The organism is Rhizomicrobium sp., assembly GCF_056722145.1.
Genome location: NZ_JBWZET010000317.1, coordinates 1 through 40,772 on the forward strand (window position 1 = coordinate 1; position 40,772 = coordinate 40,772).

Annotated in this window: 33 protein-coding genes and 2 pseudogenes; 23 read left to right on the forward strand and 12 right to left on the reverse strand. The window is 61.8% G+C overall.

Annotated elements, in window-relative coordinates:
- From AC1P6P_RS16695 to AC1P6P_RS16710, 4 genes are all read right to left on the reverse strand, one after another.
- The coding region (locus AC1P6P_RS16695; protein ID WP_481403577.1) for a chemotaxis protein CheW at positions 1 to 193 on the reverse strand (193 nt) is incomplete at its 3' end.
- A 4-nt stretch (positions 194 to 197) separates the two neighbouring features.
- Entirely contained in the window at positions 198 to 2,117 is a 1,920-nt protein-coding gene (locus tag AC1P6P_RS16700; RefSeq protein WP_481403578.1) for a chemotaxis protein CheA, read from the reverse strand.
- A complete protein-coding gene (locus AC1P6P_RS16705; RefSeq protein ID WP_481403609.1) occupies positions 2,114 to 2,482 on the reverse strand; it encodes a response regulator in 369 nt (122 codons plus the stop codon). The genes AC1P6P_RS16700 and AC1P6P_RS16705 overlap by 4 nt, the downstream gene beginning before the upstream one ends.
- Complete coding sequence (locus AC1P6P_RS16710) at positions 2,479 to 2,775, reverse strand: STAS domain-containing protein (protein WP_481403579.1); 297 nt, start codon at positions 2,773 to 2,775, stop codon at positions 2,479 to 2,481. Before AC1P6P_RS16710 ends, AC1P6P_RS16705 begins: the two co-directional genes overlap by 4 nt.
- Positions 2,776 to 3,194: 419 nt before the next feature.
- On the opposite strand from AC1P6P_RS16710, the gene AC1P6P_RS16715 reads away from it, so the two are divergent.
- Positions 3,195 to 3,512 (forward strand): helix-turn-helix domain-containing protein, encoded by a 318-nt coding sequence (locus tag AC1P6P_RS16715; RefSeq protein ID WP_481403580.1) that lies wholly within the window; start codon positions 3,195 to 3,197, stop codon positions 3,510 to 3,512.
- Between the two features lie 61 nt (positions 3,513 to 3,573).
- Positions 3,574 to 3,972 (forward strand): winged helix-turn-helix transcriptional regulator, encoded by a 399-nt coding sequence (locus tag AC1P6P_RS16720; protein ID WP_481403581.1) that lies wholly within the window; start codon positions 3,574 to 3,576, stop codon positions 3,970 to 3,972.
- A gap of 7 nt (positions 3,973 to 3,979) precedes the next feature.
- Here the strand turns inward: AC1P6P_RS16720 and AC1P6P_RS16725 are convergent, their stop codons facing one another.
- Positions 3,980 to 4,390 (reverse strand): winged helix-turn-helix transcriptional regulator, encoded by a 411-nt coding sequence (locus AC1P6P_RS16725; RefSeq protein WP_481403582.1) that lies wholly within the window; start codon positions 4,388 to 4,390, stop codon positions 3,980 to 3,982.
- Between the two features lie 197 nt (positions 4,391 to 4,587).
- Between AC1P6P_RS16725 and AC1P6P_RS16730 the strand changes: the two genes are divergently transcribed.
- Positions 4,588 to 5,553 (forward strand): helix-turn-helix domain-containing protein, encoded by a 966-nt coding sequence (locus tag AC1P6P_RS16730; protein WP_481403583.1) that lies wholly within the window; start codon positions 4,588 to 4,590, stop codon positions 5,551 to 5,553.
- 27 nt (positions 5,554 to 5,580) lie between these two features.
- On the opposite strand, the gene AC1P6P_RS16735 is transcribed toward AC1P6P_RS16730, so the two are convergent.
- Together AC1P6P_RS16735 and AC1P6P_RS16740 are read right to left on the reverse strand one after the other, a co-directional pair.
- Entirely contained in the window at positions 5,581 to 6,768 is a 1,188-nt protein-coding gene (locus AC1P6P_RS16735) for a molybdopterin molybdotransferase MoeA (protein WP_481403584.1), read from the reverse strand.
- Positions 6,765 to 7,466 carry a Crp/Fnr family transcriptional regulator gene (locus AC1P6P_RS16740; protein WP_481403585.1) on the reverse strand — a complete coding sequence of 234 codons (702 nt, stop codon included), beginning with the start codon at positions 7,464 to 7,466 and terminating at the stop codon, positions 6,765 to 6,767. Before AC1P6P_RS16740 ends, AC1P6P_RS16735 begins: the two co-directional genes overlap by 4 nt.
- 242 nt (positions 7,467 to 7,708) lie before the next feature.
- Here AC1P6P_RS16740 and AC1P6P_RS16745 point away from each other — a divergent pair.
- The 10 genes and pseudogenes from AC1P6P_RS16745 to AC1P6P_RS16790 form a co-directional block, all read left to right on the forward strand.
- Positions 7,709 to 9,103, forward strand: a pseudogene (locus AC1P6P_RS16745) (NarK family nitrate/nitrite MFS transporter); the annotation flags it as partial.
- Positions 9,100 to 12,816, forward strand: a complete 3,717-nt coding sequence (locus tag AC1P6P_RS16750) for a nitrate reductase subunit alpha (RefSeq protein WP_481403586.1) — start codon at positions 9,100 to 9,102, stop codon at positions 12,814 to 12,816. The pseudogene AC1P6P_RS16745 and the gene AC1P6P_RS16750, both read left to right, overlap by 4 nt.
- Complete coding sequence (gene narH / locus AC1P6P_RS16755) at positions 12,816 to 14,324, forward strand: nitrate reductase subunit beta (protein WP_481403587.1); 1,509 nt, start codon at positions 12,816 to 12,818, stop codon at positions 14,322 to 14,324. Before AC1P6P_RS16750 ends, narH begins: the two co-directional genes overlap by 1 nt.
- 1 nt (position 14,325) lies before the next feature.
- Positions 14,326 to 14,994 (forward strand): nitrate reductase molybdenum cofactor assembly chaperone, encoded by a 669-nt coding sequence (gene narJ / locus AC1P6P_RS16760; protein WP_481403588.1) that lies wholly within the window; start codon positions 14,326 to 14,328, stop codon positions 14,992 to 14,994.
- Positions 14,994 to 15,683, forward strand: a complete 690-nt coding sequence (gene narI, locus AC1P6P_RS16765; RefSeq protein ID WP_481403589.1) for a respiratory nitrate reductase subunit gamma — start codon at positions 14,994 to 14,996, stop codon at positions 15,681 to 15,683. Before narJ ends, narI begins: the two co-directional genes overlap by 1 nt.
- A gap of 4 nt (positions 15,684 to 15,687) precedes the next feature.
- Positions 15,688 to 16,308: a molybdenum cofactor guanylyltransferase gene (gene mobA / locus AC1P6P_RS16770; protein ID WP_481403590.1), complete on the forward strand. Its 621-nt coding sequence runs from the start codon at positions 15,688 to 15,690 to the stop codon at positions 16,306 to 16,308.
- The gene (gene mobB / locus AC1P6P_RS16775; RefSeq protein ID WP_481403591.1) at positions 16,289 to 16,852 is read left to right on the forward strand and encodes a molybdopterin-guanine dinucleotide biosynthesis protein B; all 564 of its coding nucleotides are present in this window, start codon (positions 16,289 to 16,291) and stop codon (positions 16,850 to 16,852) included. The genes mobA and mobB overlap by 20 nt, the downstream gene beginning before the upstream one ends.
- Before the next feature lie 10 nt (positions 16,853 to 16,862).
- Positions 16,863 to 17,882 (forward strand): GTP 3',8-cyclase MoaA, encoded by a 1,020-nt coding sequence (moaA, locus tag AC1P6P_RS16780; protein WP_481403592.1) that lies wholly within the window; start codon positions 16,863 to 16,865, stop codon positions 17,880 to 17,882.
- 2 nt (positions 17,883 to 17,884) lie between these two features.
- Complete coding sequence (locus AC1P6P_RS16785; protein ID WP_481403593.1) at positions 17,885 to 18,136, forward strand: MoaD/ThiS family protein; 252 nt, start codon at positions 17,885 to 17,887, stop codon at positions 18,134 to 18,136.
- Position 18,137: 1 nt separating this feature from the next.
- Positions 18,138 to 18,587 carry a molybdenum cofactor biosynthesis protein MoaE gene (locus AC1P6P_RS16790; RefSeq protein WP_481403594.1) on the forward strand — a complete coding sequence of 150 codons (450 nt, stop codon included), beginning with the start codon at positions 18,138 to 18,140 and terminating at the stop codon, positions 18,585 to 18,587.
- A 131-nt stretch (positions 18,588 to 18,718) separates the two neighbouring features.
- Here the strand turns inward: AC1P6P_RS16790 and AC1P6P_RS16795 are convergent, their stop codons facing one another.
- Both AC1P6P_RS16795 and AC1P6P_RS16800 read right to left on the reverse strand, forming a co-directional pair.
- Positions 18,719 to 19,756 (reverse strand): AI-2E family transporter, encoded by a 1,038-nt coding sequence (locus AC1P6P_RS16795; protein WP_481403595.1) that lies wholly within the window; start codon positions 19,754 to 19,756, stop codon positions 18,719 to 18,721.
- A gap of 131 nt (positions 19,757 to 19,887) precedes the next feature.
- Positions 19,888 to 21,216 (reverse strand): chloride channel protein, encoded by a 1,329-nt coding sequence (locus AC1P6P_RS16800; RefSeq protein WP_481403596.1) that lies wholly within the window; start codon positions 21,214 to 21,216, stop codon positions 19,888 to 19,890.
- A gap of 195 nt (positions 21,217 to 21,411) precedes the next feature.
- Here AC1P6P_RS16800 and AC1P6P_RS16805 point away from each other — a divergent pair, with 195 nt between their 5' ends.
- Complete coding sequence (locus AC1P6P_RS16805; protein WP_481403597.1) at positions 21,412 to 23,202, forward strand: glycoside hydrolase family 15 protein; 1,791 nt, start codon at positions 21,412 to 21,414, stop codon at positions 23,200 to 23,202.
- A gap of 222 nt (positions 23,203 to 23,424) precedes the next feature.
- Here AC1P6P_RS16805 and AC1P6P_RS16810 read toward each other — a convergent pair.
- Positions 23,425 to 23,517, reverse strand: a pseudogene (locus tag AC1P6P_RS16810) (cytochrome c oxidase subunit II); the annotation flags it as partial.
- Between the two features lie 299 nt (positions 23,518 to 23,816).
- Positions 23,817 to 24,680, reverse strand: coding sequence for a formate/nitrite transporter family protein (locus tag AC1P6P_RS16815; protein WP_481403598.1), 864 nt, complete (start codon positions 24,678 to 24,680; stop codon positions 23,817 to 23,819).
- Between the two features lie 531 nt (positions 24,681 to 25,211).
- Between AC1P6P_RS16815 and AC1P6P_RS16820 the strand changes: the two genes are divergently transcribed.
- The 9 genes from AC1P6P_RS16820 to AC1P6P_RS16860 all read left to right on the forward strand — a co-directional run bounded on the left by AC1P6P_RS16820 (position 25,212) and on the right by AC1P6P_RS16860 (position 38,240).
- Complete coding sequence (locus tag AC1P6P_RS16820) at positions 25,212 to 26,297, forward strand: alpha/beta hydrolase (RefSeq protein ID WP_481403599.1); 1,086 nt, start codon at positions 25,212 to 25,214, stop codon at positions 26,295 to 26,297.
- Between the two features lie 69 nt (positions 26,298 to 26,366).
- Complete coding sequence (locus AC1P6P_RS16825; protein WP_481403600.1) at positions 26,367 to 27,947, forward strand: alpha-N-arabinofuranosidase; 1,581 nt, start codon at positions 26,367 to 26,369, stop codon at positions 27,945 to 27,947.
- Positions 27,948 to 28,049: 102 nt separating this feature from the next.
- Positions 28,050 to 30,143, forward strand: coding sequence for an alpha-L-arabinofuranosidase (locus AC1P6P_RS16830; protein ID WP_481403601.1), 2,094 nt, complete (start codon positions 28,050 to 28,052; stop codon positions 30,141 to 30,143).
- A 322-nt stretch (positions 30,144 to 30,465) separates the two neighbouring features.
- A complete protein-coding gene (locus tag AC1P6P_RS16835; RefSeq protein ID WP_481403602.1) occupies positions 30,466 to 31,542 on the forward strand; it encodes an aldose epimerase family protein in 1,077 nt (358 codons plus the stop codon).
- A 141-nt stretch (positions 31,543 to 31,683) separates the two neighbouring features.
- Positions 31,684 to 32,439: a FadR/GntR family transcriptional regulator gene (locus AC1P6P_RS16840; RefSeq protein ID WP_481403603.1), complete on the forward strand. Its 756-nt coding sequence runs from the start codon at positions 31,684 to 31,686 to the stop codon at positions 32,437 to 32,439.
- Positions 32,440 to 32,548: 109 nt separating this feature from the next.
- Positions 32,549 to 34,060, forward strand: a complete 1,512-nt coding sequence (araA, locus tag AC1P6P_RS16845) for an L-arabinose isomerase (RefSeq protein WP_481403604.1) — start codon at positions 32,549 to 32,551, stop codon at positions 34,058 to 34,060.
- A 32-nt stretch (positions 34,061 to 34,092) separates the two neighbouring features.
- The gene (locus tag AC1P6P_RS16850) at positions 34,093 to 35,760 is read left to right on the forward strand and encodes a ribulokinase (RefSeq protein WP_481403605.1); all 1,668 of its coding nucleotides are present in this window, start codon (positions 34,093 to 34,095) and stop codon (positions 35,758 to 35,760) included.
- Positions 35,760 to 36,452, forward strand: a complete 693-nt coding sequence (locus tag AC1P6P_RS16855) for an L-ribulose-5-phosphate 4-epimerase (protein ID WP_481403606.1) — start codon at positions 35,760 to 35,762, stop codon at positions 36,450 to 36,452. The genes AC1P6P_RS16850 and AC1P6P_RS16855 overlap by 1 nt, the downstream gene beginning before the upstream one ends.
- A gap of 18 nt (positions 36,453 to 36,470) precedes the next feature.
- Complete coding sequence (locus AC1P6P_RS16860) at positions 36,471 to 38,240, forward strand: sodium:solute symporter (protein WP_481403607.1); 1,770 nt, start codon at positions 36,471 to 36,473, stop codon at positions 38,238 to 38,240.
- A gap of 544 nt (positions 38,241 to 38,784) precedes the next feature.
- Here AC1P6P_RS16860 and AC1P6P_RS16865 read toward each other — a convergent pair.
- A complete protein-coding gene (locus AC1P6P_RS16865; RefSeq protein WP_481403608.1) occupies positions 38,785 to 40,485 on the reverse strand; it encodes an ATP-dependent nuclease in 1,701 nt (566 codons plus the stop codon).
- Positions 40,486 to 40,772: the final 287 nt, after the last annotated feature.

A 40,772-nucleotide genomic window follows, 5' to 3' on the forward strand; every position in this document is an offset into this window, starting at 1 on the left:
GAATGACGCTGCCGCGGAAATTGATCACGCTGCCCGCGATCGGGGCCGAGCCGGGCACGGCGGTTTCGGGCAGCCGATCGAGGATTTCGCACACCAGATTGGCCTCAAGCGCGAATGTCTCGCCACCAAGATCGAAGGTCAGAACCTTGATCTGTCCGTCGTCGTCCCAGAGTATTTCGCTATCTTTGGTCATGGCGTCAGCCGGCTGCGCGCAGCCGGTCCTCCGGTTGCTGGCCGGCGGCCACCAGATGGGGCACGTCGAGGATGAGCGCGACACCGCCGTCGCCGAGAATGGTGGCACCCGAGAAGGTGCCGATGCCGGCGTGGAAGCGCGACAGCGGCTTGATCACGGTCTGGTGGTCACCCAGGATCTGGTCGACGACGAGGCCGACCCGTTCGCTGCCGGTCGAAACCACCACGATCTTCTGGTAGCGATCCGGCGGCGTGGCGGTGGCGAAAAGCTCGCGCAGCCGGATGAACGGCACCAACTGGCCGCGCAGCGTCAGGAAGGAACGCCCCTGGCTGCGCTGATCCTGGTCGCTGGTCAGTTCGACGCATTCCTCTACGGAGGCGAGCGGAATGACGTAGCGGCCTTGTCCGACGCGCACCAGAAGCCCGTCGATGATGGCGAGCGTCAGCGGGATGCGCAGGTCGATCATCGATCCGGCGCCGGGGATCGACGACAGCTCGATGGTGCCGCGCAGGGATTCGATGGTGCGCTTGACCACATCCATGCCGACGCCGCGCCCGGACAGGTTTGAGACCTTCGCCGCAGTGGAAAATCCGGGCTTGAGGATCAGCTGATAGACGTCGTGGTCGCTGAGCGGCGCGCCGGGGGCGATCAGGCCGTTTTCTTCGGCCTTGGCGCGGACGCGGGCGCGATCGATGCCGCGGCCGTCGTCGCCGACGGTGATCACGACTTCGGTGCCGGCCTGGCGCGCCGAAAGCTGGATGCGCCCGGTCGTCGGCTTGCCCGCGGCCTTGCGTTCGGCAGGGCTTTCGAGCCCGTGATCGGCGGAGTTGCGGATCAGGTGGATCAAGGGATCGGCGAGGCGTTCGATCACCGTCTTGTCGAGTTCGGTGGTCTCGCCGTCGGTGACGAATTCGATGTCCTTGCCGGTCTCGCGTGCCAGATCGTGGATCAGGCGGCGGAAACGCCCGAACAGCTGGCTGATCGGCACCATGCGCACGACCATCATGGAATCGCGCAGCATCGAGGCAAGGCGCTCGATTTCCTCGGCGACCGAACGCAGATTGGTGTCGGTGGTGCCGGCCGAGACCTGCTGCAGCCGCGACTGGGCGATCATCAGTTCGCCGACCTGATCGAGCAGCTCGTCGAGCCTTGTCGCCGGCACGCGCACGGTTTCCGCCGCCATCGGAATGCGGGATTCGAACTTTTCGGCCGGCTCGTCGGCACTAACCTTAACCGCAGCGGCCGGCGCCGCCTCGGCGATCTCCTCGATCTTCAGCACCATGTCGTCGATCACGAACAGGAACACCTCTTCGATCACCGAGCGCGGCTGGCTGGTGAGGAGACGGACGTCCCAGGCGAGATGGCATTCGGTCGGCATCAGCGCCGGCAACTCGGGAATGGCCTCGGTCACCGCGACGATCTCGGCCTCGCCGAGGGCGCGCAACTCGTCGAGCAGCGCCAGCGGCCGCGTGCCGTTGACGAGGCAGTCGACGGGCAGCGCGAAGCTGATGCGCCAAGCCGTGGAGGAGGTCACGCGTGGGGGGGGTGCTGTCTCCACGTCCATGGCTTGGCGCAATCCGGCGAGCAGGGCTTCGCCGCCCTCGGCGCGCGCGTCGGGGCGTTCTGCCAGGGCGCGCATGTGATCGAGGGCCGCCAGCACCGCGCCGATCAGGCGGGGCGTGGCTGCGACCTCGCCTTTGCGGACGCGATCGAACGCGGTCTCGCAATGATGGGTAAAGTCGGCCAGGGCCTGATAGCCGAACATCGCGCCTGAGCCCTTCAGGGTGTGCAGGGCGCGAAAAACGGTGGCGACGAGTTCACCGTCGCCGGGGCGGTTCTCGAGATCGAGCAGGCCCTGTTCGAGGGTTTCGAGCAGTTCCTGGGACTCGGTGCGGAAAACGTTCTGGGGATCGGTGGTGCTCATCGCGCCAATACCTTCTGAACGACGCGGACGAGCTGCTCGGCGTTGAACGGCTTGGTGATCCAGCCGGTGGCGCCGGCGGTCTTGGCCTCGCGCTTGGCGGCGTCGGTGTTTTCGGTGGTGAGGAAAAGGATCGGCACGCCGGCGTAGGCCGGCAGCTTGCGCAGCTCGCGGATCATCACGAGCCCATCCATGTTGGGCATGTTGAGGTCCGTTATAATAAGGTCGAAGCGGGTGTGGGTGGCGCTGGCCAGCCCTTCGACGCCATCGCCGGCGCCGCTGACCTCGAAACCGGCACCGCTGAGCGTGATCTTGACCGCCTGGCGGATCGAGGCGGAGTCATCGACCGAAAGGATCGCGGCCATCAGCCGTTCTCCCGGCCAAGCCAGAAGCCGCGATCGTCGGGCCGGACCAGAAAACCGCCGCGTTCGAGTACGTCGGCCAGGTCGCCATCGGCGGGCTGCTGCAGCGACAGGGATTTTCCGGTGGCGGCAGCGTGGCGGCGGGCGGCTTCGATCGTCTGCACCAGCGTGACATCGGGGTCGCTGACAGTGGCAAGATCGACGACGACGGCATCAGCGCGCGTCAGAGCATCCAGCAAGCGCCGATGAATGGCGGTGATCGCGCGGATGTCACCTGGACCGGTGAGTTCGACCGGCATTGCCCCAACTCGACCCATAACGGCCTCCCCCGATGCGCGACCGAGCGCGCTTGGTTTGCTAAAGCCGGCGTACCGTAAATGTGGGAATTCAACCGCGGCTTACACGGCAGAAACCGGTGATAGCTGCGAAACGCGTTTGCCCGTCGTGGGCACAGGACAGATTGTCACGAACAAACAGGTTATCGAGCGAGGGCTGGTTCGTTTCGTCTACAACAAAACAATGTCACCCCATCACTGGTTCAGCAGGCTGGGCGTGTACAACCTCTGAATTCGACGGGTGCGCGACATTCAGCGTCGCATCGATATCACGCTTGTTTGTTCCGGTCGGCCCCAAAACATCTGTACTGTTGGCGCGCACTGGCTAAGCGACCATCTGTCGATTGCAACGGGCGGCGGACGAATTGGGGACATTCCAATCCATGAAGGCGCAATTGCCGAAAAAGGCGAACGAGATCGACCGCGAGATCGGACTGCGATTGCGCAAATGGCGCCTGGCACAAGGCATGGAAGCGGGTGAGCTGGCCGACCGTCTGGGCGTGACTTATCAACAGCTGCGCAAATACGAGAAGGGCATGACCAGGCTGGCGGCGTCGCGTCTCTACGAAGTTGCCCAGACCTTGAATGTGCCGATCCATTGGTTTTTCCGCGAACCCGGCCTGGACGGCGAAGAGCCCTCACAATCGGCCATCATCGCATGCGATGCGACGCCAAAGCCCCGCATGGCGCGCAGCCGGTGACGTACCCTCGACAGCGAGACGCCACCGCGACGTGCGTTGCTGTAACCCTGCCGTGATGACCATGGACTGCACCAGCCCGCCCCCGATCCGTCCCGATGTGTCCACCGCGATTTTCGGGCCGTGTGCGACGCATTGGCTGATCCGCCAGATGAAGGACCGGTGGGCGCTGCCCGTGCTCAGCGCCCTGCGGGTGTCGCCGCGCCGCTTCTCCGAGTTGCGCGAGGAGCTTCAGCCGGTGTCGCCGCGGATGCTGGGGCGGACCTTGCGCAAGCTGATCCAGATCGGGTTCGTGAAACGGACGGCAACCGGAATGCCGACGCAGACCCGCTACGAACTGACTGAACTGGGTCGTTCAGTTGCGCCGCCCTTCGCCCGTCTGTTGTTCTGGACGCGGCACAATGTCGAGCGCGTCGAGGCCGCAAAGGCCGGTAATGCCAGCCGGCGAGACCGTGAAACCTGAGGCGCGGTCAGCCGAGTTCGGCGATGCGATCGAACTCGGCCAGCGCCGGGTCCGCCGCATTGGCGATGTAGGCCGCCACGATGGCGGGGGCGTTGGCGTTCATCCAGTCGAACAGATCCTTGATGTGTTCGAGCAGCGAGCGCCCGAGCGACGTCAGCCGGTAGGTGTTCTGAAGCGCCGGGGTGTCGGCTTCTTCGCGAACGATGAGGCCGTTGCTCTCGAGCTTTTTCAGCGACAGGATCAGCATGCGCTCGGAAATCGGCGCCAGCGCCTTGCGGAATTGCGAGAAGCGCAAGGGCCCGACATGCATGGCGCCCAACACCGGCAACGTCCATTTGTCACCGAAATGCTCGAGGAACCAGCGCGCCGGACATTCGTCAACTCTGCCCGCAATGCGATTGGGGCATGTGCTGCACAAAAACTGATCCGTTTCGAGACTGGCGCAAATCATCGCATTCCAAAGCCGGGTTTCGAATTATATCGGTTATACGTACTGAGATTCCGGGAATTTGGAAGGACTGCGGGGGTGGGTTCTCGCAAACTGCTTATACTTCTCGCTAATGGCATATCGGCGCATGGGGTCGTTCCGGCGCCAGGCATCGGTCGGGATCGGCCATGACCATCCCGGAGCGCAACGAGCAGGGCGGCGACCTCGACAATTTTGCGGAGGCTTATGGCCGGTTCCTTCCGGGTGCCAAGGTGGTGCCGCCGACCGATCGCAAATCATTCCGCTGGTCCGGCCAGCATATGATGGCCAAGGGCCGGTCGCTGTGGCGCGCCCGCCTGAACGGCAATCTCACCACCCAGGCGATTTGTGACAAAAGTTTGTTCGGCTTGATCGTGCCGCGGTCGGGTGGTGTCCAGACCACCGTGCGCCGGCGCAAGGTGATGGCAACCCCGGGGCAGATTCTGATCCTGCATTGTCCCGAGGTGCGCGATTTCGAGGCGCTGTGTGCCGACGGCGAACATGCCCGCACGACGATGAACTGGCATGTGCCCGATTGGCAGGGCGTGTTCGCCTCGCTCTACGAGGATAATCCGGAAAAGTGTCTCGACTTCGATTCCGTACTCGATTTCGGCGAAAAGCGGAGGGCGGTGTTTTTCCGCCTGCTCGATGCCGTGATCCACGACATGGCCGGCCCGCTGCCCGATCTTGGCTTGGCGTCGGTGCTGATGAACGAAGCGCTGCTGCGGCTGGTGTTCGAGAAGGCCAACATCGACTACGGCATCACCGGGGCGCGGGCGCGCGAAAAGGCGTTGCCGCGGCATGTGCGGCTGGCGATCGAGTACATGCGCGCCAATATCGGCCAACCGATCGCGATCCGCGATGTCGCGGTGGCATGTCGCGTTACCGTCCGCACGCTTGAGACGGCGTTCCGCGCCCATCTCGCGACCACGCCGCTGGCTTATCTGCGGCACATCCGGCTCGAGGCGGTCCACCATGAGCTGGCAAGCGGCGGCGCTGCCCTGCCGATCTCCGCCATCGCCCGCTGCTGGGGCTTCGTCGACATGGGACGTTTCTCGGCGCGCTACCGTCAGGCGTTCGGCGAGCTGCCATCGGAAACCCTGCGCCGGCGGTGACGTCTGGCGATCTGTCGCCCCGCCCGCCTAGAAGCGCAACACCCTGACCGGAGACCCCGCCTCGTTTCGACCGGCACCGGGTGGGCGGGAGATCAGGTAGTCGCTCGCCGCCAGGGCTTTTTGCGCGCCGGAATCCTGATCGCGCAGCGGCTCAACCGCGGCGCCGTCGGACTTGGCGCGCAGGAAGGTATGGCGATCGCCGCCGGCGTCGAGCGGGGTGAGGCAGGGCAGGGTGCTCCACGCCCAGGCCGTCGCCGTATCGTGGCCCGCCAAGCCGGTGAGGAGCGGCGCCAGGAACAGGCGTGCGGTGACAAGCGCCGACGTCGGATTGCCGGGCAGGCCGACAACGAAGGTCGTGCCGATCCTGCCCAGCCACACCGGTTTGCCGGGACGGATCGCGACCTTGGAAAAGACGAGCTGCAGATCGTGGCCCCCAAACATCGCCTTGGCGAAATCCTTTTCGCCCACCGAGGCACCGCCGGTCACCACCACGACATCGGCATCCGCGAGGGCTTCCGACGCGGCCTGCTGCAACCGGTCAAGATCGTCGCCACAGATCCGGGTGCCGGTGACACGGCCGTGCCAGCGCCGGGCCAGGGCCGCGAGTGCGACGGTGAGGCTATCGGGAATGTGATGCGGCGCAGTGCTCGCCAGCCCAGGAGGTTTCAACTCGTCGCCATTGGCGAGGATGAAAACGCGCGGCAGCCCGATGACGCTGACGCTCGCCCGATCGGCGGCGGCCACGGCGACCAGGCGCTGCGGATTGAGCGGCGCGCCGGCAGCAACCAGCACATCGCCGACGGCAAAGTCGGAGCCCGCCGCACGAATGTGGCGCGCCTTGCCGAGCGGTTGGTGGAAGCGGGCGCGCGCGTCCTCGGCAAACACATCTTCCTGGATGATGACGCGGTCGGCTCCGGGCGGAATGGCGGCGCCGGTGAACACGCGCACGCAGCTCGCGGGGGCGATCGGGCCCGGCACGCCGCCGCCGGCAAATGATTTTGCGCCGACCGGCAAGGTGACCGGCAGTGTCGTCAAATCCGCCTCGCGCACGGCATAGCCATCCATCGCCGAGACTGCGAACGGCGGCGAATTGCGGTTGGCAACCACCGGCGCGGCGAGAATCCGGTCGTCGGCCTCGTCGAGGCGCACGGTTTCGGCCGCAAGCGGCGTGGCCAGATCGGCAACCTGCCGGGCGGCGTCTTCGAAGCTGATCATGGCGATACCCGCCGCGCCGGCGCCGCCTCCTGGTTGGCGAAGGCGGTGAGCCGGTCGAACGAGCGGATTTTCACCACGCCGCCGTCGGTGGTCACGCCGATGTTCCGCAACTTGCGAAGCGCGCGCGACAGCGTTTCCGGCGTCATGCCCAGAAGCGTGGCGAGATCGCGTTTGGAGCCCGGCAGCGTGAACTGGGTCGTTCCTTTGGCTTGCGGCGCGTGATCGAGGAAATAGCGGGCGACGCGCGAATCCGCGTCTTCGGTTTTCAGGCGCTTCAGTTGGTGCATTAGGAGCCGCCAGTGCGACGCCAGCAGGCGGGCCTGCGAAGCTGCAAACGTCGCCTCCTGCCCGAGAAGCTGGCGATAGTCCTTGGCGGCGATCAGCAGCGCCAGCACGTCGGTCGTGGCGCGGCCGGTGACCATGTAGGGCAGCTCGAGCAGGGCCGGCGGGATGAGGACGATTTCGCCCGGCCCCATGAAATCGGCGATGGTCGAATCGTCGCCGTTGCCGCTGTTCAGCGCCACGCGACCCTCGACAAGCGCATATACGTAGTGGGCCGTGTCGCCCTCGCGAAACAGGATCGAGCCTTGCCCGATGCGCTGGAAACCGGCGATTTCGGCGAGGCGCCGCCGCAATGCGAGCGGCAGGCCGGCGAAAGCCGGAATGGCGTCAATGCCCTTGAAGACGTCGTTCGTCATGGTCTCCCCTGCGACAACAGGTATAATACATACTTCTATTCGGACTTGATATCTATCAAGCATAGCCTTGTGATAAAACAGGAGCTGTGCGGCATGAAGTCCAACGTCTCCGGTCCGGTCCCTCTGGCGGCCCCCGCACGGGCGTTTCGCGCGCCCCGGGCCGCAGGGGCGCGACCCATCCTGCCGCCAAAAAGCCATTCCCGAAACACTTGCTCAAGGAGGCCGTGACCATGGCGCCGAAACTGATTGACGATTGGCGGCCCGACGACGCGGCGTTCTGGAACGCCAGCGGCAAGGCGGTAGCGAACCGCAATTTGTGGCTGTCCATTCCGGCGTTGCTGCTGTCGTTTGCCGTCTGGATGGTGTGGTCGGTAGTGGTCGCCAAGCTGCCGTCGGTCGGTTTCGCCTACAGCACCGACCAGTTGTTCTGGCTGGCGGCATTGCCCGGCGTATCGGGCGCGGCGCTGCGCATCGTCTACAGTTTCATGGTGCCGGTGTTCGGCGGCCGGTTGTGGACGACGTTGACGACCGCCTCGCTCTTGATCCCGGCGGTCGGCATCGGGCTGGCGGTGCAAAGTCCGGCGACGCCCTATTGGATCATGCTGGTGCTCGCCTTGTTGTGCGGCTTCGGCGGCGGCAATTTCGCCTCGTCGATGGCGAACATCTCGTTCTTCTACCCGAAACGGAAAAAGGGCAACGCGCTTGCGCTCAATGCCGGGCTCGGCAATCTCGGCGTCAGCGTCGTGCAATTCGCCGTGCCGCTCGTCATCACCGTCAGCCTGTTTGGAGCGCTGGGCGGCGCGCCGCACGCCACCGGCGGCAAGCTGTTTCTGCAGAATGCCGGCTACGTCTGGGTTCCGTTCATTGTCGTCAGTGCTCTGGCCTCATGGTTCGGCATGAACGATCTGTCGACCGCCAAGGCTTCGTTCGCCGATCAGGCGGTGATCTTCAAGCGCCCGCACAACTGGATCATGTGCTGGCTTTATACCGGCACGTTCGGCTCCTTCATCGGCTATTCCGCGGCCTTTCCGCTGCTCACCCACACCCAGTTTCCGAGCGTCAACGTGCTGCAGCTCGCCTTTCTGGGACCGCTGGTCGGCGCACTTTCGCGCTCGCTGACCGGCTGGCTCGCCGACAAGTACGGCGGCGCCAAGGTCACGCTTGCGGTGTTCGTGTTGATGATGCTGGGCACGATCGGCGTGGTCTACTTCCTCGGCAGCAAGAACTTCGACGGATTCTTCGCCAGCTTCATGCTGCTGTTCTTCGCCTCGGGCGTCGGCAATGCCTCCACCTTCCAGATGATCCCGGCGATCATGCGCAAGGAAATCGTCCGGCTGGAACCGCAGTTGCCGGCGGATCGCCAGATCAAGCAGGCGGAAAAAGAAAGCGCTGCGATCACCGGCTTTACCTCCGCCATCGCAGCATTCGGCGCTTTCTTCATCCCGAAGAGTTTCGGCTATTCGATCGCGGCGACGGGCGGCGCGGAAGCGGCGCTGTACGCCTTCCTGGTGTTCTATCTCTCGTGTCTCGTCGTCACCTGGTGGGTTTATGCGCGGCCCGGCGGGCTTCTGTTCGACGTTGAAGACACAGCCAGACGCAGCAGCACCAACGCTGTGGAAGTGGGGCCGCAACCATGAGCCATTTGCTCGATCGCCTGACATTCTTCAAGAAGTACGACGGCACCTTCTCCGATGGCCACGGCGTGACCACCAAGGAGGACCGCTCCTGGGAAAACGCCTATCGCCAGCGCTGGAGCCACGACAAGATCGTGCGCTCGACCCATGGCGTGAATTGCACCGGCTCGTGCTCGTGGAAGATCTACGTCAAGGGCGGCATCGTCACCTGGGAAACCCAGCAGACCGATTATCCGCGCACGCGGCCCGGCCTGCCCAATCACGAGCCGCGCGGCTGCGCCCGCGGTGCGTCGTACTCCTGGTATCTCTACAGCGCCAACCGTCTCAAGCATCCGATGATCCGCGGGCCGCTGGTGCGGCTGTGGCGGGAGGCGCGCAAGACCAAGGCCCCCGTCGCTGCCTGGGCCTCCATTGTCGAGACCGCCGATAAGCGCAAAGCCTATACGTCGCGCCGCGGTCTTGGCGGGTTCATTCGCGTCAAATGGGACGAGGCGAACGAGATCATCGCCGCCGCCAACGCCTACACGATCAAGAAATACGGCCCCGACCGCATCGCCGGTTTTTCGCCCATTCCGGCGATGTCGATGGTGTCGTATGCGGCCGGCACACGCTACCTCTCCCTCCTGGGGGGCGTGTGCCTTTCCTTCTACGACTGGTATTGCGACTTGCCGCCGTCGTCGCCGCAGACCTGGGGCGAGCAGACCGACGTGCCCGAGAGCGCCGATTGGTATAATGCCGGCTTCCTGCTGCTGTGGGGCTCGAATGTGCCGCAGACCCGCACGCCCGATGCCCACTTCTATACCGAGGCGCGCTATCGCGGGGCCAAGAGCGTCGTGATCTCGCCCGACTATTCGGAAGCGGCGAAATTCGGCGATCTATGGCTGCATCCCAAGCAGGGCACCGACAGTGCGCTGGCGATGGCGTTCGGCCACGTCATCCTCAAGGAATTCCACATCGACCGCCAGGTGCCGTATTTCACCGACTACTGCCGCCGCTACAGCGACATGCCTTTCCTGGTGCGGATCGTCCAAAAGGACGGCCGCTTCGTGCCCGAGCGGCTGTTGCGCGCCAGCGATTTCGACGGCGGTCTCGGCGAGAGCAACAATCCCGATTGGAAGACCGTCGCCTTCGATCGAAGCGGCGCGGTGGTCGTGCCCAACGGCTCGATCGGCTTTCGCTGGGGCGAAAAAGGCAAGTGGAACCTGGAACAGAAGGCGGGTGGCGCGGAAACGCCGCTGACGCTGTCGGCCCTCGACTCGCGCGACGACGTTCTGCCGGTCGCGTTTCCGTATTTCGGCGGTCGTCATCACGACTATTTCACCGGCACCGGCCACGACGAAGTGTTGCCGCGCCATGTGCCGGTGAAGAAGCTGAGGCTTGCCGATGGCGAAGCCTATGTCACCACCGTGTTCGACCTTCTGTGTGCGAACTATGGCGTCGATCGCGGCCTCGGCGGCGGCAATGTCGCCAGCTCGTTCGATGACGATGTGCCGTATACGCCGGCCTGGCAGGAGAAAATCACAGGCGTGCCGCGCAGCCAAGTGATCGCCACCGCGCGCGCCTTCGCCAAAAATGCCGAAAAGACCGACGGAAAATCGATGGTCATTCTCGGCGCCGGTATCAATCATTGGTACCACATGGACATGAACTACCGCGGTATCATCAACATGCTGGTGATGTGCGGTTGCGTCGGCCAGGAAGGCGGTGGCTGGTCGCATTATGTCGGCCAGGAAAAGCTCCGGCCGCAGACCGGCTGGACGCCGCTGGCATTTGCGCTCGATTGGGCCCGGCCGCCGCGCCATATGAACGCGACCTCGTATTGGTATGCGCACAGCGACCAGTGGCGTTATGAAACGCTCGCGGTCGACGAAATCCTGTCGCCGCTTGCCAGCAAAAAGGAATGGTCCGGCAGCCTGATCGATTTCAATGTCCGCGCCGAGCGCATGGGCTGGCTGCCGTCGGCGCCGCAACTCGAGACCAATCCGCTCGAGGTGGCGCGCGCGGCGGAGGCGGCGGGCAAGGATGCAAAGGATTATGTCCGTGATGGGCTCGCCTCCGGCGACTTGAAGCTGTCGTGTCTCGATCCCGACAATCCGGCCAACTGGCCGCGCAACCTGTTCGTCTGGCGCTCCAACATCCTCGGCTCGAGCGGCAAGGGGCATGAGTATTTCCTCAAGCACCTGCTCGGCACCACGCATGGCGTGCAAGGCAAGGATCTTGGCGAAACCGGCGAGCAGAAGCCCGAAGAGGTCGTCTGGCACGACGATGCGCCGGAAGGAAAGCTCGATCTCGTCGTGACGCTTGATTTCCGCATGTCGACGACGTGTGTCTACTCCGACATCGTGCTGCCGACCGCGAGCTGGTACGAGAAGAACGACCTCAACACCTCCGACATGCATCCCTTCATTCATCCGCTGTCGGCCGCGGTCGATCCGGTGTGGGAAAGCCGCAGCGATTGGGAAATCTACAAGGGTCTCGCCAAGACATTCTCGGCCGTTGCGCCGGAAGTGCTCGGCAAAGAGAAAGACGTCGTGCTGGTGCCGCTGCAGCATGACACGCCGGGTGAATTGGGACAGGCGATGGGTGTCAAGGATTGGGGCCGCGGCGACGGCGCGCCCTTGCCCGGCAAGACGATGGCGAGCATCGCCGTGGTCGAGCGCGATTATCCCAATGTCTACGCACGGTTCACGGCGCTCGGTCCGTTGCTGACCGCGATCGGCAACGGCGGCAAAGGCATTGCCTGGAAGACCGAGCATGAGGTCGATCTCATCGGCAAGCTGAACGGCACCGTTGCGCAAGGCCCCGCCAAGGGACTGCCGCGCATCGAAACCGACATCGATGCCACCGAGGTGATCCTGTCGCTGGCACCGGAAACCAATGGCGAAGTGGCGGTCCGCGCCTGGGGGGCGTTGGGCGATATCACGGGGCGCGATCACACCCATCTCGCCGAAGCCAAGGAAGACGAGAAGATCCGCTATCGCGATATCCAGGCCCAGCCGCGGAAGATCATCTCATCGCCGACCTGGTCGGGCATCGAATCCGAGAAGGTCTGTTACAACGCCGGCTATACCAACGTGCATGAGCTGATCCCCTGGCGCACGATCACCGGGCGGCAGCAACTGTTCCAGGATCACCCCTGGATGACGGCCTTCGGCGAGCAGCTGGTCGTCTATCGTCCACCGATCGATACCAAGACCATCAAGCCGATCATCGACGTCAAGGAGAATGGGCAGAAGCAGGTCGTGCTCAACTTCATTACGCCGCATCAGAAGTGGGGCATTCACTCCACTTACACCGACAATCTGTTGATGCTGACCCTGTCGCGTGGCGGACCGATCGTGTGGATGAGCGAGATTGATGCCAGGAAAGCCGATATCGTCGATAACGATTGGATCGAAGCCTACAACGCCAATGGTGCATTGGTGGCGCGCGCGGTGGTTTCGCAGCGCGTGCCCGAGGGCATGGTGATGATGTACCACGCCCAGGAGAAGATCGTGAATGTGCCGGGATCGGACGTGACGGGCACGCGCGGCGGCATCCACAATTCGGTAACCCGGACGGTCTTGAAGCCGACCCACATGATCGGCGGCTATGCCCAGCAGAGCTACGGCTTCAACTATTACGGAACCGTCGGGTCCAATCGCGACGAGTTCGTCATCGTGCGCAAAGTGACGAAGGTCGACTGGATGGAAGAAACAGCGGTGGAGGCCGTGTGATGAAGATACGTGCCCAAATCGCGATGGTGCTGAACCTCGACAAGTGCATCGGCTGCCACACCTGCAGCGTGACCTGCAAGAATGTGTGGACGTCGCGCGAAGGCGTCGAATACGCCTGGTTCAACAATGTCGAATCCAAGCCCGGCGTCGGTTTTCCGAAGGAATGGGAAAACCAGGAGAAGTGGAACGGCGGCTGGGAACTCGACGCGCAGGGACAGCTCAAGCCCAAGATGGGCGGCAAGCTGAAGGTGTTGTCGAAGATTTTCGCCAATCCCGACCTGCCGCAGATCGACGACTACTACGAGCCCTTCACCTTCGATTACGAGCATCTGCAGCAGGCGCCGGCGTCCAAATCGATGCCGACGGCGCGGCCGCGCTCACTGATCACGGGCGAACGCATGGAGAAAATCGAAGGCGGCCCCAATTGGGAGGAAATCCTCGGCGGCGAATTCGCCAAGCGCTCCAAGGATGCCAATTTCGAAGGCATCGAAAAGGCGATTCAGGGCGAATTCGAAAACACCTTTATGATGTACCTGCCGCGCCTGTGCGAGCATTGCCTCAATCCGGCCTGCGCCGCGGTGTGCCCGTCGGGCGCCATCTACAAGCGCGAAGAAGACGGCGTCGTTCTGATCGATCAGGACAAGTGCCGCGGCTGGCGCATGTGCGTTTCCGGCTGTCCCTACAAGAAAATCTATTACAACTGGCAATCGGGCAAATCGGAAAAGTGCACCCTGTGCTATCCGCGTCTGGAAGCCGGACTGCCGACGGTGTGTTCGGAGACCTGCGTCGGGCGCATCCGCTATCTCGGCGTGGTGCTCTACGACGCCGATCGCATTGCGGAAGCCGCGTCGGCGCCGGACGAGGGTGATCTTTACGAGTCCCAGCTCTCGGTTTTCCTTGATCCCAATGATCCGGCAGTGCAGGCGCAGGCAGAGGCCGATGGCGTGCCTATGGCGTGGATCGAATCCGCCAAGAAGTCGCCGGTGTGGAAGCTGGCGATGGAATGGAAAGTGGCGTTTCCGCTGCATCCCGAATACCGCACGCTGCCGATGGTATGGTACGTGCCGCCGCTGTCGCCGATCCAATCGGCCGCCGCACGCGGCGAAATCGATATCGAGAACGATCTTCCCGACGTGCGGTCGTTGCGCATTCCGGTGAAGTATCTTGCCAACCTGCTCACCGCCGGCAAGGAAGAGCCGGTCCTCCACGCGCTCGAACGCATGCTGGCGATGCGGGCCTATATGCGCAGCAAGACCGTCGATGGTGCGGCCGACGCCGGCGTGGCCGAGCGGGTCGGTCTGACGCCGGAGGCGATCGAAGAGATGTACCGCTATATGGCGATCGCCAATTACGAGGACCGCTTCGTCATTCCGACCTCGCATCGCGAACTGACCGAAGATGCCTACGATTTGCGCGGCTCGTGCGGCTTCACCTTCGGCGACGGCTGTTCGGGCGGCGCCAGGAAAGGCCCGGCGACGGTGTTCACGACGTCGCGGAAAGGGGGCTGAGATGGTGTCGCTCTACAAAATTATCAGCGCGCTCTTAAGCTACCCCACCGACGACTTGCAGCGCGGTGCAGCGGAAATCGCCGGCATCATGCTGCAATCGGATGGCTTGTCGGCGGAAACCCGTCGCGCGCTGGTCGGCTTGGCGCTTGATCTCAGCGGCCGCGATCTGATCGAGGCGCAGGAACGCTATGTCGATTTGTTCGATCGTTCGCGCTCGCTGTCGCTGCATCTGTTCGAACACGTCTACGGTGAATCGCGCGATCGTGGCCAGGCGATGGTCGACCTGCGCGAGCGCTATCGCGCTGCCGGGCTCGATATCGCCAGCAACGAGCTGCCCGATTATCTGCCGCTGCTGCTCGAATACCTTTCGCAGCGGCCTGAGGAGGAAGCCCGGCACTTGCTCGGGGAGGCCGCCCATGTGCTGCGCGCGATGCAGGAGCGGCTCAGCGAACGCGGCAGCGTGTATGCGCCGATCTTTGCCGCGCTCGAGGAATTGGGTCAGCGCGAACCACAAGCGGAAGAGCTTGAGGCGATGCGCCGCGCCAGCCTCGACGATCCGTCCGATCTGGCGGCGCTGGACCGCGTCTGGCAGGAAACCGAAGTGCAATTTGGCCCTGGCGGCTTTGACGAAACCGGATGCCCCGCGGCACGTCCGGCAGCGAGGGTGTGATGACCAGCATCAACACGTTTTTCTTCGGCCTTTATCCCTATCTGTGCCTGACCGTGTTCGTGGTCGGCAGCCTTTATCGCTTTGAGCGCGGCCAATACACCTGGCGCAGCCAGTCGAGCCAGTTGTTGCGCCGCCGCGAACTGCTGTGGGGTTCCAACCTGTTTCACCTCGGCATCCTTACCATCCTCGGGGGCCATTTCGTCGGCTTGCTGACGCCGGTGGTGGTGTGGGAAACGCTCGGCATCTCGCATACCTTCAAGCAGCTGATGGCGATGAGCGTCGGCGGCATTGCGGGCGTGTTCTGCCTCATCGGCCTGCTATTGTTGTTGCACCGGCGCGTGTTCGATTCCCGTATCCGCAAGACCTCGTCGTTCAGCGACATTGCGGTGTTGTTTCTGCTGCTCGCCCAGCTGCTGTTGGGGCTTTGCACCGTCGCGGTTTCCGCCCATCATCTCGACGGAGCCGAAATGGTGAAGCTGATGAACTGGGCCCAGCACATCGTGACCTTCCGCGCCGGCGCCGCCGATTACATTGCCGACGTGTCGATCATCTTCAAACTGCACATCGTGCTCGGCCTCGGCATCTTTTTGGTGTTTCCCTTCACCCGCTTCGTCCACCTGTTGAGTGCGCCGATCTGGTATATCGGCCGCCAGGGCTATCAAATCGTCCGCGTGCGGCGGAGCCGGTGAGCCGATGGCGGAGCGCGGCACAACGCTGGGCGTGATCCTCGCCGCGGGGGCGTCGAAGCGTTTCGGCAGCAACAAGGCATTGGCCGATCTGGGCGGCAAATCCATCCTCGCACATGTCGCCGCCCGCGCCGTCGCGCAGGTCGATGCCTTGGTTTTGAATGCCGCCGACGATGCCGCCGCAACCGGTCTGACCGTCGTGCCGGATCGCGTGCCCGGCGAAGGCCCGCTCGGCGGCTGGCTGGCGGGACTGCATTGGGCGAGGGCGCACGGCTTCACGGCGATGGCGACGTTCGCCTGCGATACGCCGCATTTTCCGTCCGATACGGTTGCGCGCCTTGGCGCGGCGATGGCCGGCGGCACCGATTGCGTCATGGCGCGGCACGATGGCCAGGTGCATCACACCTTTGCGATGGTGCGCACCGCGTGTCTCGACCGGCTCGAGGAAGCGTATGCCAGCGGCATGCGCCGTTTGCGGGCGGTCGGCGGCATCCTGTGCTGTGCGCTGCCGGACTTTTCCGATTGCCGCGACGGACCGAACGGCGACGCTTTTTTCAACATCAACACCCCGGAAGACCTCAAGGTGTTCGAGCACTGGTGGCAGGACGATGGACGCACGCTTCGCTAAGGTGGTCGGCATTGTCGGCTGGAAGAATTCGGGCAAGACCACGCTGGTCGAAAGACTGGTGTCCGAACTGACCGCGCGGGGCGTTCGCGTTTCCACGGTCAAGCACGCCCATCACGATTTCGACATCGATCATCCGGGTAAGGACAGCTACCGCCATCGCATCGCGGGGGCGCACGAGGTCATTGTCGCGTCGGCGCAGCGCTGGGCCCTGATTCATGAAAGCCGGGAAGCGCCGGAACCCTCGTTGGCCGAACTCGTCGCGCATCTGGCGCCGTGCGATCTGGTGCTGGTCGAGGGGTTCAAATTCGGCCCGCATCGCAAGATCGAGGTCCGCCGCAGCGATGCCTGCGGCCCCTTGATGGCCGATGGCGATGAGACGGTGGTGGCGGTGGCAACCGACGATCCCGCCCTGGCCGGCGGGCACCGGTTCCTGCCGCTCGAAGCCGTGGCGGAGATCGCCGATGTCGTGCTTTCGCTCGTTGCGCCGCGCCCTGCAAAAAAGAGGAATGACGAGTGCCTGTTAACGGTTCGCGGGATGGGTTAGGGTCGCGGTCATGTCGTTGGAACTCCTGAACGTGGTGCCCTTGATCGACGGCTTCGGCCGGCTGGTGGATTACCTTCGCGTCTCGGTCACCGATCGCTGCAATCTGCGCTGCACCTATTGCATGCGCGAGGCGATGCAGTTCCTGCCGCGGAAGGAATTGCTGACGCTCGAGGAACTCGACCGCCTCTGTTTGGTTTTCATTCGCCGCGGCGTCAAGCGTTTGCGCTTGACCGGTGGTGAGCCGCTGGTGCGCAAGGGCATCCTCGATCTCGTTCGCAGCCTGTCGCGGCACCTCAAATCCGGTGCGCTCGACGAACTGACCCTGACCACCAACGGCGTGCTGCTGAAGGAGGCCGCCGAGAGTTTGGCCGCGGCGGGCGTGCGTCGCATCAACGTCTCGCTCGACAGTCTGGACCGTGCCACCTTCGCCCGCATCGCCCGCGCCGATCAGCTGTACGAAGTCATGGAAGGCATCGCCGCGGCCAAGGCGGCGGGCTTGCAGGTCAAGATCAACACGGTGGCGCTGAAGCACGACAACGTCGGCGAAATTCCCGATCTGATCGCTTGGGCGCATGCGCGCGCCATCGACATCACCCTGATCGAAACCATGCCGCTGGGCGAAATCGACGAAGACCGCACCGACCAGTTCGTCTCGCTGCAACAGGTCCGCCACGAGCTTGAATCCTATTGGACGCTGACCGACATTGCCGATCGGACCGGCGGGCCGGCGCGCTATGTGCGGGTGGGCGAAACCGGCGGCAAGCTCGGCTTCATCACGCCGCTCAGCCATAATTTCTGCGATAGCTGTCGGCGCGTACGCGTGACCTGCACCGGCACCCTATATATGTGTGTCGGTCATGCGGCGTCGGTCGATTTGCGGGCGCCGCTGCGTCGCAGCGAGGGCGATGTCGCGCTGAACGCCGCCATCGACGCCGCGCTCGCCGCCAAGCCGAGGGCGCACAGTTTCGCGTTGCCGGTGCGGGGCGCAGCGCCCGCGGTGCAACGGCATATGTCGGTAACGGGCGGGTGAGCATGGTCAAGCTGGTGTTCCTGGGCAAGTTCCGTGGTCTGGCGCGCGATGATATCGCCGCCGATCTGCCGGCCTCGGTCGCCACGCTGGCGGATTTGAAAGCGTGGATCGCGCAGCGCGATCCGGCGTTGGGCGAAGCGATTGCGGCAACCTGCACGCAGATCGTGCGCAATCATGAAATCGCGCGCGATATGGCGTGCGCCATCGCCGCCGGCGACGAGATCGCGTTTCTGCCGCCGATGAGCGGGGGCTGAGATGGAGATCCGTCTTGCCGCCGCGCCATTTGATCCGCACGCTGAGGAAGCGGCGTTTGCCGCCGGCCGCAAGGACATCGGCGCCATCGTGAGCTTCACCGGCATCTGTCGCGAGCGCACCGGCGGGCAGGGCGTCGAAACGCTGTTTCTCGACCACTATCCCGGCTTCACCGAGCAGCAGATTGCCCGCATCGCCGCCGCCATCGCCGCGCGCTGTGCCTGTCCGGATATCAAGGTGATCCACCGCGTCGGGTGTCTCGTCCCGGGCGAGCCGATCGTGCAGGTCGTGGCCCTGTCGGAGCACCGCGAAAATGCCTTCGAGGCCGTGCGCCTCCTGATGGATTACCTCAAGACTGATGCGCCGTTGTGGAAGCGCGAGACCGGCCCCGACGGACCGCGTTGGATCGAACCGCGCGCCGCCGATGTCGCCCGCCGGGCCGAAGCGCTATGAACGGCGGCGCTTTGTAGGCGTGTGCGGTGGCTTCACCGCAACGATGTCGTCAAGCCACGACAATGTGCGCACGGCCGTAGCCAGCCCCAAAGTCGAAATCGCCAGCATGGTGTTCTAGCGATGGGAGCCGTCTACTGGCTGGCGGAGATTTCGCCAGGAATTGAGGTCTTTTGCTTGAGTGTGTCCCTCAAATAAAATTGCTTCACCGCAATGACGGCGATGACCGTGAGCGGCGTCGCGAGCAAAAGACCGAGGAAGCCGAACACGCCACCGATTGCCACGATGGCGAAGAGCGTGAGAGCCGGCGGCAGATCGACGGCGCGGCGCTGTACCAGGGGCGTGATCACATTACCTTCGACCGTCTGTATGGCGAGATAGAGCCCGAAAACCCAAAGTACTTCGTTTCGACCGAGGGAAACTGCAATCAGCAGCGCGGGAATACCGCCGAGAACGGGCCCGGCGTAAGGGATGAACTCGGCAACTCCTGCGATAAAGCCGAGGGTCAGCGCGGATGGGATGCCGAGTGCGACAAGACCCACCGCGAACAGGACTCCAATGGCCGCCATTGATGCCAACTGTCCGGCGAGCCAAAGCGTCAAGGCTCGGGCCGATGTGTCCAGGAAATGGGTTGCTTGCTGCCGCCACTTCGGTGGCACTAAGTGTATCAGGCCGTCACGATAGGTCGACGGATTGGCGGCGAGATAGACGCCGGCGACGACGACCAGCAACGCCTCGGCCAGCCCGCCGACAAGGAACGATGTTGTCGCCGTGATCCGGCCCATCATGCCGTCGTGGTTCGCCAGGCCTTGCGCCCACTCGACCACGCGCCGGTCGAGATGCTGAATTCCGAACTGATTGCCGATCGCCGACAGAAGCGTCGGAAGCTCTTCTTTCAGGCGTTCACTTTCGGAGGCGATCTGTGTGCCGAGGAGGAGGAAAAAGCCTGCCGCAACGACGAGGATGACGAGACAGGACAGCGCCAGAGCCGCGCCGGCGCCGATCTTGGTGAGTTTACGGATCAAGCGTGCGATCGCCAGGAGCATGATGGCGATCAGGACCGACGCGAAGACGAGCAGTAAGACTGCGGAGAACTGCCAGAAGAACAGCGCGGCCAGAATGCCGGCCGCTATCCAATAGAGCGCAGTCGCGAGCGAGGATGTGGCAGGCATGATGCGGCACCGGGCGGAATCGTCACGCAATGTCTATGATGCGGAACCAGTCAAGAACCGCCCGTCACCCGTGACCAACAACTCGTCAACGGCCGGCGGGTTCCTGAGCTTCTGGGGCACCGCTCCGCCGATCACGGTTTCGTCTGGCGATCGGGCAGGAAACGGGTCGCCAGCAGATGGTACACGCCGTCCCGGTTGATCAGTCCCGCCACGGCATTGGCCAAAAGCGCGGTGGCCATCAGCGCAACGAGGATGCTGCGGTCGCCGGTCATCTCCGAAACGATGACAAAGCCGGTGATCGGTGCGCGCACGACGCCGGTGAAATAGGCAACCATGCCCAAGAGTACGATCGGTCCCGGCGCCGCATGATGGAAGAAGTGGGCAATGTCGGATCCGATGCCGGCGCCGATCGACAGCGAAGGCGAGAAAATGCCTCCGGGAATTCCGCTCAGCGAGGACAGCGCGGTGGCGACGAATTTCAGCGGCGCATAGAAGAGTGAAAGTGGTCCATTCTGGTGGAGCACCATGCGCGCCTGTTCGTAGCCCGTGCCATAGATCGTTCCGCCGCTGGCGAGCCCGCATGCCGCCAAACCCAAGCCGCAGAGGGCCGCGAATGCAACTGGATGGGCGCCGATCCAGGTGCGCCAGCGAAGCGGCATAAAGCCGATGCTCGAAACCAGAATCCAGCTGAACAGACCGCCGGCAAGGCCGCCGGCGACGGCGCATAAGGGCACCGCGATCCAGGCCGTGCCGATGGGCAGGGCGGCGTCGGTGGTGCCAAAATAGGTGTAATTGCCAAGAAGCGCCTGGGCGGTGAGGCCGGCGAGTATGACGGTGCCGATGATAAGACCGCTGGTGCGCATCTCGAAGCTGCGGCTCATCTCCTCGATGGCGAAGACGATACCGGCAAGCGGGGTGTTGAACGCGGCTGCGACGCCGGCGGCCGAGCCGGCCAGAATGAGCCCTGACTGTCGGCGGGGCGACACGCGCCCGGCAAGGAACATCGCAGATGCCCCGACTTGAACCGTTGGACCCTCGCGGCCTGTCGAGGCGCCAACCAACAGCCCGAACAGGGTGAGCACGATTTTGCCGATCGCGGCGCGCAAGCCCACCAGAGACGAGCGGTGTTCGACGTTGTCCGACGCCCGGGCCGCTATCGCTTGGGGAATGCCGGAGCCCTGGCAATTGGGAAAAAACCGGATCGTGAGAAAAAGGGCGAGCGCAAACCCGGCCGGGGTCAGCAGCAGCGGCAGATACGGCCAGCGTGCAATTTGGGCGCGAAACAGCGCTTGCGCCGCATCCGATCCAATTGCGAGCCCAACGGCAATCAGTCCGACCAGCAGTCCGCCTGCCAGAAACGTCAGGCGTTGCTGCCATTTCCAGGAATGCAAGGCGAGGAACCGGAGGTTTCGTGCCGTTCCAAGGCGGACGGCAAAGGCTTTGCGAAGATCGCTCAACATGTCGCCTGCTTAACGGAAAGACGTTTTTGATGCCAGAATGAAAGCCAAGCCGGCAAGCGGTCGTGAAGCGTGGTGCCTGGAACCGGCTGCGTGCTGGAGCGCTTTACGCGTGGCGTAATCTGTGCCGCGGGACGGGTTCCCCGTGGCGGCAGGACACTTGCCCGGAACTTATCGCCGGTTTGAGGCGTTCGAGTCGTGGTGAGACAAAAAGCGGACATCGCGGACTACGGGCTGATCGGCAACGGCCGAACTGCGGCTCTTGTGCATCGTTATGGCGCGATCGAATGGTTGTGCTGGCCGCGCTTCGATTCCGATGCGTGTTGCGCCGCCCTCTTGGGCGATGAACGACACGGCCATTGGACGCTTACCCCGGACGAGCCATTCGAATGTACCCGGAAATACCGTCACGACACGCTCGTTCTGGAAACGGAATTCGTGACGGAACGCGGCCGAGCGCGGTTGGTGGATTTCATGCCTGTTGGGGTCGAAGAGGGTATGATTGTCCGTATTCTGACCTGCGAGAGCGGCTCCATCGCGATCCGGCATTGTTTCCATCCGGTTTTCGGAAACGGAAGGATCGCTCCGCAATGGTCGCGCGAACACGGTCGTCTCATTGCCCGGGCCGGCGTCGACGAGCTGCGTCTGTGGGGAGCGCGCGAAGAAAGCCTTGCACCGGTAGCGCGCCTTGAATTGGCGGCGGGGGACCATCTCGCCTTTGTGCTCGGCGGTGAGCGCACCATGGGCCCATCCCAAGTCGATCAGATGCTTCGCCAATGCGAAGACACTTGGCGCCAATGGGCCGGGCAGTGCACCTACCAGGGCCCTTGGCGCGATACGGTCGTCCGTTCCCTGATCACCTTGAAGGCGCTCATCCATCAGCCGACCGGCGGAATGGTGGCGGCGCCGACGACATCCTTGCCCGAACTGCCCGGCGGATCGCGCAATTGGGATTACCGCTTCTGCTGGCTCAGGGACTCCACCATGACGGTTCTGGCGCTCCTGCATGCGGGCTTTCGCGACGAAGCCCGCGCTTGGGTGCAATGGCTGCTCGATGCCATCGCGCCCGACAAAACGGCGACGCAGCCGGTCTATGGCATTCTCGGCAATTCCGATCTTCCCGAATATGAGGCCGACTGGCTTCCCGGATTCGGCGGTGCGCGGCCGGTACGCTTCGGCAATGCCGCCTGCCGGCAGTTTCAACTCGACATCTATGGCGAGGTGATCGACACGATCCACCAGTGGCATTCCCTCGTTGGCAGCGAGATCGAATCATCCTGGACCAAGCAGCGTCAGATGCTGGCCCGCCTCGAGACGCTATGGCGCCAACCCGATGCGGGCTTTTGGGAGCAGCGAAGCCGGCCGGAATACTTCACGCAGTCGCGAGTGCTGGCCTGGGTGGCGTTTGACCGCGCGCTGACGTCGGCACAGCATTTCGGCTTCGAAGGGCCGCACGATATCTGGCGATCACAGCGACGCGAAATCCACGACGAGGTGTGCCAAAGGGGCTTCAGCACGCGTCTCAACGCCTTTACGCGATCGTATGGTTCAGAAACATTCGATGCGTCGACGCTTCTCATTCCGACCACCGGATTTCTTCCTGTCGATGATCCGCGCATCGTCGGCACGTTAGGGGGCATCGGCCGCCATCTGATGCGGAACGGCTTCGTCTATCGCTACGATAATGCGCAGGAAGACGACGGCATTCGCGAGGAGGAGGGGGCGTTCCTGCCCTGTTGCTTCTGGTATGCCGACTGTCTGGTGTTGCAGGGCCGCGCCGACGAAGCCGCGGCACTGTTCGACAAATACATCGGAGCGGGAAACGATCTTGGCCTGTTTGCGGAGGAGTTCGAGGTATCGTCGGGAACGATGCTGGGGAATGTTCCGCAGGCACTGACGCATCTGGCGCTGATCAACACCGCGATCAACCTTACGGGGTTTGGGCCTGCACACACGCGCAGCGGTTCCAGCAGCAGGAGGCCAAAATGAGCCATGCAGAATCCGTCCCGGCCGAAAACGCCGGTGCCTCGCCGTCGGCCAGGCGAACCACACCAAAGCAGAACGCAGCCGCGGCCGATGGGGACGGTGCACCAGCCCGAAGCGATTGCCGAAGCCGTGTTTCGGGCCGCCGAGCGGGCGCCGCGGGAATATTGGGTGGGTTGGTTCACGATCGAAACCATGATCGGCAATATGGTTTCGCCGGGATTGCTGGAAATCTTTGGGCGTTTGCGCGATCACCACGAACGCCATGTGCGCGTGTTGCAGCCCGCAGTACTCGCCGCATTGGCCGCGATAGACGCCGGGCGTAGGGGACTTGCTGCGGCATTGGATGCGAGAGTGATAAACCCAACCGCCGCATAAAGACCGTTTTTTGCAAGCGTCATTCCTGCTACGCTTTCGGCAAGCGCTGCGCCGAACAATGTGGGGTGCCGTCATTGCCCCTGGGGCTTGATCATGTTCCGGGCGGCGTGACGCCAAAGCACAACGATGGGATTCTCTACGACATCGGACTTACCGGCAAAAGTTCCTCGGGCTAGGGACACCCAAAGTGCGGCTTCAACGAGGACTAGGTGGCCGGGCAAATCGGCGCCGCCGGCAAGTAGCTACTCGTTGTTTTCCACTTCCGGCGCGACTTGGCCGTAATTGAGGGCAGCGACCAATGCCACTCCGCCGCAGACATTTCCGAGGAAGGTGGGAAAAAAGAAGCGGAGCGTGAAATCGTCCCATCCGGCAGTACCGGCAAACACCAGGAAGGCGCAATCGACCGAGCCGGCAATGACATGGGAGAACTGCGCCAGCGCGACAACATATGTTATTACGCCGATGATTGTAGGTCGGGCGCCCTCGGCGGCCGGCAAGAGCCAGACCATCAGTGCGATTAGCCAACCCGCGAATACAGCTCGGGCGAAGGTTACACCGAAACCGTCTTCGAGCGTCTTTTCAGCGAGATCGGCAAGGCTGTCATGCACGCCGGGTTCGAACAGCGGAATATAAGCGAGGATGGCCGCTATGATGAGGGCTCCGACGAGATTGGCAGCCAGGACGATCGCCCAGAGCCGCAGTACTTTTCCGAGTGTCTTGGCGTCACGGTTGTGCAGCAGTGGCAGCACGGGCGTGAGCGTGTTTTCCGTAAACAACTGCTGGCGGCCCAGCACGACAATGAGAAAGCCGACGGTGTAGCCTAGCGGGGCGATCACTGCCCGGAGCGGACCGGGGGGCAGGGCGTGTTCGAGGAGCCCCTCGGTAATGAAGGAAAAGCCCAATGACAGCCCGGCCGCAAAACCCGACGCGGCCAGCGCCCATGCCGTACGCTCCAGTTCGCTGACGCCTTCGGCCCGGATCGTCTCGTGGATCAGGGCCGCATTGGGGCGGGTTTGGGTCTCAACCTGACGCTTCTGTTTGTCCGACAGATTGTCGAGATGCGCCGCCCCCCCGAAGCTCGGTTCGATGATTTCGTCGTCCGCCATGGGTACTCCTGCGGATCTCCACCTAACGAAATCCGCAACGCAGCCAGTCGTTGCGTTGGTGGGCGGCAAGTGGAAGCGCTACGAGATTATACGTCCAATACGCCCCCCTTCATCCTTGACGAGCAAACGAAGGCTTCCATCATGGTTTTGGAGCTCTGTTCGAGTGCGCCCAGCGTCAGCTCCAAATGCTTTCGCTGCATCCTCAAGATCACTTTGCCTTACCGGTGATCTTACCTTTCCAGCGCGTGAGAGGGGCGCCATCACACTTATTTCTATCCGAAGATACGACCCTTTTCGCCGGCCTACGTCGTCCGAGTGTGATGGATTCGTGATGGAATTAGCGGTTGCCGATGGCCAACATCCGACGGTTAGCATCTGGACACTGGCAGGTCCAAATCCGGCTGAAAGGCCGGTACCGTCCGCGTTGCGTCGATTGCACAATAATTTGATGAAACAGGCCTTCAATAAACTCAGACAATATGTACTATGGTATCCCAGAGCCAGATGAACTGGCCTTCAGGGAGGGTGCCGATGCGTATTTGGTGGATTGCTATCCTGGCCGGCGTCCTGGGTGCATTGGCATCACCAGGAGGTGCTCAGCCGGGCGATGCAGCGAAGCCGGCGCGCCCACCTTTGATCGTTCCCGACCGCGTGCCGGGGGCCGCGCCCGTCATTGTCGAAAAAATAAAGGTTCACGGCGCCTCGCTGGAGGGCAATCTCGAAGGCGACTCGCCGGATCGCGATGTCATCGTCTATCTGCCGCCGAGTTACGCCAAAACCCCCACACGTCGCTACCCAGTGCTCTATGCGCTTCATGGCTATTCGATCAGCAATGAAACGTGGACGACGGAAATCCACACACCTCAGACGATTGAGGGCGCCTTTGCCACCGGCACGCGCGAGATGATCGTCGTCCTGGCCAATGCCCAGACGCTTCACAATGGCTCGATGTATTCGAACTCTCCGGTCACGGGCAATTGGGAAGACTTTATCGCCCATGATCTGGTCGCCTATATCGACAGCCACTACCGCACCATTGCCAACCGCCTCAGCCGTGGTATCGCCGGCCATTCGATGGGCGGTTATGGCACGACGCGGATTGCCATGCGCCATCCTGATGTCTTTTCGGCATTCTATGCGATGAGCCCGTGCTGTATGTCGGCGCGGGGGGCGCCGCCCGCCGAAATGGCCAAGAAGATGGAAGCCGCGAAAGCAGCGGGAAGTTCAGCCGATCTCGATTTCTTCACCCGCGCCACATTCGCGAGCGCCGCGGCCTGGTCGCCGAATCCGAAGGCGCCGCCGCTGTATATCGACCTGCCCACCGTCGACGGCGTGCCGCAGCCGGCAATTCTCGCCAAGTGGGCGGCCAATGCACCGCTCGCAATGGTCGACCAATACATTGCCAATTTGCGCCAATACACCGCCATCGCTCTCGATTGCGGCGATCTCGATGGTCTCAGGACCGATACCGCCGAACTGCATCGCATTCTGGACAGCTATGGAATTGCCAACACCTTCGAACTCTACAGCGGCGATCATGTCAGTGCCGTCGCCGATCGCTGGCAGAACCATGTGTTGCCATTCTTCGCCAAATCCCTTGCCCAGGAAGCTCCCTAAAGCGGAAGCTGAGGGATTCCGGCAACCGCTGGACGATCCGAAATTCATTCCTGCCATCACGAGGAAACCATGCGCCGCTTTTTGCTAGCCTGTCTGTCGATCGCCGCCGCCGCGCTGGGTTCATCGGCCCAGGCCAGTGACGCGGCGCCGATACGGCTCACGGTGGACGTCGGCAAGTCGGGCCCCGTCATCGACCGACACATCTTCGGTCAGTTTGCCGAACATTTGGGGCAGGGCATCTACGAGGGCATCTGGGTCGGAAAAAATTCCGCTATTCCCAACACGCGCGGCATACGAAGCGATGTGGTGAACGCCCTGCGGGCGCTGCATGTTCCCGACGTGCGTTGGCCAGGCGGCTGCTTCGCCGATGAATATCATTGGCGGCGCGGCATCGGCCCGGTACGGCAGCCGATGATGAATGCGAATTGGGGTGGCGTCATTGAGCCAAATACCTTCGGCACCGAGGAATTTTTCGATTTCATTGGTCAGATCGGCTCGGAGGCCTATGTCTCGGTGAATGTCGGTTCGGGAACGCCCGGTGAAGCTGCCGAATGGCTCGAATACATGACGGCCGACAAGGCGGATGCGATCGGCGCCGAGCGGGCCAAGAACGGCCACACCGCGCCGTATAAGGTCGAATTTTTGGGCCTCGGCAACGAGAGTTGGGATTGCGGCGGCGGCATGAGCCCGGATTATTACGTCAGCGAGATGAAGCGCTATGCCCGCTTCGTCCGCAGCTACCACCCTGACCAATCCGAGACGGGTCATCCAATGAAACGTATCGCGGTTGGCCCCGGGACGAGCGACACGGCTTATACCGAAGCCGTGATGAAAGCCTTCAAGAGTCACAGCTGGGCATGGAATATCGAGGGCCTCTCGCTGCACAGCTACACCACCGGCGGCGGCTGGCCCCTCAGTCAGAAGTCGACTGGCTTTGGTGAGCGCGAATATGCCCTGATGATCGGCGAGACGCTGGGCATGGACGACCTGATCAACAAGCACGGCGCCGTCATGGACAAGTACGATCCGGAAAGGAAGGTCTCGCTCAGCGTTGACGAATGGGGCGCGTGGTACACACCGACCCCAGGCACCAATCCGGGATTCTTGATCCAGCAGAATACGCAGCGCGATGCCGTTCTTGCCGCCCTCAACATCAATATTTTCGCGCGCCATGCCGATCGGGTGCGGATGGCCAATATCGCGCAGATGATCAATGTCCTTCAGGCGATGATCCTGACCGACAAGGAGAAGATGCTGCTGACGCCGACCTATCACGTTTTCAAGATGTATGTGCCGTTCCAGGATGCCACGTTTATCCCGGTTGCCTTTGATGGCGGCCGCTATGCGTTCGAGAAGTATTCGATGCCACGGGTCGATGCGATTGCGGCGCGCGACAGGACGGGCAGGATCTGGCTCGCGATCACCAATATCGATCCCAATCAGGTCGCCCAATTTGAAATCGCGGTCGCAGGTGCGGCGGCATCGAAGGCGGTCGGTGAGACGCTGAGCGCGCCGAAGCTCGACAGTGCCAACACTTTCGATGCGCCAAAGCTGGTGGCGCCCAGGCCGGTATCGGCTGCCTTGGCAGACGGCAAGCTGTCGCTGACTCTGGCGCCCGCCTCGGTAACGGTCGTGGCGCTCGAGCCGTGACCGGGCGGGCAAACGAGGACGGAGAATTCGAGATGACTGAGCCGCGCCGAGGCCGACCTGTCCCTCTCGTCGCCGCGGCTGTGAACCGGTCCCGGAGGAAAAATGATCGACAACAAGAAAATGCTGATTTCGCGCCGCCACGCGTTGGAGGGTTCGCTTGCGCTTGGTTTGGCCGCGACATTGCCAGCGCGCGCGGCTGCGGCCCCCGTCATTGGGGCAACTGTCGATGCCACCATGACCGGCCATCCAATTGCGGATTACATCTACGGCGGGTTCATCGAGCACATCGGCAACCTGATCAACTACAGCCTATGGAGCGAGGTGCTGGACGACCGCAAGTTCTTCCATCCGGTCGACTCCAAGCCGGTGCCGCAGCCTGAGGGCTTTTCGCGCCGGATGATGCCGCCACCCAACAAATGGGTTCCCGTCGGTCCCGATGCCGGCGTGATGATGGACACCGTTGCGCCATTTGTCGGAACGCAAAGCCCCGTGGTGCATCTCAACGCCGGCGCGCGCGGGATCGCCCAGTCGGGTCTGGCGTTGGCGAAGAAGGACTATGTCGGACGCGTTGTGATCGCCGCCGATCCGGGCGCCGAGATTTTCGCCGTGCTGATCTGGGGTAAGGGCACCCACGACCGGCAGATCGTCAAGCTCGACACCGGCAAGGATTGGACGAAGCTTCCGCTCAATTTCACCAGCAAAGCCGATACGACGACCGGACGCCTTGAAATCATTGGCAACGGTTCCGGCACGTTCCGGATCGGCGCGGTGTCGTTGATGCCGGCGGACAACATCAAAGGTTTCCGTGCCGATACCATGGCCCTGATGAAGGAGATGGACTGCAAGATCCTGCGCATGCCGGGCGGCAATTTCATCTCCGGCTACGACTGGAAGGACACGATCGGCGACCCCGACAAACGTCCTCCGCGTATCGATCCCAACTGGCACCAGTTGCAGTCCAACGATGTCGGCGTCGATGAATTGATCCAGATGTGCCAAGACATCCTGGGCGTCGAGCCGTATTGGTGCATCAACACCGGCTTTGGCGAGCCGCGATCGGGTGCCGAACTGGTCGAGTACGTCAATGGCGCGGCAGCCACCGAATGGGGTGCCAAGCGCGCCGCCAACGGCCATCCGAAGCCCTACAAGGTGCACTATTGGAACGTCGGTAACGAGATGTACGGCCACTGGCAGCTCGGCCATATGGCGCTCGAACAATATACGGCCAAGCACAACCTGTTCGCCGACGCGATCCGCAAGGTCGATCCCTCCGTGTACATCGTCGTGCCCGGCGGATTCGTGGATGAGATGACGACGGGCCAGGGCATCATGGTCGATTCCGGCAGCCGGCTGGTGAAATACGGCTCGGAGCGCGATTGGGCCGGCGGCATGTTAAAGGGTTCATGGGGAAAGTTCGACGCGCTGGCGACCCATGCCTATCAGGCCGAAAACAAGCACTTCAATCTCGACACCGGCAAGAACGAGGATGTCAAGCAAAGCTTGGTGGAATGGGCTCAGGCGCCTGCCAATCGGGTCGCGACGATGGCCGACTGCTGGGAGGAGTATAAGAAGCGCTTCCCGCACTTGAACGAGGGCAAGGTCAAGGTCTTTTTCGACGAGTGGGCTTATCACTTTCAGCAGGACTACAAGGGTTGCCTTGCGATCGCCCGCACGCTGCAGGAGTTTTTCCGCCACACCGATTTCATCGACATGGCCGCGTATACGATGGGCATGTCGTGGCTTGCATACGATCGCAGCCGCTCGACGATCAGCGCCTCCGGTCGGGTGTTCCAACTTTATCATCGGCACTTCGGAAAAATTCCGGTCGCCGTGACCGGAAATTCGCCGACGCCGCCGCCGAAATATCCCGTGGGCGGTGATCAGCCGAAGGTCAACACCGGCAGTCCGACCTGGCCGCTCGATGTTTCGGCTGCGCTGACCATGGACCGCAAGACGCTGGTGGTCGCCGTCGTCAACGCGACGGAGGACATCCATCAGCTCGACCTCGGTCTTGCTGGTTTTGTGACGGTGCCCAAGGGTCGTACGTTTATGCTCAAAGCGCCAAATCTGGCTGCGGTTAACCAGGTCGGAACGCCGCCCCAAGTAACGATCGTCGAAGGAAGCTTTGACGCGCGCACCAAAAGCGTAACGGTCGCGCCGATCAGCATCGTGCTCTATCATTACGGGCTGATCTGATGGGTTGAGTGTCCGCCGCGGGGCGCTTTTTGGCGGGTCTGCCTTTAGCCCGAGGTATACTCTGCCGATCAGGAAACCGCCGCGCCGGGCGATATTCGTGTTTATCCCGGTGCGGATTGCCGTTCCGAACTCAGCGACATGGGGTGTTCGGAGAGGGACGGGTGTAGACCCGAGTGCCCTGCCTATTGCGACAGAACGTATGAGTTTCGATAGACGAACACCAAATTGTCTGACATTATAAAGGGCAAATATTGGAACAGCCCCTCAAGGGGGCAAGGGGAATGCTCGGATGTTGAAACTCATGGGGGCTTGCGTTGCAATTATGATGATGGCAGCGGGAGCCAATGCGGCGATCACCGCGGTACCCTTCGGCAAAACGGCGGATGGAAAGCCGGTCGAACTTTATGCGCTCAAGGGAGCGAACGGCTTCGAAGCGAAGATCTCGACCTTGGGAGCAACGCTGGTGTCGCTGACCGCACCCGACCGGAACGGCAAGTATGCCGATGTCGTGCTTGGATTCAGTTCGGCCGAGCCGTACGTCAAGGGTGTCCCCTTTTATGGCGCCACGATCGGGCGGTATGGCAACCGCATCGCGCGCGGAAAATTCACGCTCGAAGGCAAGAGTTATCAGCTCACCGTCAATGACGGACCCAACAGCCTGCATGGGGGCAGGGGCTTCGATAAGCGCCTGTGGACGGCCGAACCGATCGAGTCCAAGCTCGGCCAGGCGCTGAGGCTGACCTATGTCAGTGCCGACGGCGAAGAGGGCTATCCCGGCCAATTGACGGTGCATGTCACATACACGCTGCGTCCGGGCAATGTGCTCGCCATTTCCTACGATGCGACGACGACCAAGACGACCGTCGTGAATCTCACCAACCATACCTATTTCAATCTCACCGGCAATCCCAAGAACACCATCCTGGGGCACTTGCTGACATTGAAGGCCGACCGGATCACGCCCGTCGACAACACCCTGATCCCGACCGGCGAACTTCGCCCGGTCAAGGGAACGCCGTTCGACTTCACCACCGCGACTGCGATCGGCGCGCGCATTGAAGCGAACGACGACCAGCTCAAATTCGGTCACGGCTATGATCACAATTGGGTGTTGAATTCGCACGGCAAGCTGGCCACGGCGGCAATTCTCGAAGATCCCCAGAGCGGCCGCGTCATGGAAGTGAAGACCACCGAGCCCGGCATCCAGTTCTATTCGGGCAATTTCATGGATGGCAAGCCGGCGGGCGAGGGCACCGTATACAATCATCGCACCGGATTATGCCTGGAAACGCAGCACTTTCCGGATTCGCCGAACAAGCCGAATTTTCCTTCGACCGTTCTGAAGCCGGGCCAAACCTACCATTCCGAAACCGTACTGGTATTTCGCACGGCGAAATGACAATCCGCGGATAGTGCCCGCTCGCGCCCGTTCGTACGCCGCTGCGCCCACATGCAGCGGCGGTGTGCCGCTTCTGGCGTCACTGGTCCGCGGCTTGGAAATGGCAGGGGCGGATCTATAGTGGGCCTTTGAGGGATCGGCATGAAGAAGCGCGTTCCGTCAGGGCGCACCTGTCCAGTCAGCAAAGCGCTGCGGCTGCACGGCACTATCGCGCGTGACCTTGGCGTGGCTATCACTGCCGGTGATTACCAGCCGGGGGACTTGCTCGTCGGCGAGATCGCCTCCAGTGAGAATCTCGACGTGTCGCGTACGGCTTATCGCGAAGCGATACGCATACTGTCGGCCAAGGGCCTCGTCGAATCCAAGCCAAAAGTCGGCACCAGGATCACTCCGCGGGACCGCTGGCATCTGCTTGATCCCGATGTGCTGGCCTGGGCGTTTGAAGGTGAGCCCGATCTCGACCTCTTGGAAAGCCTGTTTGAGTTGCGCAACATCGTCGAATCCGCAGCAGCCTCGCTCGCGGCAGCCCGCCGAACGACCGAGCAGCTTGACGCCATGCGTGATGCCCTTGCCCGGATGGCTCATTACACTCTGGCGACACCCTTGGGTCGCAAGGCCGATCAGGACTTTCACGCCACGATGTTGGCCGCCACCCGCAATCCCTATATCGTTTCGCTTACCACCGGTGTGAACGCGGCTGTCGACACCACGACCATGTTCAAGCAGCGCTTGCGGCCGCTGCCGCGCGACCCGGTTCCTGATCATCAGAGGGTGTTCGAGGCCATCGCCGACCGCGATCTCGCTCGCGCCCAGACCGAAATGAGCAGGCTGATCCAGCTCGCCCTCAGCGATACGCCGGTGCCACGACGGACCAAGGACCGAAGGGCGCGAGCCTGATACGGATGCCATTCTCTGGTGTCGGGCGCGGTCAATTGTCTGATTTTTTCCGTGCCAGTTTCCGCGCCCTGTGGTATTGCTGATTGGCACTTCAGCGGAAGAGTGGTCCATGCCCAAGATCGCGGAATTCGAGCTTTGGTTCGTTACCGGTAGCCAACATCTTTACGGGCCAGAGACGCTCGAACAGGTCGCGGCCGATTCCAGAGAAATCGCCAAGGCACTCGATGCTTCGTTGGCGATTCCGGTCAAGGTCGTATTCAAGCCGGTCCTGGTCTCGCCGGATTCGGTGAGCGAACTGATGGCGGCCGCAAACACTGCGCCCAATTGCATCGGCCTCATCACGTGGTGCCACACCTTCTCGCCGTCGAAAATGTGGATCAATGGCCTCAAGCACCTGCAAAAGCCGGCCTTGCATCTGCATACCCAGTACAACCGCGACATTCCCTGGGCGTCCATCGACATGGACTTCATGAACCTGAATCAGGCCGCGCACGGCGATCGCGAACACGGGTTCATCTGGACGCGCCTCAGGAAGGACCGCAAGGTCGTTGTTGGCTATTGGCAGGACCCCAAGGTGCAGGAAAAGATCGGCGCCTTCGCCCGGGCCGCGCTGGCGTGGGCGGATTGGCAGGGCGCCAAGTTCGTCCGCTTCGGCGACAACATGCGCGAAGTCGCCGTTACCGACGGCGATAAGGTTTCAGCGCAGTTCAAATTCGGCTTTTCGGTCAACTACTATGCCGTCGGCGATCTGGTGAAGCGGATCAACGCGGTCACCGAGCAGCAAGTCGACGATTTGGTGAGTGACTATCTCGATACGTATGTCACGACCGCGGATGTGAAGAAGGGTGGTGCCCATTACACCTCCGTACGCAATGCGGCGAAAATCGAAGCCGGCCTGCGCATCTTCCTCAACGAGGTCGGCGCCAAGGGCTACACCAACACCTTCGAAGACCTTTACGGCATGGCACAGCTGCCGGGCATCGGCTCGCAGCGCCTGATGGCCGATGGCTACGGCTTCGGCGCCGAAGGCGACTGGAAGACCGCGGCGCTGGTGCGCGCCGTGAAAACCATGACGACCGGCCTCAAGGGTGGCACCTCGTTCATGGAGGATTACACTTACCATCTCGATCCCGCGAATCCGTGCAATCTCGCGGCTCACATGCTCGAGATTTGCCCGTCGATCGCCGCCAGCACGCCAAAGCTCGAAGTGCACCGGCTCGGCATCGGCGGCAAGGAAGACCCGGCGCGCTTGGTGTTCGAATCGGCGTCCGGTCCCGCCACGGCGGCGTCGTTGATCGACCTCGGCAACCGCTTCCGCCTTATCGTCAACGAAGTGGATGTGATCAAGGCGCCTCACGACATGCCCAAGCTGCCGGTGGCGCGCGCAATGTGGAAGTCGCGGCCCGATTTCGAAACCGCAGCGATGGCGTGGATATTGGCGGGCGGCGCTCACCATTCGGCGTTCAGCCTCTCGGCCACCACGGAAATGCTCGAGGATTTCGCCACCATTGCCGGTATCGAATTCCTCGTGATCGACGCCGACACCAAAATTCGCGATTTCAAGCAGATGCTCAGAACCAACGAAGTGTATTACGCCCTTAATCAGGGCTGGGCGGTCTGACAACGCAATGATAACACGCTCAGGGACGGACTATGGGTAGTCGTTATACGATCGGTCTCGATTACGGGACCAATTCCGTGCGCGCGCTGGTCGTCGATGTGGTGGACGGCCGCGAAGTCGCTGCCGCGATCTGGACCTATGCACACGGCCATGTCGGCGTCGTGTTGGGCAAGGACCCAAATCTCGCCCGCCAGCATCCTGCTGATTATCTGAAGGGTGCCGAGGTCACGATCGTCGAAGCGCTCGCCACCGCCGTCAAGACCGTGCCGGGCTTCTCTGCGGCCGCGGTCGTCGGTATTGGTGTCGACACCACCGGCTCAACACCGATGCCGGTCGATGCCGATGGTATGCCGCTCGCGCTTGATCCCAAATGGAGCGAGAACCCGAACGCGCTGGCGTGGCTGTGGAAAGACCACACCAGCTGGGCGGAAGCCGCTGAGATCACCAAGCTGGCCGCGGAAATCCGCCCGCAATACCTTGCCAAGATCGGCGGTACCTATTCGTCCGAGTGGTTTTACTCCAAAATTCTGCATTGCTTGCGTGTTGCGCCTGAGGTGTTTGCGGCCGCTTATTCGTGGATCGAGCTGGAAGACTTCGTTCCTGCGGCGCTTTCCGGCACGCTCGCGCCGAGCAAGTTCACGGCCGGCATCTGCGCCGCCGGCCACAAGGCGATGTATAACGCCTCGTGGGGCGGTTACCCGGATAAGGAATTCCTGGCCAAACTTGATCCCAAGATGGCCGGGTTGCGCGACCATCTCACGCCGCGCGTCAAGGACGTGAGTTCTGCGGTCGGCGGTCTGTCGCGCGAATGGGCGGAAAAGACCGGCCTGACAGTTGGCATTCCGATTGCGGTGGGGGCATTCGATTGTCACCTCGGCGCGATCGGCGCCGGCGTCAAGCCAGGCGTGCTGGTGAAGATCATCGGCACGTCGACCTGCGATATTACCGTGAAGTCCGACACCGACATGCTCGCCGACGTTCCTGGCGTTTGCGGCATCGTCGATGGCAGCGTGCTGCCCGGCTATTTCGGTCTCGAAGCCGGCCAGTCTGCCGTCGGTGACATCTTCAACTGGTTCGTCGAGTACGTGAAGCCGGCCGGGCTTGGCCATGTCGAACTGACCGAGGCGGCCGCCAAACTGAAGCCCGGCCAATCCGGGCTCATCGCGCTCGACTGGAATAACGGCAACCGCACCGTCCTGGTGGACCAGCGCCTCACCGGATTGCTCATCGGCCAGACGCTGTATACGGCGCCGGCGGAAATCTACCGCGCGTTGGTGGAGGCGACCGCGTTCGGGGCGCTCACGATCATCAATCGCTTCGAGGACTACGGCGTCGAAATCGCCGAGGTGATCAATTGCGGCGGCATCGCCGAGAAGAACGCCTTCATCATGCAGCTTTATGCCGATGTCACCGGCCGGCCGATGAAAGTATCGCGTTCGGCCCAGACTCCGGCTCTCGGCTCGGCGATTGCCGCTGCCGTCGTCGCTGGGGAACACAAGGATTTCGCCACCGCTCAAGCCGCCATGACGGGTCTGAAGGACACGGTCTATCAACCCGATCCGGCCGCGCATGCGGTGTATGCCGAGCTTTACGCGATCTACCGCACGCTGCATGACGCTTTCGGAACGACGGCGTGGCAGGGCAATCTCGCCGATATCATGAAACGTCTGATAGACCTTCGCGAGCGGACGATGGCCTGATGCTCGAAGCACTGAAAAAAGACGTCTGCCAGGCCAACCTGGACCTGGTGAAGGAAGGTCTGGTCATCCAGACCTTCGGCAATGTCAGCGGTATCGACCGGGGCTGCGGGCTCGTGGTCATCAAGCCGTCGGGCGTGCCCTATGACGGCATGAAGCCGGAACACATGGTCGTGGTGGAAATCGAGTCCGGCAAGGTGGTGGAGAGCACTCTGCGCCCGTCGTCGGACACGGCCACGCATCTGGTGCTTTATCGCGCCTTCGCGGATATCGGCGGTATCGTCCACACCCACAGCCTTTATGCCACGGCCTGGGCGCAGGCCAAGCGCGCCATCCCGGCGATGGGTACCACGCATGCCGATTACTGGCACGGCGAGGTGCCCTGCACGCGGCTGATGACCAGCGAAGAAATCAACGGCGAATACGAAGCCAACACCGGCACCGTCATTGTCGAGACGTTCGCCGGGATCGACCCGTTGCACAAGCCGGCAGTGCTGGTTGCCAGTCACGGCCCGTTCGCGTGGGGCAGGGATGCCCATGATGCCGTGCATAATGCTGCGATACTCGAATATCTGGCGAGGCTCGCGAGTGAAACGCTGCGCATCGATCCGGATACCGGCACGATGCAATCAGTGCTGCTCGACAAGCACTTTCTGCGCAAGCACGGGCCCAAGGCCTATTACGGACAAAAATAACCAAGGGGGGAAGCTGCCATGAACACGGTAGCCAAAATTTCCGTCTTCAACGCTTTGGACTGGTGGATCGTTCTGGCTTTTGTCGCGGCCATGACGATCGTCGTCATCCTGTCGATGCATAAGAAGAACGAATCCGGCAAGGACTATTTCCTCTCGGGCCGCGACTCGAACTGGCTGCAGATCGGCACGTCGATCTTTTCGTCCAACATCGGCTCCGAGCATCTCGTTGGCCTGGCCGGCGCCGGCTTTGCCACCGGCATGGCGATGGCGCACTGGGAAATGCAGGGCTGGATCATCCTGGTTCTTGGCTGGGTGTTCGTGCCGCTGTACGATCGCATGAAGGTCTTCACGATGCCGGAGTTCCTCGAACTCCGCTTCAGCCGCGGCTCGCGCAACCTGCTCAGCCTGCTGACGATGGCCTCTCTGGTGCTGACCAAGATCGCCGCCACCATCTACGCCGGTGACGTCGTGGTTCGCACGTTGCTCGGTATCGACAGCGTCAACGTGTTCGGGTTCCAGATGGACGTGTTCTGGGCGATCGCGTTGGGTCTCGCGTTCACCACCGGCCTCTACACCGTGCTCGGCGGCCTGCGCGTCATCATGTACACCGCCGTGCTGCAAACCCCGGTGCTGATCTTTGGTTCTGTGGCCATTCTATTCATTGGTTTGCAGGAGCTCGGCCACGGCGACGTCTTCACCGGTTGGCATGCCATGGTCACCGCCGCGGGCGCGAACATCCATCTCATCCGTTCCTTCCATGATCCGGAGTGGTCTTGGGCGGCGGTGCTTCCTGGTGCGGCAATCATCGGATTTTGGTATTGGTGTACCGACCAATACATTGTGCAGCGCGTTCTTGCCGGCAAGAACCAGCAGGAAGCGCGGCGCGGCACTATCCTTGCCGGCTTTCTCAAGCTCACGCCGGTGTTCATCTTCCTGGTTCCCGGCATGATCGCGTTCGCGCTGGTGTCGATGCCCGGATCTGGCTTCCACACCCCGAACGGCGACGCCGCCTACACCTCGTTGGTCGCCCAGATATTGCCGCACGGCGCGCGCGGCTTCGTCGCCTGCGGCATGATCGTGGCGCTGATGGCGTCGCTGGCTTCCAAGTTCAACGCTTCGGCGACACTGTTTACGATGGACTTCTATCGCGAATGGCGGCCCAACGCGTCGGGCCGCGAGGAAGTCGTCACCGGGCGCATCGCCACCGGCGTGATCGTCGTTCTCGGCATCTGTTGGGTGCTGGTGATCAAGATGCTGTCGTCGAACCTGTACGAATATCTCCAGAACGTGCAGAGCTACCTGTCGCCGGCCATCGTGGTGCTGTTCATCGCCGGCGTGTTCTGGAAACGGGCGACGGCGCCGGCGGCCTTTTGGTCGTTCCTGGTCGGTATCCTCGGCGGGTTTGCCCGTTTGGCCGCGGACATCGTGATGAAGTCACACAAGGCCGATGTTGGTGCGCTGAAGCAGCAGCTCTTCCACGGCACCATCACTGCCGACCAGTATCACGCCGCGCTGGCGCCGCTGAAGGCGCAGTACGGGCTGATCTTTGAGATCTGGAACATCAACTGGCTGTTCTTTTGCCAAACGTTGCTAGTTACGTCGGCAATTCTGATGGTCGTCATCAGTTATCTCACCAAGGCGCCCGATCCAGCCAAGCTGAAATACTCCTGGTACGGCGCGTCGGCCGAAGAGAAGGCCGCCACGCGTGCCAGCTGGAACGCGATGGATGTGGTGCTCAGCCTGATCGTTGTGGCCATTGTCATCGCCTTCTACGTCAGTTTCTTCTGATCGCGAGTTCAGCGAGACGCGTTGGAAACACCCCGGCCCGCAAAGTCGGGGTGTTTTGATCTTGCGGTAAGCCGCATTCCGGGCGGCCGCGGTGCGATGTGGCAGACACCATAAGGCCGCTCTGCGGGCTCAGCGCACGGACTGCGTGCCGGACGCCGGTGCGATCAGCCACGCCCCACGAGCGAGTCGGCCAAAGGCTCCGAACGTGCGTCCGTTCGCGTTCGCAAACGGTTCTGGTTTGGCACCAGCTAAGACTTTGATTTTGCTCAGGTGAACTGGTGCCGGAGGTGAGAATCGAACTCACGACCTACCCCTTACCAAGGTGGTCGCTCAGGCGATTTTATTATGCGTTTACAATAACTTAGATAGCTTCACTAGGTCACTGCACAGGTTTTGCACGCTTTGCATTTTGTCGACGGCGACCGCCGTGTCGCCCGACATCAGTGTATCCCGATCTGGAAAGTCCGCCGCGGATTTAGTCGCGAGCGATATTTGGGAGCGGCATGTTGGGACCTATCGAGCCATTGGAGGCAACACGTCGTGTTCAAAGCTTCAATGTGGGGTCGATCCAGGAGGCTATGTCGGCAAGCACCGCGGTGAAATTGGGAAACTTCTTTTTCCACTCTTGATCCGACAGCTTGGGCATTAAGATCTCGGATGTGGCCTTTCCCTCCTTGATGTCAAAACAGTGCTCAAGATCGGTCGGCCACTGAACCTGTCGGTCTCCCTTCCCAAGGTACTTATCGATGTTCTTCCGCGCCTTCTCGGTATTCGGCTTTATTGTTCCATCAGATTGAAGGTCTTGGTCAGTCAGAGCGCACCAGCGGATTCCCAACGATGAAGCGATCTGGGAAAAAGCCGGAATAGCTGTGACACTTCCGCATTGAGTTACGCTAATCGCCCGAGTGTCACAGTCGACGCTAGCTTTTTCAAAGCCATAACTGACGGCAAAGCTATCGTCCTTTCCTTCACAAAATATGGCACATCTGCCAAACAGAAAGTCGTGCGCACCGCGTTCATCAAGTTTCGATTGCAGTTTTGCATCGAGGTCGATTTTATCGGTATGCACTTTCTTGCTGGCTACGCCTCCGTGATCCCTGATCATACGCGTGATCACCTGCTTGGCGTCGAAAGACACCAACTCAGATGAGTGCGTTGTGTAGACAACTGTCCATCCTTTTGCTGAGAGCTCAGCGAGCACCTTGCGAATTTTCCGCCGCAAGTGCGGATGAAGGTGGGTTTCTGGTTCTTCAAGCAAGAGCACCACACGCTCGCGGATCAGCTCTTGGTATTCCGCAAGTGCTTCGAGGGCGGCTAGTCTGACAACGCTCTGCCAACCATCCCCCATACATTTCAAAGGCGTAGGGACACTTTCTGGGTCGGTCGCCATGGACACAGTCAGTTGCTGAGCGAGCCATTCCTCAAGAGCTTGAGTGTCAGGTCGGAGATCAATTAATGCATGTGAACCGACGTAGCGGCCAAAGATCTTCTGTAGACGCGGCTTCATATCGTCTTTCCAGAATGGAAAAGCCTCTACTGCCTGACGGAAAAAGTCGTGTCCTTTGTGAAGTGTGGCAGGCATTTTACTAGTGCTGCCATCGCTTCGTTGCATAACCCATTCATCAGAAATAAACTTCGTCGCTAACAACTTGGAGAGCTTAGCTATGGGGCCAGTTTTCCAAATGTATAAAGAAGCTTCGATATTCTGCGGCTTGAAGAGCATTACCTCAGGAACGTGCTCGTAGATGTCGTCGAGCCGGGCGTTGACAACCTGATATCCCACGTCGTGCTCGGCCCATTTCTTCTTGTCGGATTCTGACAGCGGCGTCCGTGGGGCAATCGTAACTGATTTGCCGTCAGCATCGAGAAGCGTTCTACTGACTACGACACTGCCGTTTTTTCGAAGTGTACCTTTGACCTGAGTACCGTGAATGAGAGTGGGCTTTCCGATGCCCCTCACAGCCGGGTAGCCGTCCTCATGGTCGGATCGGAAGTGGACTTGAACGAGGAACGAATTTGACCGTTGTCCTTTTTGATCGCAGAAGAAGTCTGCGTCAGTGAAGGTCCATTGATGTGAACCTCCACCGTTCAATGCAAGAGCAATTGCGTTTAGTACCGTAGACTTACCGGCGTTATTCGAGCCAATCAAAACCGATGGATAGCCATCGCGGAATTCAAGCTCGAATTTGTCGATTCCTCGAAAGCCATTAATCACAACTTTGGAGAGCTTGTAATCAATTGGCATGTCGTGCCTCAGCCGATGCATTCGGCACAGCGTGAACCTGCACTCACAATCCTGCAAGTTTTCAATGCGGTCAAAATGTCGGGGCAAGACTGGGCGATTCGGCGCAAGCTGGCTGCTAGAGAGAACAGAATACAGCTAATTGTTCATTCGTGCGCCTGTGCCATGGGGCGGCCACCTCCAGTATGACCGCGTCTGGCGCAAGGTGTCCGCCCGACCTACGTCCAGAGACGGTCCCGAACGTGTTGTTGAGAACGTGTCGCGGAATTTAGGCGCGATCTTTCCATGTT

Coding starts and splice junctions, on each gene's coding strand:
- AC1P6P_RS16700 (WP_481403578.1), bottom strand. CDS start 2,117: ATGAGCACCACCGATCCCCAGAACGTTTTCCGCACCGAGTCCCAGGAA.
- AC1P6P_RS16710 (WP_481403579.1), bottom strand. CDS start 2,775: ATGCCGGTCGAACTCACCGGTCCAGGTGACATCCGCGCGATCACCGCC.
- AC1P6P_RS16715 (WP_481403580.1), top strand. CDS start 3,195: ATGAAGGCGCAATTGCCGAAAAAGGCGAACGAGATCGACCGCGAGATC.
- AC1P6P_RS16720 (WP_481403581.1), top strand. CDS start 3,574: ATGGACTGCACCAGCCCGCCCCCGATCCGTCCCGATGTGTCCACCGCG.
- AC1P6P_RS16730 (WP_481403583.1), top strand. CDS start 4,588: ATGACCATCCCGGAGCGCAACGAGCAGGGCGGCGACCTCGACAATTTT.
- AC1P6P_RS16735 (WP_481403584.1), bottom strand. CDS start 6,768: ATGATCAGCTTCGAAGACGCCGCCCGGCAGGTTGCCGATCTGGCCACG.
- AC1P6P_RS16740 (WP_481403585.1), bottom strand. CDS start 7,466: ATGACGAACGACGTCTTCAAGGGCATTGACGCCATTCCGGCTTTCGCC.
- AC1P6P_RS16750 (WP_481403586.1), top strand. CDS start 9,100: ATGAGCCATTTGCTCGATCGCCTGACATTCTTCAAGAAGTACGACGGC.
- narH (WP_481403587.1), top strand. CDS start 12,816: ATGAAGATACGTGCCCAAATCGCGATGGTGCTGAACCTCGACAAGTGC.
- narJ (WP_481403588.1), top strand. CDS start 14,326: ATGGTGTCGCTCTACAAAATTATCAGCGCGCTCTTAAGCTACCCCACC.
- narI (WP_481403589.1), top strand. CDS start 14,994: ATGACCAGCATCAACACGTTTTTCTTCGGCCTTTATCCCTATCTGTGC.
- mobA (WP_481403590.1), top strand. CDS start 15,688: ATGGCGGAGCGCGGCACAACGCTGGGCGTGATCCTCGCCGCGGGGGCG.
- mobB (WP_481403591.1), top strand. CDS start 16,289: ATGGACGCACGCTTCGCTAAGGTGGTCGGCATTGTCGGCTGGAAGAAT.
- moaA (WP_481403592.1), top strand. CDS start 16,863: ATGTCGTTGGAACTCCTGAACGTGGTGCCCTTGATCGACGGCTTCGGC.
- AC1P6P_RS16785 (WP_481403593.1), top strand. CDS start 17,885: ATGGTCAAGCTGGTGTTCCTGGGCAAGTTCCGTGGTCTGGCGCGCGAT.
- AC1P6P_RS16790 (WP_481403594.1), top strand. CDS start 18,138: ATGGAGATCCGTCTTGCCGCCGCGCCATTTGATCCGCACGCTGAGGAA.
- AC1P6P_RS16795 (WP_481403595.1), bottom strand. CDS start 19,756: ATGCCTGCCACATCCTCGCTCGCGACTGCGCTCTATTGGATAGCGGCC.
- AC1P6P_RS16800 (WP_481403596.1), bottom strand. CDS start 21,216: ATGTTGAGCGATCTTCGCAAAGCCTTTGCCGTCCGCCTTGGAACGGCA.
- AC1P6P_RS16815 (WP_481403598.1), bottom strand. CDS start 24,680: ATGGCGGACGACGAAATCATCGAACCGAGCTTCGGGGGGGCGGCGCAT.
- AC1P6P_RS16820 (WP_481403599.1), top strand. CDS start 25,212: ATGCGTATTTGGTGGATTGCTATCCTGGCCGGCGTCCTGGGTGCATTG.
- AC1P6P_RS16825 (WP_481403600.1), top strand. CDS start 26,367: ATGCGCCGCTTTTTGCTAGCCTGTCTGTCGATCGCCGCCGCCGCGCTG.
- AC1P6P_RS16830 (WP_481403601.1), top strand. CDS start 28,050: ATGATCGACAACAAGAAAATGCTGATTTCGCGCCGCCACGCGTTGGAG.
- AC1P6P_RS16835 (WP_481403602.1), top strand. CDS start 30,466: ATGATGATGGCAGCGGGAGCCAATGCGGCGATCACCGCGGTACCCTTC.
- AC1P6P_RS16840 (WP_481403603.1), top strand. CDS start 31,684: ATGAAGAAGCGCGTTCCGTCAGGGCGCACCTGTCCAGTCAGCAAAGCG.
- araA (WP_481403604.1), top strand. CDS start 32,549: ATGCCCAAGATCGCGGAATTCGAGCTTTGGTTCGTTACCGGTAGCCAA.
- AC1P6P_RS16850 (WP_481403605.1), top strand. CDS start 34,093: ATGGGTAGTCGTTATACGATCGGTCTCGATTACGGGACCAATTCCGTG.
- AC1P6P_RS16855 (WP_481403606.1), top strand. CDS start 35,760: ATGCTCGAAGCACTGAAAAAAGACGTCTGCCAGGCCAACCTGGACCTG.
- AC1P6P_RS16860 (WP_481403607.1), top strand. CDS start 36,471: ATGAACACGGTAGCCAAAATTTCCGTCTTCAACGCTTTGGACTGGTGG.
- AC1P6P_RS16865 (WP_481403608.1), bottom strand. CDS start 40,485: ATGCCAATTGATTACAAGCTCTCCAAAGTTGTGATTAATGGCTTTCGA.